The sequence below is a fragment of the Devosia crocina genome (genome assembly GCF_900116545.1).
GTDB lineage: Bacteria > Pseudomonadota > Alphaproteobacteria > Rhizobiales > Devosiaceae > Devosia > Devosia crocina.
On sequence record NZ_FPCK01000003.1, the window covers coordinates 451,795 to 508,719 of the forward strand.

General features: G+C 63.0%; 53 protein-coding genes and 1 tRNA gene (2 of these 54 cut by a window edge). 32 read left to right on the forward strand and 22 right to left on the reverse strand.

The features are described from left to right. Positions 1–533, reverse strand: the 5' portion of a protein-coding gene (locus BM364_RS15415; RefSeq protein WP_092426109.1) for a L,D-transpeptidase. 118 nt of this gene lie to the left of the window's left edge; the window shows 533 of its 651 coding nt (coding positions 1–533); it begins with the start codon at positions 531–533; its stop codon lies off the left edge, out of view. Between the two features lie 251 nt (positions 534–784). Between BM364_RS15415 and BM364_RS15420 the strand changes: the two genes are divergently transcribed. After that, complete coding sequence (locus tag BM364_RS15420) at positions 785–1,348, forward strand: hypothetical protein (RefSeq protein ID WP_092426111.1); 564 nt, start codon at positions 785–787, stop codon at positions 1,346–1,348. 48 nt (positions 1,349–1,396) lie between these two features. On the opposite strand, the gene pnp is transcribed toward BM364_RS15420, so the two are convergent. The 4 genes from pnp to BM364_RS15440 form a co-directional block, all read right to left on the reverse strand. Beyond that, positions 1,397–3,541: a polyribonucleotide nucleotidyltransferase gene (gene pnp / locus BM364_RS15425; RefSeq protein WP_092426113.1), complete on the reverse strand. Its 2,145-nt coding sequence runs from the start codon at positions 3,539–3,541 to the stop codon at positions 1,397–1,399. Between the two features lie 351 nt (positions 3,542–3,892). Next, positions 3,893–4,162, reverse strand: a complete 270-nt coding sequence (gene rpsO / locus BM364_RS15430) for a 30S ribosomal protein S15 (RefSeq protein ID WP_092426115.1) — start codon at positions 4,160–4,162, stop codon at positions 3,893–3,895. Between the two features lie 128 nt (positions 4,163–4,290). After that, on the reverse strand, positions 4,291–6,021 hold the full coding sequence (locus BM364_RS15435) for a sensor histidine kinase (RefSeq protein WP_092426117.1): 1,731 nt from the start codon (positions 6,019–6,021) through the stop codon (positions 4,291–4,293). 47 nt (positions 6,022–6,068) lie between these two features. Continuing rightward, on the reverse strand, positions 6,069–6,257 hold the full coding sequence (locus tag BM364_RS15440) for a hypothetical protein (RefSeq protein WP_092426119.1): 189 nt from the start codon (positions 6,255–6,257) through the stop codon (positions 6,069–6,071). A 98-nt stretch (positions 6,258–6,355) separates the two neighbouring features. Here BM364_RS15440 and miaB point away from each other — a divergent pair, with 98 nt between their 5' ends. The 4 genes from miaB (at position 6,356) to BM364_RS15460 (ending at position 10,712) form a co-directional block, all read left to right on the forward strand. Next, on the forward strand, positions 6,356–7,747 hold the full coding sequence (gene miaB, locus BM364_RS15445) for a tRNA (N6-isopentenyl adenosine(37)-C2)-methylthiotransferase MiaB (RefSeq protein WP_092426121.1): 1,392 nt from the start codon (positions 6,356–6,358) through the stop codon (positions 7,745–7,747). A gap of 227 nt (positions 7,748–7,974) precedes the next feature. After that, positions 7,975–9,093 (forward strand): PhoH family protein, encoded by a 1,119-nt coding sequence (locus BM364_RS15450; protein ID WP_092426122.1) that lies wholly within the window; start codon positions 7,975–7,977, stop codon positions 9,091–9,093. 41 nt (positions 9,094–9,134) lie between these two features. Next, the gene (gene ybeY, locus BM364_RS15455; protein ID WP_092426392.1) at positions 9,135–9,611 is read left to right on the forward strand and encodes an rRNA maturation RNase YbeY; all 477 of its coding nucleotides are present in this window, start codon (positions 9,135–9,137) and stop codon (positions 9,609–9,611) included. Between the two features lie 63 nt (positions 9,612–9,674). Further along, on the forward strand, positions 9,675–10,712 hold the full coding sequence (locus BM364_RS15460) for a hemolysin family protein (protein ID WP_092426124.1): 1,038 nt from the start codon (positions 9,675–9,677) through the stop codon (positions 10,710–10,712). Positions 10,713–10,798: 86 nt separating this feature from the next. Here BM364_RS15460 and BM364_RS15465 read toward each other — a convergent pair whose 3' ends face one another. Together BM364_RS15465 and metK are read right to left on the reverse strand one after the other, a co-directional pair. Next, positions 10,799–11,365: a NifU family protein gene (locus BM364_RS15465; RefSeq protein ID WP_092426126.1), complete on the reverse strand. Its 567-nt coding sequence runs from the start codon at positions 11,363–11,365 to the stop codon at positions 10,799–10,801. Positions 11,366–11,502: 137 nt separating this feature from the next. Continuing rightward, positions 11,503–12,765: a methionine adenosyltransferase gene (gene metK, locus BM364_RS15470; protein ID WP_092426128.1), complete on the reverse strand. Its 1,263-nt coding sequence runs from the start codon at positions 12,763–12,765 to the stop codon at positions 11,503–11,505. 206 nt (positions 12,766–12,971) lie between these two features. Between metK and BM364_RS15475 the strand changes: the two genes are divergently transcribed. The 7 genes from BM364_RS15475 to BM364_RS15505 all read left to right on the forward strand — a co-directional run bounded on the left by BM364_RS15475 (position 12,972) and on the right by BM364_RS15505 (position 18,454). Then, a complete protein-coding gene (locus tag BM364_RS15475; RefSeq protein ID WP_092426394.1) occupies positions 12,972–13,589 on the forward strand; it encodes a ribonuclease D in 618 nt (205 codons plus the stop codon). 11 nt (positions 13,590–13,600) lie between these two features. After that, complete coding sequence (locus BM364_RS15480; RefSeq protein WP_139232604.1) at positions 13,601–14,236, forward strand: hypothetical protein; 636 nt, start codon at positions 13,601–13,603, stop codon at positions 14,234–14,236. Further along, complete coding sequence (locus BM364_RS15485; protein ID WP_092426131.1) at positions 14,233–14,685, forward strand: LptA/OstA family protein; 453 nt, start codon at positions 14,233–14,235, stop codon at positions 14,683–14,685. The genes BM364_RS15480 and BM364_RS15485 overlap by 4 nt, the downstream gene beginning before the upstream one ends. Continuing rightward, positions 14,682–15,440, forward strand: a complete 759-nt coding sequence (lptB, locus tag BM364_RS15490) for an LPS export ABC transporter ATP-binding protein (protein ID WP_092426133.1) — start codon at positions 14,682–14,684, stop codon at positions 15,438–15,440. The genes BM364_RS15485 and lptB overlap by 4 nt, the downstream gene beginning before the upstream one ends. A 149-nt stretch (positions 15,441–15,589) precedes the next feature. Continuing rightward, positions 15,590–17,086, forward strand: coding sequence for an RNA polymerase factor sigma-54 (gene rpoN, locus BM364_RS15495; RefSeq protein WP_092426135.1), 1,497 nt, complete (start codon positions 15,590–15,592; stop codon positions 17,084–17,086). 276 nt (positions 17,087–17,362) lie between these two features. Beyond that, positions 17,363–17,938 (forward strand): ribosome hibernation-promoting factor, HPF/YfiA family, encoded by a 576-nt coding sequence (hpf, locus tag BM364_RS15500; RefSeq protein WP_092426137.1) that lies wholly within the window; start codon positions 17,363–17,365, stop codon positions 17,936–17,938. Positions 17,939–17,986: 48 nt separating this feature from the next. Further along, positions 17,987–18,454, forward strand: coding sequence for a PTS sugar transporter subunit IIA (locus BM364_RS15505; RefSeq protein ID WP_092426139.1), 468 nt, complete (start codon positions 17,987–17,989; stop codon positions 18,452–18,454). 114 nt (positions 18,455–18,568) lie between these two features. Here BM364_RS15505 and BM364_RS15510 read toward each other — a convergent pair whose 3' ends face one another. Together BM364_RS15510 and BM364_RS15515 are read right to left on the reverse strand one after the other, a co-directional pair. After that, positions 18,569–18,853 (reverse strand): DUF1150 family protein, encoded by a 285-nt coding sequence (locus tag BM364_RS15510; RefSeq protein ID WP_092426140.1) that lies wholly within the window; start codon positions 18,851–18,853, stop codon positions 18,569–18,571. 17 nt (positions 18,854–18,870) lie between these two features. Continuing rightward, positions 18,871–19,290, reverse strand: a complete 420-nt coding sequence (locus BM364_RS15515; protein ID WP_092426142.1) for an Hsp20 family protein — start codon at positions 19,288–19,290, stop codon at positions 18,871–18,873. A 221-nt stretch (positions 19,291–19,511) separates the two neighbouring features. On the opposite strand from BM364_RS15515, the gene BM364_RS15520 reads away from it, so the two are divergent. After that, positions 19,512–20,282, forward strand: a complete 771-nt coding sequence (locus tag BM364_RS15520) for a glycosyltransferase family A protein (protein ID WP_425284909.1) — start codon at positions 19,512–19,514, stop codon at positions 20,280–20,282. 10 nt (positions 20,283–20,292) lie between these two features. On the opposite strand, the gene BM364_RS15525 is transcribed toward BM364_RS15520, so the two are convergent. Then, positions 20,293–20,835 (reverse strand): TetR/AcrR family transcriptional regulator, encoded by a 543-nt coding sequence (locus BM364_RS15525; protein WP_092426146.1) that lies wholly within the window; start codon positions 20,833–20,835, stop codon positions 20,293–20,295. A gap of 83 nt (positions 20,836–20,918) precedes the next feature. Between BM364_RS15525 and BM364_RS15530 the strand changes: the two genes are divergently transcribed. The 6 genes from BM364_RS15530 (at position 20,919) to BM364_RS15555 (ending at position 28,470) form a co-directional block, all read left to right on the forward strand. Beyond that, positions 20,919–22,433, forward strand: a complete 1,515-nt coding sequence (locus BM364_RS15530) for an MFS transporter (protein WP_092426147.1) — start codon at positions 20,919–20,921, stop codon at positions 22,431–22,433. 139 nt (positions 22,434–22,572) lie between these two features. Continuing rightward, on the forward strand, positions 22,573–22,773 hold the full coding sequence (gene rpmI / locus BM364_RS15535; RefSeq protein ID WP_035084480.1) for a 50S ribosomal protein L35: 201 nt from the start codon (positions 22,573–22,575) through the stop codon (positions 22,771–22,773). A 19-nt stretch (positions 22,774–22,792) separates the two neighbouring features. Beyond that, the gene (gene rplT / locus BM364_RS15540) at positions 22,793–23,197 is read left to right on the forward strand and encodes a 50S ribosomal protein L20 (protein ID WP_092426149.1); all 405 of its coding nucleotides are present in this window, start codon (positions 22,793–22,795) and stop codon (positions 23,195–23,197) included. A gap of 274 nt (positions 23,198–23,471) precedes the next feature. After that, on the forward strand, positions 23,472–24,602 hold the full coding sequence (gene pheS, locus BM364_RS15545; RefSeq protein ID WP_092426151.1) for a phenylalanine--tRNA ligase subunit alpha: 1,131 nt from the start codon (positions 23,472–23,474) through the stop codon (positions 24,600–24,602). Between the two features lie 12 nt (positions 24,603–24,614). After that, on the forward strand, positions 24,615–27,038 hold the full coding sequence (gene pheT / locus BM364_RS15550; RefSeq protein ID WP_092426153.1) for a phenylalanine--tRNA ligase subunit beta: 2,424 nt from the start codon (positions 24,615–24,617) through the stop codon (positions 27,036–27,038). 136 nt (positions 27,039–27,174) lie between these two features. Continuing rightward, positions 27,175–28,470, forward strand: coding sequence for a bifunctional folylpolyglutamate synthase/dihydrofolate synthase (locus BM364_RS15555; RefSeq protein ID WP_092426155.1), 1,296 nt, complete (start codon positions 27,175–27,177; stop codon positions 28,468–28,470). 152 nt (positions 28,471–28,622) lie between these two features. Here the strand turns inward: BM364_RS15555 and BM364_RS15560 are convergent, their stop codons facing one another. The 9 genes from BM364_RS15560 to BM364_RS15600 form a co-directional block, all read right to left on the reverse strand. Then, a complete protein-coding gene (locus tag BM364_RS15560) occupies positions 28,623–30,290 on the reverse strand; it encodes a glycoside hydrolase family 3 protein (protein WP_244542901.1) in 1,668 nt (555 codons plus the stop codon). A gap of 248 nt (positions 30,291–30,538) precedes the next feature. Next, the gene (gene trxA / locus BM364_RS15565; RefSeq protein ID WP_092426396.1) at positions 30,539–30,862 is read right to left on the reverse strand and encodes a thioredoxin; all 324 of its coding nucleotides are present in this window, start codon (positions 30,860–30,862) and stop codon (positions 30,539–30,541) included. A gap of 79 nt (positions 30,863–30,941) precedes the next feature. Beyond that, the gene (gene addA / locus BM364_RS15570) at positions 30,942–34,367 is read right to left on the reverse strand and encodes a double-strand break repair helicase AddA (protein ID WP_175528633.1); all 3,426 of its coding nucleotides are present in this window, start codon (positions 34,365–34,367) and stop codon (positions 30,942–30,944) included. After that, complete coding sequence (gene addB / locus BM364_RS15575; RefSeq protein ID WP_092426161.1) at positions 34,364–37,384, reverse strand: double-strand break repair protein AddB; 3,021 nt, start codon at positions 37,382–37,384, stop codon at positions 34,364–34,366. Before addB ends, addA begins: the two co-directional genes overlap by 4 nt. Further along, the gene (locus BM364_RS15580) at positions 37,381–38,073 is read right to left on the reverse strand and encodes a nucleotidyltransferase family protein (RefSeq protein WP_092426162.1); all 693 of its coding nucleotides are present in this window, start codon (positions 38,071–38,073) and stop codon (positions 37,381–37,383) included. The genes addB and BM364_RS15580 overlap by 4 nt, the downstream gene beginning before the upstream one ends. Before the next feature lie 165 nt (positions 38,074–38,238). Next, complete coding sequence (locus BM364_RS15585) at positions 38,239–39,387, reverse strand: winged helix-turn-helix domain-containing protein (protein WP_425284902.1); 1,149 nt, start codon at positions 39,385–39,387, stop codon at positions 38,239–38,241. Positions 39,388–39,559: 172 nt separating this feature from the next. After that, positions 39,560–41,311 carry an alpha/beta hydrolase gene (locus BM364_RS15590; RefSeq protein ID WP_244542902.1) on the reverse strand — a complete coding sequence of 584 codons (1,752 nt, stop codon included), beginning with the start codon at positions 41,309–41,311 and terminating at the stop codon, positions 39,560–39,562. Between the two features lie 135 nt (positions 41,312–41,446). Next, positions 41,447–41,522: transfer RNA gene (locus BM364_RS15595), tRNA-Ala, on the reverse strand. A 195-nt stretch (positions 41,523–41,717) separates the two neighbouring features. Further along, positions 41,718–42,110, reverse strand: a complete 393-nt coding sequence (locus BM364_RS15600) for a TIGR02300 family protein (RefSeq protein ID WP_092426166.1) — start codon at positions 42,108–42,110, stop codon at positions 41,718–41,720. 191 nt (positions 42,111–42,301) lie between these two features. Between BM364_RS15600 and BM364_RS15605 the strand changes: the two genes are divergently transcribed. The 13 genes from BM364_RS15605 to BM364_RS18250 all read left to right on the forward strand — a co-directional run bounded on the left by BM364_RS15605 (position 42,302) and on the right by BM364_RS18250 (position 55,631). Beyond that, positions 42,302–42,955 (forward strand): (d)CMP kinase, encoded by a 654-nt coding sequence (locus tag BM364_RS15605; RefSeq protein ID WP_092426168.1) that lies wholly within the window; start codon positions 42,302–42,304, stop codon positions 42,953–42,955. Positions 42,956–43,092: 137 nt separating this feature from the next. Continuing rightward, a complete protein-coding gene (gene rpsA / locus BM364_RS15610; protein WP_092426400.1) occupies positions 43,093–44,841 on the forward strand; it encodes a 30S ribosomal protein S1 in 1,749 nt (582 codons plus the stop codon). Positions 44,842–44,910: 69 nt separating this feature from the next. Next, entirely contained in the window at positions 44,911–45,417 is a 507-nt protein-coding gene (locus BM364_RS15615; protein WP_092426169.1) for a GNAT family N-acetyltransferase, read from the forward strand. Between the two features lie 116 nt (positions 45,418–45,533). Beyond that, positions 45,534–46,481 (forward strand): signal peptide peptidase SppA, encoded by a 948-nt coding sequence (gene sppA, locus BM364_RS15620; protein WP_175528634.1) that lies wholly within the window; start codon positions 45,534–45,536, stop codon positions 46,479–46,481. A gap of 49 nt (positions 46,482–46,530) precedes the next feature. Beyond that, the gene (locus tag BM364_RS15625) at positions 46,531–46,812 is read left to right on the forward strand and encodes an integration host factor subunit beta (protein WP_035084445.1); all 282 of its coding nucleotides are present in this window, start codon (positions 46,531–46,533) and stop codon (positions 46,810–46,812) included. Between the two features lie 36 nt (positions 46,813–46,848). Next, entirely contained in the window at positions 46,849–47,211 is a 363-nt protein-coding gene (locus tag BM364_RS15630; RefSeq protein ID WP_092426173.1) for a lipopolysaccharide assembly protein LapA domain-containing protein, read from the forward strand. A 54-nt stretch (positions 47,212–47,265) separates the two neighbouring features. Then, positions 47,266–47,913, forward strand: a complete 648-nt coding sequence (locus BM364_RS15635) for a phosphoribosylanthranilate isomerase (protein ID WP_092426175.1) — start codon at positions 47,266–47,268, stop codon at positions 47,911–47,913. Positions 47,914–47,998: 85 nt separating this feature from the next. After that, positions 47,999–49,219: a tryptophan synthase subunit beta gene (gene trpB, locus BM364_RS15640; protein WP_092426177.1), complete on the forward strand. Its 1,221-nt coding sequence runs from the start codon at positions 47,999–48,001 to the stop codon at positions 49,217–49,219. Beyond that, entirely contained in the window at positions 49,219–50,043 is an 825-nt protein-coding gene (gene trpA / locus BM364_RS15645; protein WP_092426179.1) for a tryptophan synthase subunit alpha, read from the forward strand. Before trpB ends, trpA begins: the two co-directional genes overlap by 1 nt. Positions 50,044–50,244: 201 nt before the next feature. After that, a complete protein-coding gene (gene accD / locus BM364_RS15650; protein ID WP_092426180.1) occupies positions 50,245–51,219 on the forward strand; it encodes an acetyl-CoA carboxylase, carboxyltransferase subunit beta in 975 nt (324 codons plus the stop codon). A gap of 92 nt (positions 51,220–51,311) precedes the next feature. Then, positions 51,312–53,783, forward strand: coding sequence for a methyl-accepting chemotaxis protein (locus tag BM364_RS15655; protein WP_092426182.1), 2,472 nt, complete (start codon positions 51,312–51,314; stop codon positions 53,781–53,783). Positions 53,784–53,943: 160 nt separating this feature from the next. After that, the gene (pncB, locus tag BM364_RS15660; protein ID WP_092426184.1) at positions 53,944–55,251 is read left to right on the forward strand and encodes a nicotinate phosphoribosyltransferase; all 1,308 of its coding nucleotides are present in this window, start codon (positions 53,944–53,946) and stop codon (positions 55,249–55,251) included. A 122-nt stretch (positions 55,252–55,373) separates the two neighbouring features. Next, positions 55,374–55,631 (forward strand): hypothetical protein, encoded by a 258-nt coding sequence (locus tag BM364_RS18250; RefSeq protein WP_139232605.1) that lies wholly within the window; start codon positions 55,374–55,376, stop codon positions 55,629–55,631. Here BM364_RS18250 and BM364_RS15665 read toward each other — a convergent pair. From BM364_RS15665 to BM364_RS15675, 3 genes are all read right to left on the reverse strand, one after another. Continuing rightward, positions 55,628–55,873 (reverse strand): hypothetical protein, encoded by a 246-nt coding sequence (locus BM364_RS15665; protein ID WP_092426186.1) that lies wholly within the window; start codon positions 55,871–55,873, stop codon positions 55,628–55,630. The genes BM364_RS18250 and BM364_RS15665 overlap by 4 nt on opposite strands. Positions 55,874–55,952: 79 nt before the next feature. After that, a complete protein-coding gene (locus BM364_RS15670; RefSeq protein WP_092426187.1) occupies positions 55,953–56,768 on the reverse strand; it encodes a lysophospholipid acyltransferase family protein in 816 nt (271 codons plus the stop codon). Then, a protein-coding gene (locus tag BM364_RS15675) for a Fur family transcriptional regulator (RefSeq protein WP_244542915.1) crosses the window boundary here: on the reverse strand, positions 56,769–56,925 show its 3' portion. It continues 242 nt past the right edge of the window; only the last 157 of its 399 coding nucleotides appear in the window; its start codon lies off the right edge, out of view; it ends in the stop codon at positions 56,769–56,771.

The following is a 56,925-nucleotide window of genomic DNA, read 5'->3' on the forward strand; positions in this document are numbered from 1 at the left end:
TCGGTCGTGCCATGGATACGGAAAAGCGTGTCCGCACCGTTTCTATACAGATAAAGCGCGCGCGGGCCGAGCGGGTTCTCCGGGCCGGGGCCCATGCCGCCGGCATAGGGGCCGTAGCGCTCGGGCTCGCGGCGGATCATCGACTGCGTCGGGGTCCAGCGTGGCCAGGCAGCCTTGCGGCCGATCGTGGCATTGCCGCGGAACACCAGTGCCTCGTCCTTGCCCACGCCGATGCCGTAGCGCAGCGCGCGGTTGTTTTCCATCACGAGATAGAGATAGTGCGCCGGGGTATCAACAACGATCGTCCCGGGACGCTCGCTTGTCATATAGGGCACTTCCTGGCGCCACCACTTGGGGTCGACACGCCGCAGGTCCATGCCGGCCACGGGATATGGCTCGTTGGTCACCGGGCCATACATGCGCAGGTAATAGGGATCGATGACCGGTTCCTGCACCACCGGCTGGCGGGTGGAAGAACAGGCAGCCAGGGCGGTTGCGGACAGGCCAATGAGGAACAGGCGGCGAGAAATCAAAACAAACCTCGGTCAACGGGAAGAGAAGGGGCGGGCTGATCCCGCGTCGTCCTCATGAATAAACGCTTCTGCCGCTTAACGTGGCACGAATGCGGCAGTTCCTCGCCGCAATGTGATCACAGTTGCAACTGTTGCCCAATTCACACAGGTCTCACGTGCCTGTGAAGCCGAGGGAACGTAAACCGCAGCGCGGCAAAGACTTTCCGCCATGTTTACGGCAGTCTCCGCCGAAACCGCTTCGGAGTGTAACCGTGGATCTCGCAGACCTTCAACTCTATGTTCGCCTGATTTCCGGCACGATTCTGGGCCTGACCGTCGGCAAGCTTCTCAGCGGCTCCGCCAAGTTCATCCAGCATCCGAACAAGAACCGAATCAATTGGCTGCACGGGCTCTGGATTGCCTTCCTCTTCGCCGCCGTGGTGATTTTCTGGTGGCAGGAAGCGCTGAGTTTTTCGCGCGTCACCTGGACCTTTCCGCTTTACGCCTTCCAGATCGCTTATTGTGGCAGCTTCCTCTTCATCGCCTCGGTGCTTCTGCCCGACGACGTCGATGGATACGAAAGCCATTACGCCTATCTGATCGCCCGGCGACACTGGCTCTATGGCGCCCTGATCCTGAGCTATCTGCTCGGCATCGGCAATGAGATCATCAAATGGGGCTGGGAAGACCTTTTCGTTTCGCCCGAATATATCATCATCAATCTGGTTGTTATCGGACTGCTGGTGTCGGGCATGGTGTTTAACGGGCGGCGGTTGCACCTTTCCATCGCTGCGCTCTTTCTGCTGATGGCGCTAGCAACCGGCCTTCTGGAATAAAAAAGGCCCGGATCGCTCCGGGCCTCATATCATCTGAACGAAAGCGCTTTATTCGGCGCCTTCCTCCTTTGTTTCCTTGACCAGTTCCTTGCCGGTTGCCTGGTCGACGACCTTCATCGAGAGGCGGACCTTGCCACGCTCGTCAAAGCCAAGCAGCTTGACCCAGACCTTGTCGCCTTCCTTGACCACGTCGGTGGTCTTGGCAACGCGCTGATCGGCCAGCTGGGAAATGTGGACGAGACCGTCCTTGGCGCCGAAGAAGTTCACGAACGCGCCAAAATCGGCGGTCTTGACCACGGTGCCCTGGTAGATGGCGCCAACTTCGGCTTCGTCGGTGATCGACTTGATCCACTTGATGGCGGCGTCGATCTGGGTGCCGTCCGAGGACGAAACCTTGACCGTGCCGTCGTCTTCGATGTTGATCTTGGCGCCGGTCTTTTCGACGATCTCGCGGATCACCTTGCCGCCGGTGCCGATCACTTCGCGGATCTTGTCGGTCGGGATCTTCAGCGTTTCGATGCGGGGCGCAAATTCACCCACTTCGCCGCGCGAGGCCGACAGCGCCTTGTTCATCTCGCCAAGAATATGAACGCGACCGTCCTTGGCCTGGGCGAGGGCGATGCGCATGATCTCTTCGGTGATGCCGGCGATCTTGATGTCCATCTGGAGCGAGGTGATGCCCTCTTCCGTGCCGGCCACCTTGAAGTCCATGTCCCCGAGGTGATCTTCATCGCCAAGGATATCGGACAGAACGGCGTATTTTTCGCCTTCGAGGATCAGGCCCATGGCGATACCCGCCACCGGACGCTTCATCGGCACGCCCGCATCCATCAGCGCCAGCGATGTGCCGCAAACGGTTGCCATCGAGGAGGAACCGTTCGATTCGGTGATCTCGGACACGATGCGGATCGTGTAGGGGAACTCTTCGATCGACGGGCGGATCGGATTGATCGCGCGCCAGGCAAGCTTGCCGTGACCGATTTCGCGGCGGCCGGGCGAACCCATGCGGCCAGCTTCACCGACCGAGTAGGGCGGGAAGTTGTAGTGCAGAAGGAAGTTCTGCTTCTGGGTGCCTTCGAGCGAATCGATGAACTGCTCGTCTTCGGCCGTGCCGAGGGTTGCAACCACCAGCGCCTGGGTTTCGCCACGGGTGAAGATGGCGGAGCCATGGGTACGCGGCAGCACGCCGACTTCGGCTAGGATCGGGCGGACGGTCTGGAGATCACGGCCGTCGATGCGGGAACCGGTGTCGAGAATGTTCCAGCGAACGATCTTGGCCTGGAGATTGTGGACGACTTCGCCCAGCTCTTCCTTGCTCACGTCGCCAGCTTCGATCTTGGCGGCGAAGGCTTCCTTGACCTTAGCATTGGCAGCATCGACCGCTGCGTAGCGTTCGGCCTTGTTGGTCAGCTTATAGGCTGCCCGCAGGTCCGCTTCGGCAATGCTGAGCACTTCCTGCTCGAGGGCGGAAAAGTCGGGCGCCTGGAAGTCGCGCGGTTCCTTGGCGGCGAGTTCTGCAAGCTTGATGATCGCATCGATCACCTTCTTGCCTTCGGCATGGCCGAACATGACCGCGCCGAGCATGACTTCCTCGGACAGCTCCTGGGCTTCCGATTCCACCATCAGCACCGCGTCCTGGGTGCCGGCCATCACGAGGTCCAACTTGCTGTCGGCGCGACGGTCGATCGATGGGTTCAACACATAGGCGCCATCGATATAGGCAACGCGTGCCGCACCGATCGGACCCATGAAGGGTACGCCGGAAATGGTCAGGGCCGCAGAAGCAGCGACCATGGCCAGCACGTCCGGATTGTTTTCCATGTCGTGCTGGAGAACGGTGACGATGACCTGGGTCTCGTTCTTGTAGCCATCGGGGAACAGGGGACGGATCGGACGGTCGATCAGGCGCGAGGTCAGGGTTTCCCCTTCGGTCGGGCGTCCTTCACGCTTGAAATAGCCGCCTGGGATCTTGCCGGCGGCGAAGTACTTTTCCTGATAGTTGACGGTCAGCGGGAAGAAGTCCTGGCCCGGCTTGGGCGACTTGGCGCTGACCACGGTTGCGAGCACGACGGTCTCGCCCAGGGTCGCGAGCACGGCGCCATCGGCCTGACGCGCGACCTTGCCGGTCTCGAGCGTCAGGGGCTGGCCGCCCCAGTTGAGCTCGACCTTGTGGTGATCGAAATTGATCGACATGTTTTGTCTTTCCATTCTGTCCAGAGCGCGGGAACGCGAGCTAGGCGAGGGCCCACGAACGCTCCGGTGTGCCCGCACCGCTCTCGCACCCCATGTGCGCAGCGGCTCAAAATCAGGCACTGTTGCTGTTGGCAGCAGACAGAACATGGACAAGACAACAAGCGTCTCCACCGCGGAAGACGCCAATAATCCTGCCATGCTCCGGCGCTGCCGGCCTAAGGGAGCGAGAGGCGCTCCGCAATGGCTCCTTTGGCTGTCGTGCTTTTCACGGGAGTTGAAAATGCCTGCCCGCGATCACGCCAGAAAGGGCACCGGCGCGGGAGGCACCTCCCGCGCCGGAAAAATCGTCTTTTAGCGACGCAGGCCGAGCTTTTCTATCAGCGTCTTGTAGCGGTTCTCGTCGACCTTCTTGAGGTAGTCGAGCAGGCGACGACGGGTCGAAACCAGCTTCAAAAGACCACGGCGGGAGTGATTGTCCTTGTTGTGGTCCTTGAAGTGCTCGGTCAGGTTGGCGATGCGCTCGGAGAGGATCGCAACCTGCACTTCCGGCGAGCCGGTATCGTTGGCCTTGGTGGCATATTCAGTGATCAGCGCGGTCTTGCGCTCAGCAGTGATCGACATCGGTCAAATCCCTTCTATTTCGAGGATGAGAAAGCCCTAGCCGGGATGTCGTCCAGGTAGGGCCATAGGGCTGGCGCAAGGCGCCGGCTGAGCGTGGATATAGTGGAAAGCAGCGCGGATTTCCAGACCTATTCGCCCCGGCGCTGCTCCAGCTGCTCGTCCGGCCGCACCGCGGCAAAATCGGGATCGAGCGCGCTCATGGGGATCGAGAGGCGCCATTCGACGCCATCGCCATGCTCGTGCCGGTCCACCTGGGCGCCGAGGGCGCCCCCCACCATGGTGCGTAGCACCGTCGTGCCGAAGCCGGACCGTTCGCTGGCCCGCAGGGGGCGGGACAGCATTTCGCGCCAGCCGAATTCGAGCCGGTCGTTCTTTTCGGTCCAGCCCAGCTGTAGCTGGCCTTCCTCGTCGGCAAAGGCGCCATATTGGGTGGCGTTGACCGCCAGTTCATGCAGCGCCATGCCCAGGATCTGCGCGCCCTGCGGGTTGATGCGCAGGTCCTTGCCGACAATGGTGATGCGTCCCGCTTCCTGCGGACGGAAGGGCGCAAGCTGCAGATCGACCAGTTCGCGCAAGGAAACGCCGGCGCGCCCATGCGCCAGCAACAGGTCGGTCGAGCGCGCCAGTCCCATGATCCGGCGTTCCAGCGCCTGAACATAGCTCGGCACATCGGTGGCCCCGCGCGAGGTCTGCTTGGCCATGGCGGAAATCACCGCCATCTGGTTTTTCGAGCGATGCGCCAGTTCGCGCATCAGAAAGCGCACATCGCGCTCGGCGGTCTGGCGCTCGCGGGCAGCCAGGGCCAGGGCCTTGGACACTTCATCGATCTCCGCCACCGGGTAGGAGCGCTCGAACAGCGCTTCGCCCCGCCCGAGCCGCTGGGCATCGAGCCGCAGGCCGCGCACGGCCCGGCTCAGCTGCTGGGCGATCACGAAGGCGATAATCGAAGCGACAAAGGCGATAACGATACCCCAGGCGGCCAGCTGCAACAGGGAGTCCCCGAGCGGGCGCTGCACGTCGATGGCCGAAGCCCATGCAACGATCCGCCAGCCGGTCAGGCCCGAGCGCCATTCGGCCGTCACGACGCGCTCTCCGTCCATGATCTCGTCAGTCCAGTTCGCGCCCGACGCATTGACATTGCGCCGGATCGGCAGCGTGTCTCCGATATCGAGATCGGACCCGGTGGTCGCCGAAATGATCAGATTGTCGCCGTCCACAAGCGCGGCGTGCCAGCCTTCTGGCAATTGGCGGGATTGGAGCACCGGAATGAGGTCACGCGCATTCTGCGTCAGCGCGAGCCCGCGCACGGGGCTGGTTTCGCTTAGCGGCAGCCAGACATTATAGACCCAAGTCTGCGCCACGCGCCCGAAGAACAGGCTCGAGATAGCGGGTGTGGTGCGCTCGAAGGCCCGCGCGGCGGTGGCCATGTCCGATGTCATGCCGACCGGTTCGCCGAAGGTAAGGCGGGTATTGAGCAGCTGATTGCCGTTTGCGTCGATGCCAATGAGATAGGAGCCGGTTCCGGCAAGAGCGATAACCGCGCGCTGGTGGAAATCGGCGAGACGGCCTTCCTCAAGCGCCTGGTCCGAGGACAGCACGCGTAAGGTGGTGATCATGCCGGCCACTTCCCGGTCCACGGCCTGGCCCATGGCCTGCACCGTGGCATTGGTCAGGGCCTGCACCACTTCTTCCTGCGCATCATTGGTGCGATTGAGCAGGACGATACTGACGATCAGCGCGGGGAGCAGGATCACGAGGACAAGGGCAAACAGCAGCCGCGCTACCGGTTGGGGTTGTCGCGTGCGACCGCTTCTGGGCTTGGCGGGTTCGCTGACCCGGTCCTGGGCTTGCGCCGCCATTACACCCTGATCCTCGTCGTCTGTCCGGTCCCGCCGGTGCGGGGAAGTCAATATTTTGCGCTAGAATCACTTGCAGGAAAACTTTCGTCTACTGCTTCGTCAACATTATCCCACTTTTTAGGCTTGTCAGCCTGGGCTTGGGCACCGGCTTCCCGCACCTGAACGGGCGATTCCTTGGGTCCGGGCTTTTTGCCATTCTTCATGGCGGCGGCATTGTCGGTCTGAGGCTTGGTCATGGCGATAGTCCTATGCATCCGGACTCTCACAACACCGCGTCTGCCCGGTGAGTTGCAAACGATGGCATCACAGGTTCTGGTCTGTTAAACAGTGCCGCATGAACCAGCTTCAGCCCAAAAAACTCTACATCAAAACCTATGGCTGTCAGATGAATGTCTATGACAGCGACCGCATGGCCGATGCCTTGGCCCCGCACGGCTATATGCCCACCCAGGAGATCGCCGACGCGGACCTGGTGCTGCTCAACACCTGCCATATCCGGGAAAAAGCCAGCGAGAAGGTGTTTTCCGAGCTTGGGCGGCTTAAGGAACTGCAAACCGAAAAGCGCGCCACCGGTGGCGATCTGATGATCGGCGTCGCCGGCTGTGTCGCGCAGGCCGAGGGCGAGGAAATCGCCCGCCGTGCCCCCATGGTCGATATGGTCTTTGGTCCTCAGGCCTATCACCGCCTGCCCGATATGCTCGCCAAGGCCGAAGCCAATCGGCACATGCATCCCGCGCTGAAGCGCGCCGTGGTCGATACCGACTTCCCCGAGGAAGACAAGTTCGCCCACCTGCCGGCGGCGCGCAAGGACGTCACCATCAGCCGTGGCCTCACCGCCTTTTTGACCGTCCAGGAAGGCTGCGACAAGTTCTGTTCGTTCTGCGTCGTGCCCTATACGCGCGGCGCCGAAGTCAGCCGTCCCGTCGCCCAGGTGCTCGAAGAGGCCCGGCGCCTTGCCGATGCCGGGGTCAAGGAAATCACCCTTCTGGGGCAGAATGTGAATGCCTATCACGGCGAAGATGCTTCAGGCCGTGCCGTTGGCCTCGGTGAATTGGCCTATCTCCTTGCCGAAATCCCGGGCCTCGAGCGCCTGCGCTATACCACGAGCCACCCCCGCGACATGGACGAAGGGCTGATCGCCGCCCATCGCGACCTGCCTTTCCTCATGCCCTATCTCCACCTGCCGGTGCAGTCTGGGTCGGATCGCATTCTCAAAGCCATGAACCGCAAGCACACCGCGGCCGAATATCTGCGCCTTGTCGAGCGCATCAAGACGGCCCGTCCCGACATGGCGATGTCGGGCGATTTCATTGTCGGTTTTCCTGGCGAAACCGACAGCGATTTCGAGGATACGCTGACGATCATTCGCGAAACCGGCTACGCCTCGGCCTATTCCTTCAAATATTCGACCCGCCCCGGCACGCCCGGTGCCAATCTGCCCGACCAGGTCGAGGAAGCGGTCAAAACCGAACGCCTCGCCCGCCTTCAGGAACTGGTTAATCAGCAGACCACCGACTTCCACGCCTCCTGTGTCGGCAAGACCCTGCCGGTTCTGATCGAGCGCAAGGGCCGCATGCCTGGTCAGGTGGGCGGTCGCTCGCCTTATCTCCAGGCCGTGCATCTGGAAGGTTCGACCGACCTGATCGGCGCGATCCACGAGGTCGAGATTATCGGCACCTCCACCAATTCCCTCGTCGGCCGTCTGCGCCAGGCAGCGGCAGCCTGATCTGGGACGGAGCGATTATCGCGAGGCCCGGGGGGTGCTGATCGGCACACGCCTGGGTAATCGCTCTGCGCCGCCTGAGGGACTGCAATCAGAGGTCGGCTCAAGACGTGGCAAGTCCGCCCGCCAAGATATTCTTGCATCTGAACTCGTCCAGTCTTGCACCAGGCGTCCTTCGTCACAAAATATCTACAGACACGGGCACCAAATCAGCCTAGCCTCGTTAATGCATGGGCGCCGCAGTCCGCGGTGTCCCCTTCGGGAGCCGAGAAAGTTTGAGCAGGCACTTGCCACCAACCGCCGATAACGCCCTCGCATCGCAACTCGAACTCGCCTTTGAAGACAATCGCCTGGCTGCCCAGCTTTATGGCGATTTCGACCAGAACCTCGCCCTTATCGAGCAGCGTCTTTCCGTGTCGGCTACGCCGCGCGGCAATCACGTCCTGCTCAAAGGGTCGGCGTCGCGGGTCGATCAGGCGCGTCGCGTCCTCGAATCGCTTTATGCCGGGCTCGAGGAAGGCCGAAGCGCCGACATCGCCGATGTCGATGCGGTGATCCGCATGGTCGAGACCGAGGATTCGCAGCTCACCCTCCCCACGCTTGAGCGCAAGGGCAAGGTGCGCATGGCCCAGATCGCAACCCGCAAGGCCACCATCGCTGCCCGCACTCCGGCTCAGGATGCCTATATGCGCGCCATGGAGCGGAGCGAACTGGTGTTCGGCGTTGGGCCCGCCGGTACCGGCAAGACCTATCTTGCTGTCGCCCATGCCGCGTCCCTTCTCGAACGCGGCGATATCAACCGCATCATCCTGTCCCGCCCGGCTGTTGAAGCCGGCGAGCGCCTGGGTTTTCTCCCCGGCGACATGAAGGACAAGGTCGATCCCTACCTGCGTCCACTTTATGACGCGCTCTACGACATGATGAAGCCCGAAAATGTCGAGCGCTGCATCACGTCCGGCATCATCGAAGTGGCTCCGCTTGCCTTTATGCGCGGCCGCACGCTGGCAAATTCCGTCGTGATCCTCGATGAGGCCCAAAATACCACATCGATGCAGATGAAGATGTTCCTGACCCGTCTTGGCGAAAACTCCAAGATGATCGTCACCGGCGACCCAACTCAGGTCGATCTGCCGCGCGGCGAGAAATCGGGCCTCGTCGAGGCGGTTAATCTGCTTGATGGCGTCGAGGGCGTGCATATCTCGCGCTTCGGTGACAAGGACGTGGTGCGTCACGCCCTTGTTGGGCGCATCGTGCGGGCCTATGAAGCGGATACCGCGCGCCGTCTTGCCCAGCGCGAAGGCGACACGGACGGATTGGCGCGCACGCTGGGCACCATGCCCCGCAGCTGAACCCTTCCCTGCCAGTCAGATATTGAGCCAAATTGCCGCCGATCCCACCGCTTGAAATCGCCGTCATCCGCAACGCCGATGGCTGGCCCGATGACTTCGATGCCCTCGCCGAGCGCGCCGTTCTGGCCGCTCTTGCGGGGGCCAAGCCCAAGGTCACCGGCGCCGCGGAAGTCTCGATTCTTCTGACCGACGATGCCGAACAGCGCGAGCTCAACAGCCAGTGGCGCGGCAAGGACAGCTCGACCAATGTCCTCAGTTTCCCCCAGATCGAGCCGTTCGAGCCTGTCATCGGGCTGCTCGGCGACATCACCCTGGCGCGCGAAACGCTCGAGCGCGAAGCCGCCGAACTCGACAAAAGCCTTCAAGATCATTTCACCCATCTCGTGGTGCATGGCTTTTTGCACATTTTAGGCTATGATCACCTCGATGAGGACGAGGCTCTGGAGATGGAGCGCCTCGAAACTCATATCCTGGCGGGGCTCGGTATTGCCGATCCCTATGCCGACGAGGCGTCCTGAATATCGCCTCGGTCCCATATTCTTTTGCAAGGATAGTGTGCCGTTCGTAACGGCCTGACATTGATGAACGACAGTGATCGTAAGGGTCCCCGGGTGCCCGATAATCCCGAGCCTCCTTCTAGTACCGCCCCCGTCCCAACGGTGCGGGGGCCGAGTCTGATCAACAGGCTCAAATCCATTCTGACGCTGAAGACGGTGTCGCTGCGCGACGACCTGCAGGTGGCGCTTGAGGAAAGCGGCACCGGGGAAACCGCCGATTTCACCGAGAGCGAACGCGCCATTCTGCAGAATGTGCTCAAGCTTTCGGGCGTCTCGATAGATGACATCATGGTCGAGCGTTCCGATATCCAGGCCGTCGCTGCCGATATCAACCTTGGCACCCTGATCGCCAAGTTCCGCCAGGTCGGTCATTCCCGCCTGCCGGTCTATGATGGCGAGCTCGACAACATTATCGGCTTCATCCACATCAAGGATGCCATGGCCAAGATCACCGAGGCGGTGACCGATCCTGAAAAGGAAGTGCCGGTTCGCCTGCTCTCGGCGGCCCTGCGCCAGAAGATCGGCAAGCTCGGCATCACCCGCACGGCCATGTTCGTGCCCACCTTCATGCCGGCCGGTGATCTCCTGCAGTCGATGCGCGCCTCCAGGGTCCATATGGCGATCGTGGTCGATGAATATGGCGGCACCGATGGTCTCGTGACCATCGAAGATCTCCTGGAAGCCATTGTCGGCAAGATCGAGGACGAGCACGACGAAGCGGTCCGCGCCATGGTGCGCAAAGTGGGCGACGATACCTATATCGCCAATGCCCGTGCCGAGCTCGAGGAAGTCCGCGCCGTGGTCGGCGACGATTTCGACCCCGGCGAGCATGCCGAAGACGTCGAAACCATCGGCGGTCTTGTTTTCGACCTTGCCGGGCATGTGCCGCGCCGGGGCGAAAAGGTGACGGGGCTTGAAGGCTTCGAGTTCGAGATTCTCGCCTCTGATGGCCGCCGCATCAAGCGCCTGCGCATCCGCCGCAAGCGCCCCGATGATGAGAGTGCCGAAGTGCTGGCCATCACCGACCAGCGCCCGGACGAACAGAAGCTGGCGGCGGAATAGCAGCTCTTAGAGAGAACCAAATAGCGAAAGGCCTCGATGATCGCTCATCGAGGCCTTTGGCTTGCTGCTGAACTGATGCCGGCCGGTTAGACCTGCTGGACGCTTTCGACGCCGGGCACGAAATGCCGGAGCAGGTTCTCGATGCCGCTCTTGAGCGTGGCGGTCGAGGAAGGGCAACCCGAACAGGCGCCCTGCATGTGGAGGAACACCGTACCTTCCTTGTAGCCGCGGAAGATAATGTCGCCGCCATCCATGGCCACGGCCGGACGCACGCGCGTTGCCAGGAGTTCCTTGATCACCTCGACCATTTCCTTGTCTTCTTCCTCGAAGAATTCTTCGCCGGCCGAGAGATCGTCAAAGGCATCGGCGCCTTCGCTGATCACCGGCTTGCCGGACAGGAAATGGTCCATGATCACGCCCAGAATGGCTGGCTTGATATGGGGCCAGTTGGTCTCGTCCTTGGTGACCGAAATGAAATCGGAACCGAGGAATACGCCGGTCACACCGGAAATGCCGAAAAGGCTGGCCGCCAGCGGAGACATGTCCGCGGCTTCCGCCGTGCGGAAATCGCGCGGCTCACCCACCAGCACGTCGCGACCGGGCAGGAATTTGAGCGTGGCCGGATTGGGCGTTGCTTCGGTCTGAATGAACATAACATGCTCCGTGAGGTAGACTTAGAACGTTTCTAATCTAGTCTGCCCAAAGCTGCAAGTCCCAAGACCGGGCAGGCCCCGGCCTCAGGCTGATAGCTCCCATGCGCCAAAGCCATGGCCGGCCGTAAGCAAAAACGTCAGTGCGGCTTCACCGCATCCTTGAGCGCCTTGACGAGATCGGTCTTCTCCCAGGAGAAACTACCGTCGCGTCCGGGTTTGCGCCCGAAGTGACCATAGGCTGCCGTCTTGGCATAGATGGGCTTGTTAAGATCGAGATGGGTGCGGATCCCGCGCGGGGTCAAGTCCATCACCTCGGCCAGTGCCTTTTCAAGCCGTGCTTCGTCCACCTTGCCGGTGCCGTGCAGATCCACATAGATCGAAAGCGGTTTGGCGACACCAATCGCATAGCTGAGCTGGATCGTGGCGCGGTCGGCGAGCCCTGCGGCCACCACGTTTTTGGCAAGATAACGCGCCGCATAGGCAGCCGAACGGTCGACCTTGGTCGGATCCTTGCCCGAAAAGGCGCCGCCGCCATGGGGCGCTGCTCCGCCATAGGTGTCGACGATGATCTTGCGGCCCGTCAGGCCCGCATCGCCATCGGGACCGCCCACGACGAATTTGCCGGTGGGATTAACGTGCCACACCGTTTCATCGCTGATCCAGCCCTGCGGCAGGGCTTCGCGCACGATGGGCTCGACAATGGTGCGCACATCGCTCGAGGTCAGCGATTCATCCAGGTGCTGGGTCGAAAGCACGATCTGGGTTACAGCAACCGGCTGGCCGTTTTCGTAGCGTACGGTCACCTGCGTCTTGGCGTCTGGCCCGAGCTTGCCGGCCGGTCCGTGATTGGCCTTGCGCGCAGTGGTCAGGGTTTCAAGGATCTTGTGGGCATAGTAGATGGGCGCCGGCAGCAGCTCCGGAGTTTCCCGCGCCGCATAGCCGAACATGATGCCCTGGTCGCCCGCGCCCACATCCTTGTTGCCGCTTTCATCGACACCTTGGGCGATATCGGCCGATTGACCGTGCAGGAGCACGTCGATCTTGCAGCTCTTCCAGTGGAAGCCCGATTGCTCGTAGCCGATCGCGCGGATGGCCTTGCGGGCAGCCGACTTGAACTTGGATGGATTGACAAGTGGCGCGCCGGAGGGATCGTGAAGGACATTGCCCTCCTTGTCCTTCTTGAGCAGCGTTTCGGGCACACGCACTTCCCCCGCGATCACCACGCGATTGGTGGTCGCCAGCGTTTCGCAGGCGATGCGCACCTTGGAGGGGTCCATGTCGGCCTTCTTGGCCTCGCGGAACACCAGATCGACGATCTCGTCGGAGATCCGGTCGCACACCTTGTCCGGATGACCTTCGGAAACCGACTCTGAGGTGAATTGAAACGAAGAGCGCGCCACGCAACAGCTCCAAAATGTCAAAAAGAGCCCGAAATGGGCTAAACTAGCCGGTTTGTGACACCGGCCGCCTCTTGGGTCAAGGTAGATATAAAGAAAGCTTGATATGATCGTCCGGCAGGGTTGAGCAAATCTTGCTGCCGCGTCTTTGCCTTTCCATTGCCCGCTTGCTGTGCCAAGGAATGGGAAACAAAGCATTTGGATCAACCATGGCCATTCGACTGCATCGCGGCGACCTGCCCAATCTCAGCAATTATTCCGGCCGCGAAGTAGCGATCGACACCGAAACCATGGGGCTCAATCCCCACCGCGACCGGCTGTGCGTGGTGCAGCTTTCCCCCGGTGATGGCAGCGCTGATCTGATCCAGATACCCATGGACGGCAGCGCCGCGCCCAATCTGACCCAGTTGCTCGCCGATCCGGCCGTCACCAAGATCTTCCACTATGCCCGCTTCGATGTGGCCGTCCTTCAGCAGCGCTTCGGCGTTGTCACCGGCCCCATCTATTGCACCAAGATCGCGTCGCGCCTCGTGCGCACCTATACTGATCGGCACGGCTTGAAGGAGCTGGCGCGCGAACTGCTCAATGTCGATCTCAGCAAGCAGCAGCAAAGCTCGGACTGGGGTCAGGAAAAGCTGTCCGACGCGCAGCTCGATTATGCCGCTTCCGACGTGCTTTACCTGCACGATCTCAAGCGTCATCTCGATCGCATGCTGCGCCGCGAAAACCGGCTCGAACTCGCCCAGCAGTGCTTTGATTTCGTCAAGACGCGCTGTGCGCTGGACCTGCTGGGCTGGCAGGAAACCGACATCTTCGCCCATAGTTGACGGAGCCGACCGTGTCGCTGGTCCATCCTGGAGATCGCGGGGCGACCTATGGGCGGCTTGTCCGTCGCAACCGCTTCATCGGCCTTCTTCGGCTCGCCGTGCCGGCAAGCGGGGCGGTCATTCTCGCCGCCCTTCTGGTTCAGATCTATGTTTCCAGCCTCGGTAACCGGTATGGCGTGGGCCAGATCACCGTCACACCCGATGCCATCGTGGTCGAGGCGCCAGAATATGCCGGCATACTCGGGGACGGCTCCAGCTACCGCGTCTTTGCCGACGAGGCCCGGGCCAACAAGGACAATACCGACATGATCGGGCTCGGCAATGCCGCAATCGTGCTCAATCGTGCCGATGGCGTGCAGATGCAGGCCGAAACGGGCTTGGCCGATCTCGATACCCTGAACCAGGCCGTGATCACGCCCGAAAGCACCGACATCGCCGATTCCCTGGGAACACAGGGCACTCTGGGACCTTCCGTCTTTGATTGGCAGAACAAGGTGCTGACGAGCGAAGGCCCCGTCGATATCCTTTATGCCGATGGCACTACCATCAGGGCTGATGGCCTTGTTTATGATCTGGATGGCAAGGTCTGGTCATTTTCCCGCGCCAGCGTCGTCTTGCCGTCCACCCCCGGAGAAACCCTGCCATGAAGCGGCTCGTGCCGACCCTGCTGTTCGCCGCTTTGACCCTCTTGCCCGCCCACGGCCAGCAGCAGGTCGAGATTTCAGCCGACCTTTTCACCATCGAGGAAGAGGCGCGCCAGGCCCTCTTTACCGGTCAGGTCGTCGTCAAGCATCCCAGCGTCACCGTGTGGGCCAGCAAGGTCATCGCCAGCTATGGCGAAGGGGGCACCAGCGACATCCGCTCCTTTGAAGCCACCGGCACGGTCAAGCTCGAAACGCGCGATCAGACCGCCACCGGCGAGCGTGCCGTGTTCACGCCTGCCGACCAGATGCTGCGGCTCACCGGCAATGTGGAAGTGGTCAATTCCGGCGGCACCGTCCGTGCCAATGAACTCGTGGTCGATATGGCGAGCGGGGTGTCCACCTTCACCGCGGCCTCGGGTGGCCGCGTTACCGGGGTCTTTACCTCGCAATGACCGACGAAGCCCCTCGCCCCCGTCTCGATCAGTCCGGCTGGCTGGTCGCCCAGGGACTTGCCAAGACCTTCGGCAAGCGCTCCGTGGTGCGCGATGTGTCCCTTGCCGTACGGCGCGGGGAAGCGGTGGGGCTTTTGGGGCCCAACGGCGCGGGCAAGACCACCGTCTTTACCATGATCATGGGCCTTGTGCGGCCCGATGCCGGCCAGATCCAGCTCGACGGCAACAACATCACTCATCTGCCCCTCTTTCAGCGCGGCCGGCTCGGCATCGGCTACCTGCCGCAGGAGCCCTCGATTTTTCGCGGCATGACCGTGTCGGGCAACATACTCGCCATTCTCGAAAACACCGTGCGCGGCCGGGCGGAGCGGAAGCGCCGGCTCGCCCAATTGCTGGAAGAGTTTTCCATCCAGCATCTGGCCGATGCCAATGCTCTGGCACTGTCGGGGGGCGAGCGGCGGCGGGTCGAAATCGCCCGGGCTCTTGCGGCCGAGCCGATCTTCATGCTGCTCGACGAACCCTTTGCCGGCGTCGATCCCATCGCGGTGGCCGAGGTCAAGGGTCTCGTGCGCCAATTGACTCAGCGCGGCATCGGCGTCCTCATCACCGATCACGCGGTGCGCGAAACCCTGGGGCTCGTCGATCGCGCCTATGTCATCCATGGCGGCACCGTGATGATCCAGGGCCGCCCCGAAACCATTTCGGCCGACCCCGATGCACGGCGCGTTTATCTCGGCGAGAATTTCGAGTTTTAAGCGCCGGGGCCTGCACGAGGCACGTTGCCATCGGCCAAGATGCGCAAAGCACTTGGCACAGAACTTGCCCGCGCCCACGAATTGAGTCATGTTGCGCTCGGGAAGCCGCCCTTCGGGGCACGATGTGACGCGTCAAGAGGTTGAAAATAATGGCACTTTCGCCGCGGCTGGAGTTTCGCCAGGCCCAGAGCCTGACGCTGACGCCGCAGCTGATGCAGTCGATCAAGCTGCTGCAGTTGAGCCATCTGGAACTGAACGATTTCGTTGATGCCGAGCTGCTGCGCAATCCGCTGCTCGAACGGGAAGACGGCGGCGGCGAGGAAGCTGCGCCCGAAGAGCCCCAGCACGTGCCCGCCGAAATGAGCGCTTACGAGGACACCGTTGCCTCGGGGGAGCGCACCAAGGATGCCGGCGAGATCGCCGAAGGCTATGACACGGCCGTCGAAAACGTCTTCCCCGATGCGGCCACCATCGATCTCGGCGGCGCAACCGGCCCGGATCGCAACGGCTCCTTTGAAGTCGGCGAAGCCCCTGATCTTGACCAGTTCGTCGCCAGCCGCCCTCGTCTTTCCGATCACCTCGAAGCCCAGGCGCAGATGCTGCTGCGCACCCAGGCCGACCGGCTGATCGGCCAGCACCTGATCGATGGCCTCAACGAAGCCGGCTACCTTACCGTCGATCTCGACAGCATCGCTCTCTTGCTGGGCGCGGAACTGGGCGATGTCGAAGCCGTGCTCGGCGCCCTTCAAGGCTGCGATCCCGTGGGGGTCTTTGCCCGCACCGTTGCCGAATGCCTCGGCCTGCAACTGCGCGAGCGCGACCGGCTCGATCCCATCATGCAGCGTCTGCTCGACAATCTCGAGCTCGTTGCCGCACACAATGTTCCCGCCCTTCTCAAGGCTGTGGGCTGCGACCGCGAGGATCTCGCCGATATGCTGGCCGAACTGCGCCTGCTCGATCCGCGCCCTGGCCTTGCCTTCGATTCAGGGCCCGTGGAGGCGGTGGTGCCCGATGTCTTCGTCCGGTCGGGGCCCGATGGAAGTTGGCAGATCGAGCTTAACAGCGACACCTTGCCCAAGGTCCTCGTCAATCGCGTCTATTATGCCAGCGTCACCAAAAAGGCGCGCGATGCTGCGGAAAAGACCTTTCTTTCCGATTGCCTCGCCACCGCCAATTGGCTGACCAAGAGCCTCGATCAGCGCGCCCAGACCATCACCAAGGTCGCCGCCGAAATCGTTCGCCAGCAGGATGGCTTTCTCACCCATGGCGTGGCGCACCTGAAGCCCATGACGCTCAAAATGGTCGCCGAAGAAATCGAGATGCACGAATCGACGGTGTCGCGCGTCACTTCCAACAAATATATGGCCACCCCGCGCGGGCTCTATGAAATGAAGTATTTCTTCACCACGGCCATCGCCTCGAGCGAGGGCGGCGGCGATCACTCCGCCGAAGCGGTGCGCCACCGCATCCGCCAGCTGATCGATGCCGAGCCCGCCAATGCCATCCTCTCCGATGACACGATCGCCGAACTCCTGCGCAAGGAACAGGGGATCGATGTCGCCCGCCGCACCGTCGCCAAATATCGCGAGGGCATGAACATCCCCTCCTCGGTCATTCGCCGCCGGCAGAAAAAGGCTTTTGCGTAAGGGTGTTTGGCTGACACCGCCGCCCACGCGACGTCGTGCCTCGAAAGGGAGGAAAAAGCATCTGCCCGCCGCACGAAACCGCAACGCCAAAACACCTTCAGCCCCTCTGACCCGGACAATCTTCCCAAGATGGAGATTGATAGAGATCAATGCCGGGTCTAGCATCCTTGGGTCATCATGCCCATGTGAAGGGGTGATGACAGGCAGATCCCGGATCCGGGCAATCGGCTTCGGGACCTCTTGCGTCGATCAAAAGACCGAAAGGAAGAAGAAGCCATGACCTTGCGCGTTTCGGGAAAGAACATGGATGTGGGCGATGCCCTGCGCGGCAAAGCCGAGGAGCACTTTGCCAGCGTCGTCGGAAAATATTTCGATGGCGGCTATGACGGCCACCTCACCCTTACTCCCGACGGTATCGGTTTCCGGGCTGATTGCGTCGTCCACCTCGATAGCGGCGCCACGCTGCAGGCCAGCGCCCAGGGGGGCGATGCCACTTCTGCCTATGAAGTCATGGCGCTCAACATTGAAAAGCGCCTCCGCCGCTACAATCGCAAGCTCAAGTCGCATCGCCGCGGCAATGGCACGGGTGCCGATGGCGTACCCGCCCAATATACTGTTTTCGGCTCGAGCGAAGGGTTGGACGAGCTCGAAGAGGACTATGCCCCGCCCGTTGTTGCCGAGACTACGCGCAGCCTGCGCCAGATGAGCGTCGAGGAAGCCGTCATGGAGCTCGACTATTCCGGTCAGCAGGTTGTGATGTTTCGTCACGCTGGACATGGGGGGCTGAATGTGGTCTACCGCCGCGCGGACGGCAATATAGGCTGGATCGATCCGGCCCTGGGAGCAAATTGATGGCTCCCGCTGCCACGAACACGCTCAAGTAGTGCCCAAGGCAGACTAATGGAATTGGTCGAAATTCTGGCGGCGGACGCCGTGCTTGATTGCACGGGCGTCGGCTCGAAACGCCAGCTTCTTGAAGTCATGTGCGACAAGGCTTCTGTGACAACTGGAATGAGTGGTGCAGACATCCTCGCAGCCGTGATCGGCCGCGAGGAGCTTGGCTCCACCGGCATCGGCAATGGCATCGCCATTCCCCATGGCAAGCTTGCAGGTTTGAAAAATGTGACCGCCGTTTTCGCCCGGCTCGATGAGCCGATCGAATTCGACGCAGTGGACGACCAGCCGGTCGACCTCGTCATTCTGCTGCTCGCGCCGGTAGGCGCTGGTGCCGATCATCTCAAGGCGCTTTCGCGCGTGGCACGCCTGCTGCGCACCGACAGCGTCGTCGAGAGCCTGCGCCGTGCAGAAGACTCGACTGATCTCTATGACGTGCTGACCCGGCCGATTGAAGGCATCAACGCAGCCTGATCGCGGCTGCACTCACGAAAAAAGCCCCGCCGGTCTCGCCAGCGGGGCTTTGTTTGTTTGTGCTGCAGCCTCTGATTGAGGCTGGCAGGTCGGGCAGGGGACCTGCCCCCGGTGTTAATGCAGGGTAGCGAGCCCCAGATTCTTGTCGCCGAGCCATTCGGTCACGGCATCCGCCGTATCGGCCACCATCAGCGGCGTGCCATCGGCGGACATGACCAGCTGGTACATTTCGCCGGCATTGAACTCGGCTTCATGGATCATGCCGGACAACAGAGCGCCGGTCACGGGCTTGATATAGGCGACCGCACTGCCGCCAAGGGCGGCGAACTGGGCCTGCGTCAGGTCGCGCAGGGGGTGTGCTTCGGCGGGCACGGCGTCGGAATTGCGTCTATCCATCATTTTTAGGCCCTTTCCTTTTAGAGCGAACGTATGTCGATACGGCGGGCGAGCTTGGCTGTTCTGGGACGCTCAAGAGCAATAACGAGCATGCCATGGCTCAAAGTTGCATCCTTCACGATCATTCCATCGGCAAGCAGGAACGTCCGCTGGAATTGACGGGCGGCGATGCCCCGATGGAGAAACTCCCGGCCGGGTTCGTCCTTCTGCTTGCCGCGAACGCTGAGCTGGTTGTCTTCGCTCATCACCTCAAGCTCGCCTTGCGAGAAACCGGCAACGGCAATGGAGATAACAAAGCGCTCTGAACCGTCTTCGTTGGTCGCCCGCTCGATATTGTAGGGGGGATAGCCATCCGCTGACCGGGCGAGCCGGTCGATCCTTTCCTCGAAGCTGTCAAAGCCAAGCAGAAAGGGCGCGGAAAAAACCGAAATACGCGACATCAACGCCGTCCTTGTTCACGCAAGCAACGTATGTTTGCCGACCCGGGAAGTGGCATCGGCAGGGTGATCCAGATATGGGTTGCCTAGGCCTTGCGTTCAAGTCTGATCGCGGCGGGCCGAAACCGTCCAAAGAGGTCTTCATGCCCCAGTCCCGCACCGTTGCCGTCATCACGCCCGCCTTTTGCGCACAGGAAACGCTTCCCACCACCGTTTCCAGCGTCCTGGCCCAGACCCATGGCGACTGGCAGCACTGGATCATTGCCGACGATGGCTTTGCCTATGAAGCCTTTTTGTCAGAGCACGGGCTTGCCGATCCCCGTCAGGTGTTCCTCTCGAGCGGTGGGGTCGGCACTGGCGCCTCGCGCACCCGCAATGTTGCGCTCGACACCATCGACACCCCCTATGTCGCCATCCTCGATGCCGACGATCGCCTCAAGCCGCAAAAGCTCGAGCTTGCCCTCGCCGCGCTCCAGACCCATGCCATTGTCACCACTGGCCTCGACGTGATGAGCATGGACTTCTCCCATCTGCGCTATGTCGGCACGGGCGAAACGCGCGCACTCTCCCCCGGCGAGCACAAATTCGAGAGCCTTTCCATGGATTCCATGGTGCTCTGGGACCGTCGCCGGACCGATGCCCGCTACGATCCGACCCTGTCCAACATGACCGATCTTGAACTGCTCTTGCAGCTCTATCGCCATGCGCCCAAATCGATGCATCTGGGCGAGCCGCTCCACGATTACATCAAGCGCGACGGCTCGATGAGCAATGGCAAGAACGTCGCGGCCGGCATGATCGCCAGCAAGACCGAAATCCTCAGACGCCTGGAAGCCGGCCACTATGGCCTCAGCGCGGTGGATGTCTCGGGCCTTGCCCGGTTCCTCCGCGTTTCCCTCGCCGCCGAGGCCGCTTATGGCGCCGCGCTCGCCGAAACGCCGGAGCTCCTGTTCGAAGATCACCTCGAACCGATGCTGAACGCGGCGCGGGCGTGATGCGCCGGATTCACGGGAGGAGAAGCGCCAGAATATCCTGGTGGATGGCCTCCCAGTCTGCGTCGCTGAGCGGATGGAAATCGAATCCGCGCAGCATCAGCGCGCCCTCGCAGGCAAGAAGCGCAAGGCGAGCCCGCCGGCCTGTTTCGGTGGTCACGTCGAGCTGTCCGAGAATAGCGCGGTAATAGTCCTGCGCTCCCTGCCGATACTGGGGCGAGCGCATGAAGTTGGCGATCAGCGCCAGGGATCGCTCGGTGACGAGATCGCCCGCGCCCTGGCTGCCAAGCACATGGGCGCGCACCCGGTTCTGCGGTGTTTCGCCAGCTTTTGCGAGAAATTCGGCGGCTATGGCGTCCATGGCGGCAAAGACACGGCCAAAAATGGCATCGATCAGCGCGTCCTTGCTGGGAAAGGCATAAAGCACCCCACCCTTGCTGACCCCGGCCTCGGCAGCCACGGCATCCATGGTCAGTTGCCCTGCACCATCTCGCAGGACCACGCGCTCAGCCGCGTCGAGCAAGGCTCCGCGATCGATTGTTTGCTTACGTCCCACACTGACCTCTTTGCAATCCGTCCAGACGGATTTATATCCCGGCGGCTATTTGGCCAACCCGCTACGGATAAAAGGTTTCAAAAATGTCGTCCCCCCGCAACCGCTGGCTGATCCTGCTGTCGGTCATGCTCGCCTTTACCCCCATCGTCGTCGACATGACGATCCTCCATATCGCTGTGCCCTCCCTGACCCAGGCGCTCGGCGCCACCGGCACAGAAATCCTCTGGATCATCGACATCTATCCTTTGGTGATGGCTGGCCTCCTCGTGCCCATGGGGACGCTTGCCGACCGCATCGGCCACCGGCGTATGCTGCTTACCGGCCTTGTCGTCTTTCTTCTGGCCTCGGTCTTTGCCGCCTTTGCGCCAACGCCCACCATGCTGATCGCTGCCCGCGTCGGGCTCGCTTTCGGCGCAGCCATGGTCGTCCCCAATGTGCTCGCGATCATCCGCCAGACCTTTGAGGACCCAAGGGAGCGCGCCATCGCGCTCGGTCTTTGGGGTACGGTCGGTTCGGCCGGCGCCGCACTCGGCCCCCTCGCCGGCGGTCTTCTTCTTGAGCATTTCTGGTGGGGCTCGGTATTCCTCATCAACGTGCCGGTCATGCTCGTTGTCTGGCCGCTCGCCTATGCTGTCCTCCCCCGCCGCGAACCTACCGGCACCGGCAGCTGGAGCATCGGCCAGGCTCTGGTGCTGATCACCGGCCTCATCGCCACCGTTTATGCCGTCAAATCCGCCTTCAAGGCGGATAGTTCGCCTCTCGTCACCGGCGTTACCCTGCTTGCTGGTCTCGCGCTGCTCGCCTGGTTCACGCGCCTGCAACTGGCTTCCAGGACGCCCATGCTCGACCTTTCGCTCTTTACCCGCCCCGCCATTTCCATGGGCATTGTCATGGCGCTGGTCGTCACTGGTGCCCTTGCAGGTGTCGAACTGACCCTCGCCCAGGAACTGCAATATGTTGTCGGGTTCAGCCCGCTTCAGGCTGGTATGTTTATGCTGCCGCTCGTCATTGCCTCCGGCGTCGGCGGTCCGCTTGCAGGCTATGCCGTCGGCTGGGCGGGCCTGCGTGTCGTCGCCGTGTCCTCGCTTGTTGTTGCTGCAGCCAGCCTTGCCGGTCTCGGGTTCAGCGATTTCCACAATGCCGGCCTTGGCACCGTAGGGCTGATGGCTGCGCTCGGCCTGTCGCTCAGCATCGGCCTCACCGCTTCATCGATCGCCATCATGTCGAGCGCTCCGAGCGAGAAGGCAGGCGCTGCCGGTTCGCTCGAGGCCACGGGCTATGAGCTCGGCGCAGGCCTTGGAATCACCTTTTTGGGCGTGCTGCTCGGCTCGGTCTATGCCGGCGCGCTGCGCCTGCCTGCCGATCTTGCGCTGAGCCTCCCTGCCGGGGCCAGCCAGTCGATCGGTGAAACCATGCTCGCCGCCAGCGCTCTGGGCGCCGCCGGCCAGCCGCTTGTCGAGGCGGCTCGGCTCGCCTTTTCCAACGCGCACGGCGTCGTGCTCCACAGTGCCGCTGGGCTCATCGGCGTCCTCGCCATTGCCGTCTTTTTCGCGCTGCGGAACTATTCCGATGCCGAGGCGCCGGCTGGGGCACATTGAGGGCGCGGAGGCCTTGCCTTTCCTCCCCATTCCCCCTATAGAGCCGCATCTCCGGACCGCCCGGCCAAAAGGCATGCCGTGGCGGTCTTTGAAAGCGATGGGCCCGCAAGAGCCCGTTCAGACCATAAGGACCCGCAAAATGCCCAAGATGAAGACCAAGTCCGGCGCCAAGAAGCGTTTCAGCTTCACCGCCTCGGGTAAGGTGAAGGCCGGCGTCGCCGGCAAGCGCCACCGCCTGATCAGCCACAACGCCAAGTACATCCGCACCAACCGCGGCACCAAGATCCTGTCCAAGGGCGACGAGGGTCTGGTGAAGTGGTACATGCCGTACAACCGCTAAGCTGAAGGGACACTAGAACATGGCACGCGTAAAAAGAGGCGTAACCGCCCACGCCCGTCACAAGAAGGTCTTGAAGGCCGCCGAGGGCTATTATGGCCGTCGCAAGTCGACGATCCGTATTGCCAAGCAGGCCGTCGAAAAGGCCGGCCAGTACGCCTATCGCGATCGTCGCGTCAAGAAGCGCAACTTCCGCGCGCTCTGGATCCAGCGTATCAACGCCGCCGTGCGTGAATATGGCCTGACCTATAACCGATTTATCGACGGCCTCAGCAAGGCTGAAATTGCCGTCGACCGCAAGGTGCTGTCCGATCTCGCGATCACCCAGCCCGAAGCGTTCGGCGCCCTGGTCACCAAGGCCAAGGCAGCGCTGGCTTATCTCGAGGGCGTCGACAAGACGACCCACGCCCGCGTCACTGCCGCCTAAGACCAGTCCTCCGCCCAGCTGAGGTCAATCCGCGCCTTGCGCCATCCCGAAAAGGGCTGGCGCGGGGCGTTTTGTTTTGGTCTGTCCCCATGCTGAAACCACTCCTCCGCCGTCATTGCCCGGCTTGTCCGGGCAATCCATGCGGGGGGAGGGGTGGACCACCCGGACGAGCCGGGTGGTGACGGTGCGAACGGGGAAAAGCCAGCGCAAAAATTCGCTGACTCCCGCCGCTCAAAATGCTCTAACCGCCACGCCTGTCTACCGCGAGAACACTATGTCCCTGGAAGCACAAATCTCCACTCTGCGCGCCGAGCTGACCGCAGCCATAGCGGCAGCGGAAAACGAAGCGGCGCTCGATGCTGTTCGCGTGTCGGCTCTGGGCAAGAAGGGGTCGGTTTCGGCCCTTCTCGCAACGCTTGGCACGATGGCTCCGGAAGACCGCAAGTCGGCCGGCCCGGCCATCAACGGGCTCAAGACCGAGATTGCCGGGCTCGTCGAAGCGCGCTCGAGCGAACTCAAGGGTGCCGCGCTTGAAGCCCGTTTGCAGGCCGAAACGCTTGATGTCACCCTGCCGCTGCCGCCCGCCCCGACCGCCAAGGGGCGCATTCACCCGATTTCCCAGACCATCGACGAAATCACCGCCATCTTCTCGGACATGGGTTTTTCGATCGCCGAGGGGCCCGATATCGAGACCGACTACTATAATTTCACCGCGCTCAACTTTCCCGAAGGCCACCCGGCGCGCGAAATGCACGACACGTTTTTTATGAAGCCCGGCGCCGATGGGGTGAAGAAGGTGCTGCGCACGCACACTTCGCCCGTCCAGGTGCGCGTCATGCAGAACACCAACGAAAAGCCGGCCGCCGCTTATATGACGCCCGCGCAAGATCCACCGATCCGCGTGGTCATGCCCGGCCGTACCTATCGCAACGATAGCGACCAGACCCATACCCCGATGTTCCATCAGGTCGAAGGCCTCGTCATCGACCAGGAATCCCATATCGGTCAGCTGCGCTGGGTGCTCGAGGAATTTTTGAAGGCCTTCTTCGAAGTCCCCAGCGTCACCCTGCGCTTCCGCCCGAGCTTTTTCCCGTTTACCGAACCGAGTATGGAAGTCGACGTCCAGTGCGATCGCTCCGGCTCGGAAGTGAAGATCGGTGAAGGCTGCGATTGGCTTGAAATCCTGGGCTGCGGCATGGTCCATCCCAATGTCATCCGTAATGCCGGGCTCGATCCGGATGTCTATCAGGGCTTTGCCTGGGGCATCGGCATCGATCGCCTCGCCATGCTCAAATACGGCATGCCGGACCTGCGCGCCTTCTTCGACGCCGACCAGCGCTGGATCGAGCACTACGGTTTCCGCCCATTGGACTTACCGACGCTTTTCGGCGGACTTTCGAGCTAAGGAGCCAAAAAAATGAAATTCACTCTGGACTGGCTCAAGGAACATCTCGACACCACCGCTTCGGCCGAGGAGATCGGGACGGCGCTGACCATGGTCGGGCTTGAACTCGAAGGCATCGAATCCCAGGGCAAGGTGCTCGAAAAGTTCGTCATTGCCCATGTGGTGGAAGCCAAGCCCCACCCCAATTCCGATCATCTCAATATCTGCAAGGTCGACGCCGGCACCGGCGAGTTGATCGACGTCGTGTGCGGAGCGCCCAATGCGCGCACGGGTATGAAGTCGGTCTTTGCCTTCCCCGGCACCTATATTCCGGGCAAGGATTTTGAACTCAAGGGCGGCGTCGTCATTCGCGGCGCTCCCTCCAATGGCATGCTGTGTTCGGCGGCCGAGCTCGAGCTCTCCAACGACCATGACGGGATCATCGAGCTGCCCGAAGACGCTCCGATCGGCCAAAAATATGTCGATTATGCCGGCATCAACGGCGTCGTTTTCGATATCTCCATCACACCCAATCGGGGTGATGCGACCGGGGTTTATGGTGTGGCGCGCGATCTTGCCGCCTTTGGCCTCGGCACGCTCAAGACCACTGATTTTTCGCCCGTGCCATCGGTTGGCAAAAGCCCGATCGCGCCATTGCCGCACCAGTTCTCTGGTGACGAGCCCAAGGCGATCCGCAAATTTGCCGGCCGCTACATCGCCAATGTGAAAAATGGCCCCTCGCCCGATTGGCTGCAGGCGCGTCTCCGCGCCGTTGGCCTCAGGCCCATCAACGCGATCGTCGATATCACCAATCTCGTCTCGCTCGGCTGGGGCCGCCCGCTCCACGCCTATGATGCTGACAGAATCGAAGGCGAGATGGTGTTGCGCAATGCCCGTGGCGAAGCGTTCGATGCGCTCGACAACAAAGTCTATACGCTCGACGAGACCATGACCGTTATTGCCGACAGCAAGGGCCCGCTCTGCCTTGGCGGCATCATGGGCGGCATTCGTTCGGGCGTCACCGACGAGACCACCAATGTCTTCATGGAATGCGCCAGCTGGGATCCCGAACTGATCGCCCGCACCGGCCGCAAGACCGGCATCGTGTCCGACGCGCGCTATCGCCTCGAACGGTCCGTCGACCCCGCGCTGACCGAACCCGGCATGGAACTCGCCACTCGCCTTGTTCTCGAACTCTGCGGGGGTGAACCTGCCGAGCCGGCGATTTCGGGCGAAGACGTTTTCCCCGATACTGCGGTCGAATTCCCCTTGAGCGAAGTGCGCCGCCTCACCGGCCTCGACGTCACTCCCGAGCGTATCGAAACCATCCTCGACGCACTAGGCTTCGTGGCCGAAGGCGCGGGCACGACCCTTCACGTCAAGGTGCCGTCCTGGCGTCCGGACGTGACGCAGAAGGCCGACCTTGTCGAAGAAGTCATGCGCATAGTCGGGGTCGACAACGTACCGGTCGAGCCGTTGGCCCGCCTCAACCACGTCGCACCCCGCATCCTCACCACCATCCAGAACCGCCGTCGCATCGCCAGGCGAACCCTGGCTGCTCGTGGGCTTGACGAGGCCGTGACCTGGAGCTTCATCTCCAATGAGGAGGCCAGGCGCTTCGGCGGCGGCACTGAGGATCGCCAGCTCGCCAATGCCATCGCCTCGGATATGACCGACATGCGGCCTTCGCTCCTACCGGGTCTCCTCGCCGGCGCCCGCCGCAACGCAAATCGCGGCTTTGCCGATGTGGCGCTGTTCGAAGTCGGACAGATCTTTCTCTCCGACAAGCCCGAAGGCCAGCACACCTATGCCTCGGGCATCCGCACCGGCACGGCCCGAATCGACGGCTCTGGCCGCCACTGGTCCGGCAAGGCAGAGCCTGTTTCCGTCTGGGACGCAAAGGCCGATCTTGCCGCCGTGCTCGACGCGCTCGGCGTTGACGTCGAAAAAGCCCAGGTCCTGCCGGAAGCCGCCCAATGGAGTCATCCGGGCCGCGGCGGTCGCATCGCGCTTGGACCCAAACTGACTCTGGGCTGGTTCGGCGAATTGCACCCCGCGCTTGCAGCCGAGATGGATATCGAGGGGCCCGTTACGGCCTTCGAAATCGACCTCGATGCGCTGCCGGAAGGCCGCAAGAAGGCGACCAAGACCAAGCCGGCGATCGCTCTTTCGCAATTCCAGCCGGTATCCCGCGATTTTGCCTTCGTGATGGACCGTACGGTTCCGGCTGCAACGCTTCTTCGCGCGGCGCGTGGCGCCGACAAGAGCCTCATCACCAATGTCGGCATTTTCGACGTATTCGAGGGCGCCCACGTGGGGGAAGGCAGGAAGTCGGTCGCCATCGAAGTGACGTTGCAGCCCCAGGACCGCACGCTGACCGACGAGGATATCGAAAAAGTCTCGGCCGCGATTGTGGCTGCCGTCACCAAGACGACGGGCGGCGAGCTCAGGAAGTAGCGCACAAGGCCCTACGCTTCACCATCATTGCCCGGCTTGTCCGGGCAATCCATCTCTGCTGAGCCATGGACCACCGGGACAAGCCCGGTGGTGACGGTGTAATGGTGCTTCGCCACCGCCGACTTCCGGAGACACAATGTCCCGCACCGACGCCATTCTGAAACGCCTGTCCGGGCTTCATCCCAAGCTGATCGATCTCAGCCTCGATCGCATGTTGCCGCTTCTCCAAAAGCTGGGCAATCCGCAGGACCGCCTGCCGCCGACCATCCACGTCGCCGGCACCAATGCCAAGGGTTCCACGATCGCCTATCTTCGCGCGTTCCTCGAAGCAGCGGGCAAGACGGTGCACGTCTATAATTCCCCCCATCTCGTGCGCTTCAACGAGCGCATTCGCCTCGCCAGCAAGCTCGTCGATACCCGAACCCTCAACAGGGCGCTGGAAGAGGTGGAGAAAATCAATGCCGGTGAAGGCATTACCTTTTTCGAGGTGACCACCGTCACCGCCTTCAAGCTCTTTGCCGAAACCCCGGCCGATTTCCTCCTGCTCGAAACCGGCATGGGTGGAACCTATGACACCACCAATGTCGTCAAACATCCGCTTGGCACGATCATCACCCCGGTCGACTATGACCATCAGGGCTTTTTGGGCCGCACCATCGCCGAAATCGCCGCCAACAAGGCCGGTATTTTGAAGCGTGGCGCAAAATCGGTCATGGGCATCCAGCGCGATGAAGGCCGCAAGGTTTTGGAGCGCTCCGCCCATCGCCTCGGTATTGCGCCGCTCTGGCAGGGTGAGGATTTTCACGGGGTCAGCGAAGATGGCCGCCTCGTCTACACCGACGAGGAAGGCATGCTCGATCTGCCGCCGCCCGCCCTTTTGGGGCCCCACCAGTTTGACAATGCCGCCCTTGCCATTGCCGCCGCGCGCCATTTCGGGCTGCCGGTTGGTGAGAAGGATTTTGCCGAGGGCCTCCGCCGCGTGACCTGGCCGGCCCGCATGCAGCCGATCCGTTCGGGCACCCTGCGTGATCTTCTTCCCGCGGGGCACGAACTCTGGCTCGATGGCGGCCACAACACACATGGCGCCGCGGCTCTGGCGCGCACCATCGCCGCGTTCGATCAGGCTCGGCCGCGACCGCTGGTTCTGATCATGGGCATGATGAACACCCGCGACCCCGGCGGATTTTTGACGGCTTTTTCCCCCTTCACCCCGGAGGTGTTGGCCCTGACCATTCCGGGCGAAGCCAATGCTCATCCTGCCGCTCACATCTTCGCGCGGGCCCGGGACATCGGCTTTGCCGCCCGCCCCATGCGCTCGATCGTTTCGGCACTCAAGGCAGCCGCCGAAATCCCCGATGCGCGCGTGCTCATCTGCGGCTCGCTCTATCTTGCCGGCGACGTGCTGGCCAAGAATGGAACGCCGCCGGATTGATCATCTGCCTCGGGACGCGCCCAGCCCTCGTCCTGAGGCGCGGAGCGCAGCGTAGCCTCGAAGGAGGTGGGCGTGCCCAGGGCCGTCAAGGCCACGCCCCCGTGGTTCGAGGGGCGGCTATGCCGCCCACCTCACCATGAGGGCTACTGCTGCTAATACTGCGCCTGCTCAAGACCACAAAACGCATCGACCGGGCTGGTACCGGCAAAAGGCACCCGGCCCAGTAGCGCCTCGAGCACGGCGGCCTGGATGGCGTCGCTTGAGCCATAGGCGTTGACATAAGTGGGCGCCCGGGGCGCGTCGTAAAGATAATAGGGATAGCCCAGCGACACGACGAGCGTCGGCACTTCGTGCCAATGCCGGTGCATGGCGCCGAACACCGTGCCCGTCAGCCGCTTCCAATCAAGAAAAATCCGGCTTCGGGTTAGCAGCGTTTCTTCGGCCAGAAGGTAAAGCACGAGGTCGAAATCCTGCGCCCGCACGCTCATGTCAGGCGTATGGAGCGTTACCTCGAAGCCTTCGTCCGACAATAACTGTGGCAGCGACAAGGGGATAGGCTCAGGCGCAAAAGGCTGCACCGCACCGGTTGAATAGATCAGCACGCGCTTGTGCTTGGCCGGCGACAGCGGCAGGAGGCCGGCGACGTCCTTGACCAGTGTCGGCATGCGCTGGGTGACCATTTTGGCAGTCGCAGCGCTTTCTGGCCGGTTGACGATACGGCTCGCCTCGTCGTGATTGGGCTCGCTCCGCTCCTTGTGGAGGCCGAGCGCCGCCTTGAGCGCAAGGACCCGCGTCACGGCCTCGTCCACCCGCTCCTGGGTCAGGCGCCCATCGGCGACGGCTTTGACGAGACGCATCAGGTCGCCATTGGGGTCGTCGGAAAACAGAATGACGTCGCATCCGGCAATGATGAGTTCGGGCAGGGTTTCGTCCCGCGGCCCCCAATCGCCAAGGCCCGCCATCGGGGTTGCGTCCGACACGATCAGCCCGTTGAACCCGAGCCCTTCGCGCAAGAGCGTCTCGTTGAGCACGCGGCTGAGCGAAGCGGGACGGAAAGCCTCGGCCTTGGCCTCGGGATCGAGTTCACGCACAAAGGCGGGAAAGGCGATATGGGCGGACATAACGCTCATCACCCCGGCCTTGATCGCGGCGCGATAGAGCCGCCCGAAGCTTTCTTCCCACTCGACAAGGCTCAGCGGATTGACCGTGGTCACCAGGTGCTGGTCACGATCGTCGAACCCTTCGCCCGGCCAATGTTTCACCGTCGCCGCCACGCCCCCGTCCTGGAAGGCTCGGATCTGGGCCAGCGCGTGACGCTCGATCCGGTCGACATCGCTGCCATAGGAGCGGGTGCCGACAATGGCGCTGCGCCAGGCGGCGTTGATGTCGATAACGGGAGTAAAACTCCAGTTCAGCCCCACCGCGCGCGCTTCTTCGGCCATGATCCGCGAAATCGCGGAGGTGGCCTCCACATCGTCGACGGCTGCCAGCCCCAGGGGATTGGGCACGGAGGTGCCGAAAGGCAGGCTCATGCGGCTGCCTTCGAGATCGGCGCTCACCAGCATGGGCGCGGGTCCCACCGCATCGAGCGCTGCGGCAAAGCCGATTTCGTCGGCCAGGTCATCCCCGTAAATCCGCGTCACCCCGCCCGGGCGGAAGGTGCGCACCATGTCGAGCGCATCGGCCGAACTGCCGCGCGCCAGCAGCACGAAGAGCTGGGCCAGCTTGTCGCGCGGGCTGAGCCCATCGCGCGTCGTATGCACCCAGGCAATGGCCTCTTCGTCGAGCGCGAAGGGGGCGGCGGTTAGATCGAGTGCCAAAACTGCTCTCCGGTGATGGTTCGGCCGGTAGAGGTAGCAGAGCCGCATCTCGGGGGCCAATGGTGAATTGCGGGCAGGATTGTGGCGCCATCGGGTGCTGCCGGCAGGCGCCCAAAAAGCCCCTTACTGAAGCCCTCGCCCCTTCGTGGGGAGGGTCAGGGCGAGGGCGCGACCACACTCACCAGCCTGCCCAAACAAAAACGCCGCCGGGAATCCAGCGGCGCTTTCAATGATCAGATAGATCGGTCTTACGCCGCGTGGCCTTCCAGCCACTTGGTCAGACCGGCCTTGGGCGTACCGGCGCCGATCTTCATGTCGGCAGCTTCCCCGTTCTTGAACAGGATCATGGTCGGGATCGAGCGGACGCCATACTTGACTGTAGTCGAGGGATTTTCGTCGACATTGAGTTTGACGATTTTCACTTTGCCCGAGAGTTCCTGGGACAGTTCATCGAGCAGGGGGGCGATCGCCCGGCAGGGCCCGCACCATTCCGCCCAGAAATCCACCAGAACAGGCTCTTGGGAGTTCAGGACTTCCTCGCCAAAATTGGCGTCGGAAACTTGCTTCGTCATGGGTTTTGCCTTTTGGGTTGAAAGCGGTGGCTTCATTGCTCCCAAAGTTGGTCAGTGTCCAGCCTTGGTGCAAGATCGTTCACCTGAGGGTGAAACCTCTTGTTGCCGCGGCGAGCTGTTCGGGCGGCGGATTCACTAATGATTCCAGTTCGGTCCAGAGGATCGCCGCCTCTACGGGACGCCCGGGGAAGAGCTGACCTGCAACCAGTGCATATAGGGCAAGTTGCGTAACGTACCTCCCCGGCACCTGATCGAATCCCTTCGGTGCCGTCGCATCGGATTTGTAGTCGACCACCAGAACCCCCTGATCGTCAACCACGAGCCTATCGATACGCCCCGATAGCCGGATTGGTTCCCCCTCGCGCATCGCATCGAGCAGAAACGGCACTTCGGCGCGGCTCCCCGGTCCGAACAGGCGGGCAAAGGCAGGCTTCTCAAGGATGGACCGCGCCTTGAGCGCCAGGCGCTCCCGCTCCGCTGCGTGCTCGGGCAAAAGCAGCTCGAGTGCATTGGGAATGACGCTTGGCCAAAGCGTCCGGTCGACCTTGCCCAGATGCTGGAGCAGGGCATGCAGCGCGAGGCCCGATTGCCGGGCGGTCTCCGCGTCGCGCACCCGTTCGGCTGCGGTGATCAGCGCCGGTTCATCCCGGCTTCCATCATGGGCGTGGGAGGGCGAAATCACCGGTGGAGCGGCAAATTCGGGCAGGGGCGGCGGATCGCGCCACGCCTCCGGCGCGTCCATCGCGTCACCTGCAAGCGGAGCAGGCACCGGAGCCACGCGGTGGGCCGGATAAACGAGCGCGGTCACCGTACCCTCGTGCTCTTCGGCCTCGAGATTCCCGCCGAGCCCTTCTGCTATGGCTTCATACCATGTCCCATCCACCTTGCCCCTGGCGGTCAGGGCGCCGGTTACATAGAGTTCGTCCTCGGCCCGCGTCATGGCGACATAAAGCTTGCGCCAATATTCCTCAAAGAGCGTGTCGTCGATTGCGGTTTTGATCGCGCTCGTCTCGGGCACATGCTGGGCGCTGGCGCTGGCGTGGATCAGCAGCGGCCCCGGCGCCTCGGTCAGCACATAGACCGGCTTGCCGGTCTGCTTGCCGCTCGGCTTGCTCGCCGCATCTGCCATGATCACGATAGGCGCTTCGAGCCCCTTGGCCCCGTGCACGGTCATCACGCGCACGCCGCCGCCCGCCTCGGCCAGTTCACGCTTGATCGAGACTTGCCGCTGGCGCATGGCGGCGGCAAAGCCCTGAAGCGAGGGTTGTTCGCTCTGTTCGTGCTGCAGTGCCAGATCCAGCAGTTCGGAAAGCACCTCGTCCACTTCCGGTCCGAGCCGGCCATGAAAGCGCTTGAGCCCGCCATGGGCATAGAGCACGCCGGCAAGGAACTCATAGGGCCGCTCGAAATCAAGCGCAGCGCGCCACTCGGTCAGCCGCTCGGCCGCCGCCATGGCCGCCGGGTGCACCGAAGCGAGGAGCGCGGACCACAGGGTCTGGCGTTCGGCCCGTGTGCTCGCGAGGTTGAAGAGGTCGTCTTCGGAAAAGTCGAAAAGCGGCGAGCGCAGGAGGGCCGCGAGCTGCAGATCGTCGGCGGGGTTGAGCAGCACATCGATCAGTGCAAGCAGATCGAGCACCACGATATGGCCGGTGACCGCCAAGCGGTCGGCGCCGGGGGTCGGGATCTTCATCAGCCGCAGGGCCCGAATGATTTCCTGAAACAGCGCGCTGCGCGATTGCACGAGGATCAGGATATCGTCGGCCGCAACGGCCCTGCCGCGCTGTTCGAGCGGTCGGCGATTGTCGATCCAGGCGCGGATTTCCCCCGCGATCCGCATGGCAACCTGGCGCGGCCCGCTTTGCTCGGCCACGAGCGGTTCGGTGGGCCAGTCCTCTCCACCGGTTTCCCCCTTTTGTGTCTGGACCGGCGGCCACAGCGTCACCTTGCCGCCGGGCTGGCTGCGGGCAGCTACATGCAGGACCGGCTCTTCCGAGAGCAGGGCGCGCTGGATATCCTCTCGCCGGCAAGTCAGGTCCACGGCGTCCAGAATGCCCTTGAGCGTGCGGAAGCTGGTGTGAAGCGGCAAGCGCGCGAAAGCCATTTCGGCGGCCGCGGCGCGTTTTTCGAACTCATGCCCCGTCGTGCCGAACAGCGCCGGCTGCGCGCCCTGAAACGAGTAGATCGACTGCTTCTGGTCGCCCACTGCAAAGATCGAGCGGGGCCGCTGCGCCGCGCCTTCACCGGCAAAGAACTCCGCCGCCAGCGCCTTCACCACCCGCCATTGCTGGTGATTGGTGTCCTGGCTTTCATCGACGAGAATATGCTCGATCCCTGCATCGAGCTTGTACTGCACCCAGGGGCCGATAGCGGGATTGTCGAGCAGGTCGCCGAGCCGTTCCACCAGATCGTCGAAGTCAAGCAGGGCATGGCGCCGCTTGTCGTTTTCGTAGCGTGCAGCAATGGCAACGAGAATATCGAGAATGGCAGCGCTGCGTTCGGCCATTTGCGCAGCCTTGAGCGCTATGTCGAGCGCGACAAGCCGCTCCTGTTCGGCGCTCAGCAGTTCGAAAAGGTGCGGAAAGGCCGCCTGTTCGGCCTTCACCATCAGCCGGCTGCGCGGCTCGCCCTTGCCGGTAAAGAACACCGCGCGCAAGAGATCGGCTTCGATCCGGTCCGGATCGAGCCGCGCCAGAAGGTCCGCACACTTGGTGTTGCCGGTGGGGTCCCCCTTCAGACAGCCCACGATTTCGCGGATCGTTGCGGGGCTGAGATGGCTCCTGCCCACCATGTCGGCAACAAGCTGCGTGGTCGATCGCTCTCCGCTCCCGATCAGCGCCCGCAAGCGCTGCTTTGCCCCTTCAGGATCCGCCAGGAGCGGCTTGAGGCGCGCGCCCTGCGCCAGCGCCTCGTTGATCGCCTCGCCGATGCTGTGATCGCTCAAAAGCGTGAAAAGCGTTTCGACCGCCGCGCTGTTGGCGCCGCCGCGCAGCCCCTCGGCCAGCACGCTTTCGCGCGCCTGCATGATCAGGTTTGCCTGCTGGTCTTCCTCGATCACGGCGAAGTCGAACGGTACGCCCGCTTCGATCGGAAAGCGATGCAGCACCGCCTCGCAAAAGGCGTGGATGGTCAGGATGCGCAGCCCGCCGGGTGTTTCGAGCGCGCGGGCAAAAAGCGTCCGCGCCTCGCGCAGCATGTCCGTGCCGGGCCGCTGACCGAGCAGGGTTTCCAGTTCCCTGGCGAGGTCGGCCGTTGCAAGCACCGCCCATTGCGCCAGCTCGTGCGAGACGCGCTTGCGCATCTCGGCAGCCGCTGCCTTGGTATAGGTGAGGCAAAGAATCGATTCCGGCTTCACCCCGGCCAGAAGCAGCCGCAGGACGCGCCGGGTCAGAACATAGGTCTTGCCCGATCCGGCATTGGCCTCAACCCAGATCGAGCGCATGGGATCGATCGCCTTGCCCTGCGCGGCGCTGGTATCAAACGGGATGACGAGTTCGCCCCGGCTCATGCCTCGTCCTCCCCGCCATCGACCGCCGTCCATTCGGCCACCCGCGCCAAATGGTCGTAAGCTCCGGCAAAGCGCTGCCCGGCAAGCGGCATGATCCGCGCCAGCATCGGCGTCTGGCGGAAGAGGAAGTGGTCGATGTGCCCCTGCATTCTGCGGCTGATCTCCTCGGCCGCGGCCATGATCGGCATGTCATCGGCCGTCTTGAAGCCGGAGGGCATAAAGGCGTCGGGCCCGAGCCCGATCTTGACATAGGTCAGCGCGCTCGTGTTGACCGGCGGGATGCCGGGCATGCCGGCTAACTTGACCATCATCGCCTCGAGCAGCAATTGCGGCGCCTCGAACCCCTTCATCGCCGAAGGCTTGGGCGGCGTGCCGGTCTTGAAGTCGAGGATTTCCACGGTCCCATCCGTCATCTCGTCGATCCGGTCGGCCTGTCCGCTCAGCCGAAAGGCTTCGGCGAGGGGCAGCGCGATCTCGCCACGGATCTCTGCGTGACGCAGCTTGACCCGGCCGTCTCGCGCGCTTTCGAACTCGAGAAATTGCTGCGCCGCGGTGGCGAAGCGCTTGAGCCAGATGTCGCGCCGCTCCCCGATCCCATCGAGCCCAGAAAACGCTTCCGCCGCCATGGCCATGATCGTCTCGAAGGCCCCCGGCGCCGCCGGATCGTGTTTTTCGATCACGAACCGGGCGAGTACATCGTGGATGATCGTGCCGCGCTCGCGCATATCCGGCGTTTCGCCCAAGGGATCGAAGGGCCTGAGCCTGAGCACGTGCCGGGCATAAAGATCATAGGGCGAGCGCATCAGCGTTTCGATTTCGGTGACCGAGAGCTTGCGTGGCCGGATGGCAGCGGGCGGATTGGGCGTGGGCGCGCTTGCCGGCACGACCCGGTCCACCGCATCGATGGCCCGCGCCGCCGCGATCCATTGCCGGCCCCGCGCCCGCATGGCATCAGCCGCATCGTCGCCCACAAAGGCATCGAGCCGCTGCACGAGGCGCGAGGGCAGGGCCGGGCTCGTCCCCATGCGGTCGGCATAGGCGATCACCACCTGCCCATTGCCCATGGCCTGGGCGAAATCATGCGTCGCCAGCCCCTGCAGCCGCTCGGGCGGCTCGAGCCCCGCCGCAAGCCGCATGCCCCGGCTCAACCACGGCCCGGGATCGGCCGGCTCGGGCCACACGTCTTCGTTGAGCGCGCCGAGGATGGTCACGTCCGGGCTCATCAGCCGCGCCTCGATCTGGCCCCAGATGGCGATATCGGTGCGCCGGTCAAGCCGGTTGCGCACCTGGAACCCGTTCATCAGCGCCGCAAGGACGCTGTCGAGCCCGCGTGGCGCAAAGACATGCCCCTCGCCCGCAAGGCCCGCCATTTCCGTGGCCCAGCGGCGCAATTCGTCATGCCCGCGCAACGGGGCGCCATCGGCAAACGCCGCTACCGCGCTCGCCACGGCCGCCGCCAGGTCCGCCGCCCGGATCTGTCCGGCCTCAAGGATGCGCGTAAGCGGCGCCATCCCCGCTTCGATATCGCTCAAGAGCACCAGTATAGCCGCCCCATCGGCCTCGCTCAGCCGGCGCAGCGCATGCTTGGGCGGCCTCGCCAGATGATCGGCAAGCCCCTTGCGCAGACCTTCGAGGCCCGGCGCCGGCCGCTGACCGCGCAACAGCGCCAGCTCGATCTGGTCGGCAAGACTTGCCACGGCCTTGCGGCTCCGCCCCAGAAGCGCCGCGCGATTGCGCAACAGCGCGATCAGATCCACCGCCGCGCAGCGATTGACAGCCAGCGTCAGGATCTGCCGCGCCAGACGCCCCGCGGTGGATTGATAAAGCGGCGCCCCCGCCGCATCGTCCACGTAAACGTCGAACCGGGCCAGTTCCGCCGCGATCCGCCGCGCCAGGTTGCGATCGGGCGTGATGATCCCCACCGTCTTGCGCTCGGCAAGCGCCTGCCGGGCACAAAGGGCGATGGCGCGGGCCTCCTCGTCCTCGTGCCGCGCCGCGATCACCGAAACGCCGGCCAGCGCATTTGCGAGCACATCCGCCTCCGGCCGTTCCCCGGCCCAGTTGGCGGTGTCCGAGGTCAGCGCCAGCGCCTTGTGCAGGAGCGGCGTGCGCGGATGCGGGCTTGCTGCCAGTTCCACCACCTGCGCGGGCCCCGCGCCCAGCGTACGCAGGAGCTTGCCCAGGTGATATTGCGGATGCCCGTGCGGGCTCTCCGTGGGATCGAGCAGCGCCTTGTGCACTTGCGGCGACATCTGCGTGTCGAGCCCGGGCAGCACCAGCGCCCCGCGCGGCAATCTCTCGATGGCCCGCAAGAGCCGCGCAGTCGCCGGAATCGAGCCGGTCGAACCCGCCGCGATCACCGGCCGGTTGCCATAAAGCACCGCCGCGCCCTCCGCCTGCCGGTCGAGCCGCGCGCCGCGCAATTGCGCTGGGTCGGCGCGACCGAGTTCGGCGAGCATGGCGGGCCAGGCCGATAGGGCGATTTCGAGAAAGGTCAGCGTCTGCTGCCAATAGGCGCCGAGATCGGGTCCGAGTTCGGCCCCGAGCGCGCGCAGTTCGGCCGGGCCCCGCTCCTCGATGGCGAGATCGTCGAACACATGGGCAAGCGAATCCGCCATCGAAAAGATTTCGGCGGCCGTCGGTGGGGTGGCAAAGGCCTGCCCGCCGACCGGACTATGCGCCCAGGCGGCAACGAGCCGCGACAACACCAGCCGCCGCTGCAGCATACTGGCCGGCGGCGGAGACGGCAGGGCATCGAAGGGCGGCAGAAAAGGTTCTTCATCGCCGGGATCGCCCCCGAATGTTCTGATATCGGGCAGGAGCCCGGTAAATTGCGGATGCGCAGCAAAGGCCTCGGCCAGCGCTTGCCGCGCGCGCTGGGTGGGCAGAATGATGGTGATGTCGCTGAGCCAGAACGGACCCTCGCGCGGCCAGTCTCCGAGAATGCGTCCATCCATCACCGCTTGCGCGAGCGTTGGCAAAAACCGGGCATGGGGCGCGATCGTGAAAAGGCTCATGCGCCGAGCAGCTCTTCGACCTGCGCCAGAGCCGCGGGGTCGCCGACATGGAACCAGGGGGCATCGAGCACGACACCCTTGAGCGTCTCTCCTTCGAGCGCCCGGTCGAAGATCTTGGTCAGCGAAAAGGCTCCGTCCGGGGTGTCCCTGAAAACGTCCGCCCCCATCAGCGCCACCCCGCCATAGATCACCGGCGCTCCGTAATCAGGGGTCACCCGGCCCATGGGATCGAGGCAGAAATCATGGCTGCGCCCAAAGCCGGTGGCCCGGCCCGGCTGGATACAAAGCAGCACCACATCCTCTTGTCCCCCATAGCGGGCGCGCATGCGCGCCAGGGGCCGGTCCACCCCGGTGGGCCAGAAGGCATCCGTATTCATCACCAGAAATGGATCGGAATGGAGCATGGGTAGCGCGCGTTTCAACCCGCCGCCCGTGTCCAGCAGGGTTTCCTCGCGGCTGACCTTCACCAGCCCCCCAAAATGCGCCAGCACCTGATCGGCAAGATAATGGGCATTGGCCACAAAGCGCTTGGCTCCTTCCTCCCGGGCATTGGCCATCACCCGCTCGATCAGCGGGACGCCGCCCACTGGCACCAGCGGTTTCGGCATTGTCTCGGTCAGCGGCCGCAACCGCGTCCCAAGCCCCGCCGCCAACAGCATCACATCGGGGAATCGATCAGGTTTTTCCATGCGCGGATAGAACCGGGAGCAGGGGGGCTTGTCCAGTGCGGGAGACGACGATGCGCGCAAGCTGCTTCTCTCCCGGAGGCAGAAGAAGCGCTGGGTCCTCCCGAGCACTGCTGCTATTCCTCTCCCTCCCGATAAGGGGGGCGCCACGCGCCAGCATGCCAGCCCTCACCCTCCTAATTGAAATCGCTCGAACCGCTCCAGTTCCCCATCGATCGCCGCCTTCTCCTCGGCCCCGAATTCCGCCGTCCAGGTCCATTTCTGCACAAGTAGTTTCCCAAGGGTTCTGTCGGTCTTGAGATCGATCGCCGCAACGATCCGGTCGCCCACCAGCACCGGCAGGGCGAAATAGCCGTAGCGCCGCTTCTCCGCCGGCACATAAGCCTCGAAGAGGTGGTCATAGCCGTAAAACAGTTTCAGCCGTTTCCTTTGGATGATCAGCGGATCGAACGGCGAAAGAATGTGGACCCGCTGGCTCTCGTCCCATTTTTGCTCGAGCGTTTCCGGCCGCGCCCAATGCGCCACCTTTTCCGCGCCCTCAACCAGAACCGGCACCAGTTCCCGCCGCTTGACCCGCGTCGCGATCAGCTCATGCACCGCCTTCTTGGCCGGAGCATTGAGGTGGCAGATCGAATCAAGGCTCACAATCCCCTGGCTCGTCAGCGCCCGGTCGAGCAGATAGGCGGTCACCTGGCGCTCCGTCGCGGGTCTTGGTGCACTGGTCCAGCCGAAATGGCGTTCGGCCAGCTCATAGGTCTTGACCATGCCCTCGCGTGCCGCGATGGCGACATGGCCCTGATAAAACATCAGCTGCAGCACGCGCTTGGAGGGTTTCCGGCTCGCCCAGGGATGGGTCTTGTCGACCAGTTCGTCGTCCCCGATATCCCGGATCGAAAGCGGCCCTTCCGCGCGCAGGCGCTTCTTCATGGCGCTGATTTCGGCCGGGGTGACCGAGCCGAACCAGGCGCTGGGCTGTTCTCGATAGCGCTTCATCAGGGGCAGGAAAAACTTGAGATCGTCCGTGGGCACATAGCTCAGCGCGTGGGTCCAATATTCGATGATCGACTTGTCCTCTGTCTGCAAGCGCGACAGGTCGCTGCGCCGATATTCGGGTATGCGCGTAAACAGGATATGGTGGTGACACCGCTCGATGACGTTGATCGTGTCGATCTGCACATAACCAAGCTGCCGGATTGCGGCGAGCGCAGCCTCCGGCCCCGCCCCAAACGGCGCCTCCCTGTCGAGCCGCTGCGCCCCCTGCCAGATGGCACGGCCCTGCGCCTTGGAGATCGAGCTTGGTGTTCTGGCCATGTTCAATACCGTTCGGATAGGAGGTGTAACACGCTCTCGCATCGCTCCGAGACAAGACATGTCAGTGCTGAACCAAGCAATGCCTTCCAGCCCTCATCCTGAGGCGCGCAGCAAAGCGAAGCCTCGGAGGACGACGGCATGTCCTAATGCCCGAGGTCCCACCTTACTGATACCTGGCCTACCTGCGAAACCACCCACCCTCGAGCAACTCCCGCTCCCCATGGCGGGCCAGCCCTGCCTTGAGCCCGGAAAGCTCCTGGGGTGAAAATCCCTGCGGGTCGGTCAGCGCCACCCAGGCATCGAAATAATCCTGCGGCGAATAAACGTGGCCGTAGCCGATCTCGGCGGTCTGGGCGAGGGCCATGTCGAGCAGCAACTGCAAGAAGGTGACCACTGGATACCAGTTGAGAAGCGGAGACACCGAAGGCGCGCGCGAACCGCTGAGCCAGAGCGGCTCGCGATAGGCCAGTGTGGGTTCGAAGAAGACGATGGGGTCGGAGGGATATTGCAGGTAAACGATGCGCAGCGGCCCCCAGTGGATCTGCCCTTCGAGGTCGCTTCCCTCATTGGCAAAGCGCACCGCTGTTTCATTGCCGATCCGCGGCCGCCAGACGGGCGATCCGGGATCGCGGCTCGCCGTCGTCGTGCGCCAGGAGGCGGTGGCAAAGGGCGGGCCCACCCAGAGCGCGCCGTCGAACGGGTCTCCCAGGATATCGTAGAGCGGGGCCGATGCTGCCGACGAATAGGCGCCAAGGCTGAGCCCATGGAGATAGAGCCGGGGGCGGCTCGCCCGGTCCATCTCGGTCCAGCGCGCATAAACGGCGTTGAACAGTGCCCGTGCCGTTTCAACGCCCACATCCGGCTCCGAAACCAGCGACAGCCAGCTCGTCAGATACGAATATTGCACAGCAACGCTGGCCACATCGCCCCGGTGCAGGAATTCGAGCGTGTCAATGGCCGCCGGTTCCACCCAGCCGGTGCCCACCGGCATGATCAGCACGAGGACCGCGCGGTCGAACGCCCCGACCCGGTCCATTTCCGCAAGCGCGAGCGCCGCGCGCTCCTCCGGCCCCTCGGCCGAGCGCAGGCCGACATAGACGCGCAGCGGCGTTTCCGCTTCCTTTCCCGTCAGGGCGCTGATCTCCTCGGCCGTGGGTCCGCTCTCGACATAAACGCGCGCATCGAGCCCGATCGTGTCCCAGTCGATCAGCGAGGAGGCGCTGCCTGACCTCAGCGGATCGGTCGGGGGCGGCTGGGAGATGCCGACGAGCCGGTCGAAATTGCCGTAAAACCGGTCGGCGGCAAAAAACAGTCCACGTGCGATCACGCCGTCCACGATCGCCGCGGTCGCCAGCCCAACAAGGATCATGGCGCCGACCAGCGCCACCCGCCGCGGGATCAACCGTCCGAGCCAGCGCGCCACGAGCCGCACCCCATGCACGATCAGCGTGCCGAGCCCGATCAGCACGGCAGCCGGCACGATGGCAATCAGCGCCACCAGCAACGGCTGCGTAGCCTCGACCGGCTGCGCCCCCATGCCGGCGCGCACCGAATTCTGCCACCCGGTCCAGAACCAGAGAAAGCTGATCGTCAGCACGAGGCACGCCAGGGCGCAGAGCCGCCCCGTCCAGCGCGCCACCCGCCGGTTGGGCCAGCGCAGCTCGAGGAAGTCCCACAGCCAGACCAGGAAAACGCCGATGCCGTAGCCGGATGCAAAGGTGCAGCCCGAAAGAACTCCCTGCACCACGAAATTGCGCGGAATGAGCGAAGGGGTCAGTGACAGCGCTGCAAACAGCAACCCGAAGAGCCACCCGCCCGCCGAAAGCGCGTCGAGCCGCCGCCAGACGAATCGGCTGAGGCGCCGGAGCCGCGAAACGGACGGCGCCGGCCTGGCATCGGGCAGGGGTGGATAAGTTGAATTGGACGACAAGCGGACGCGTCCCCATATGGACCTGCCGCCACTATAGGAAACTGCCCAAGCGAGACAACCGATAAGCCGCACGCGTTAGCGCAAACGCGTTAACAGGCGCCAGATGCTAACCAGATGCTGGCAAAAGGGAGGATTTGGTGGAGCTAAGCGGGATCGAACCGCTGACCTCTTGCATGCCATGCAAGCGCTCTCCCAGCTGAGCTATAGCCCCATCCGAACAAGGTGCGAAACGGCCGAAGCCTTCGGTTTCGCGACCAACCTTGCGGTGGTTTTGGGTTTCGTCGGGGCGTTGCCCGTCTGAAGCGAGGCGGAACCTAGTGGATGATTCCGCGCAACGCAAGTGCCTAAATGACACTTTTTTCATCCGCCGGGGAAAACCCTCCCCGGCGAAAAAAGGTGAGACAAATCAGCGGTCTTCGTCGTCGCCGACATCGAAGCCGAGGCCATCGTCGCTGTCTTCGTCGTCTTCTTCGAGGAACACGTCTTCCTCGTCGTCGCCCAGGTCTTCATCGACCTCGACGTCATCGGTATCCGGAATATCCTCGCCGCTCTCTTCGGCATCGGCTTCCTCCAGCGTCACCATTTCGGGTGCGCTGGCATCGGCCTCGTCTTCTTCTTCCGTCTCGTCTTCATCATCGATCTTGCGCGGCGTCGTCGCCTTGCCGACCGCCAGCGTATCGAAGAACGAGCGGGGGTAGGACTTGCCGGTATAGGGCGAAACGATCGGATCCATGTTCAGATCGTAGAACTTCTTGCCGGTATCGGGATCGGTACGCTTGGTACCGCGTTCGTTGGCCATTTCACATGCCTCACACGAAAGGGAAAAGGTGCCAGGCCGGCCGCCGCGGCCCGCGCCAGATATTGGGCAGTCCGGTTAAGGTGGAAAGCCCCGGCCTGTCAAACTGAAAATGCGCGCGTCCGGCAAGGGTGGCACGCCTGGCCGGACCCATGCTAGGGGTGCCCCACGCGTCAAGCCAATCGGATAGGGTCATGATCATAGCCGTCGACGGACCGGCCGCTTCGGGCAAAGGTACTCTGGCCGCCGGCCTTGCCCGCCATTATGGCCTGCCGCATCTGGATACGGGTCTGCTTTACCGTGCTGTGGGAGTGGCCGTGCAAGAGTTTGAAGAGACTGATCAATTCCCCGACAGGGCCGTTGCTGCGGCAGAGGCGCTCGACGCCCGTGACCTGCGCGACCCCGAAACCCTGACCACTGCACGCGCCGGCAGCCTTGCCTCCAAGGTCGCCGTCATCGCCGGCGTGCGCCAGGCGCTGTTCGACTTTCAGCGCAGCTTTGCCCTCCAAAAGGGCGGTGCCGTGCTTGACGGGCGCGACATCGGCACCAAGATCTGCCCCGATGCCGATGTGAAACTCTTTATCCAGGCCGACAGCAAGGCGCGCATGGAGCGGCGTGCTCGCCAGTTTGAAGCCAGGGGAGAGGCGGTTGACCGTTACGCCCTTTATCACCAAATAGAGGAGCGGGATGCCCGCGACATGCTCAATCCTCATGGCGGCTTTTATCGCGCGAAAGACGCGCACTTGCTCGATACGACGCAACTGAGTATAGAGGCCGCACTCCGCGCTGCCATCGCGATTGTCGAGACGGCCATGGCGCTCAAGGCAGGGGACCGGAAAGTCCTCTAATTTCCTCCTTGAGGCTCCAGGATTCCGGCAATCATCCAAAGCCCTGGCCCGGACAATGATAGAAGAATCGTCCTTTCTGGAAGCGGTGCTCCGTGCGCCGGCTTTGGCATTTCGTCAAGGCGGACCCGTGCCCCAGGCTGGATCAGCAACCCTCAACACCGGCGCAATGGAGAAAACGTTTGGCACAGCAAACTGTGACTAAAGAAGATTTTGAATCGATGCTGCTCGACAGCTTTGTCGACAACGATGCCGCCGAAGGCACCGTGGTCAAGGGCAAGGTCGTCGCCATCGAAAAGGACCTGGCGATCATCGACGTCGGTCTCAAGACCGAAGGCCGCGTGCCGCTCAAGGAATTCGGCCAGGCCTTCCGCGACGGCCAGATCGTCATCGGCTCGGACGTCGAGGTCTATGTCGACCGCGTCGAAAACGCCATGGGCGAAGCCGTCCTGTCGCGTGAGAAGGCCCGCCGCGAAGAGAGCTGGGTCAAGCTCGAAGAAAAGTACAACGCCAATGAGCGCGTTGAAGGCACGATCTTCAACCAGGTCAAGGGTGGTTTCACCGTCGACCTCGAAGGCGCCGTGGCCTTCCTGCCGCGTTCGCAGGTGGACATCCGCCCGATCCGCGATATCGCCCCGCTCATGAACGTGCCGCAGCCGTTCCAGATCCTCAAGATGGACAAGCGTCGCGGCAATATCGTCGTTTCGCGTCGCGCCATCCTCGAGGAATCGCGCGCCGAACAGCGTTCGGAAATCGTCCAGCAGCTCGAAGAGGGCCAGGTTGTCGACGGCGTGGTCAAGAACATCACCGATTACGGTGCGTTCGTTGATCTCGGCGGCATCGATGGCCTGCTGCACGTCACCGATATCGCATGGCGCCGTGTCAACCACCCGTCCGAAGTGCTCACGATCGGCGAGACCATCAAGGTCCAGATCGTTCGCATCAACCACGAGAGCCACCGTATCTCGCTTGGCATGAAGCAGCTCCAGGCTGATCCCTGGGAAGGCATCGAAGCCAAGTATCCGATCGAAGCCAAGTTCTCTGGCCGCGTGACCAACATCACCGACTACGGCGCGTTCGTGGAACTGGAGCCGGGCATCGAAGGCCTGATCCACGTCTCCGAAATGAGCTGGACCAAGAAGAACGTCCACCCCGGCAAGATCGTCTCGACCTCCCAGGAAGTCGATGTGGTTGTGCTCGAAGTCGATCCGGACAAGCGCCGCATTTCGCTTGGGTTGAAGCAGACCCTGCAGAATCCGTGGGAAGCTTTCGCCGAGAAGAACCCGGTTGGCTCGACCATCGAAGGCGAAGTCAAGAACAAGACCGAATTCGGCCTGTTCATTGGCCTCGAAGGCGATGTCGACGGCATGGTTCACCTGTCCGACCTCGATTGGCAGAAGTCGGGCGAAATCGCGCTCGAAGACTACAACCGCGGCGACATGGTTTCGGCCAAGGTTCTCGACGTCGATGTCGAGAAGGAACGTATCTCGCTCGGCATCAAGCAGCTTGGCGCTGAAGCTCTGGCCGATACCGGTGCTTCCGATGGCACGGGCCTGCGCAAGAACGCCGTGGTCACCACCGAAGTCGTCGAAGTCAACGACGGCGGCATCGAAGTGCGCATCGCCGACTCCGACGTCACGGCCTTCATCCGCCGCGCCGACCTCAGCCGCGACCGCAACGACCAGCGCCCCGAGCGCTTCGCCAAGGGCGACAAGGTCGATGCACGCGTCACCCAGTACGACCGCAAGACCGGCCGCATCCAGCTCTCGATCAAGGCGCTCGAAATCGCCGAAGAACGTGAAGCCGTGGCCAATTTCGGTTCGTCCGATTCGGGCGCTTCGCTCGGCGACATCCTGGGCGCTGCCCTCAAGGGTCGCGACGACAAGTAAGCGTCACGCTTTGTTGCAATCTTTCGGCCCGCGCTTCACCGCGCGGGTCGTTTTGTTGATGGGACCAGAATGATGCGGTTCAAGGACGTTCACTGGCGGGCCATGACCGGCTACGACGCCGAGGCAGTCTTTGCCATTGCCCAGAAGGTGCATCCCGGTTTTTTCGAATCGGCCGAGGTGCTGGCGGAAAAGCACGCGCTTTATCGCAATGGCTGCTACATGCTCGAGATCGGGGAAAAGCCGGCTGGCTATGTGCTGAGCCATCCCTTCCTGCGCGGATCGCTGCCGGCGCTCGACACGCTTCTCGGTGCCTTGCCCGAAAATCCCGACACATTCTACATCCACGACCTTGCCCTTCTGGGGCTGGCGCGCGGGGTCGGGGCCGCTGGCAAAATCGTTTCCGCACTCACCAAACATGCCGAGGTCATGGGCTTTCCAACCATGAGCCTTGTCGCCGTCAACGGCTCGAAGGCCTTCTGGGAAAAACAGGGTTTTGTTGTCGAGGACCATCCGGAGCTCGCCGATAAACTTGCGGGTTATGAGGACGAGGCGCGGTATATGGTGAAGCGGGTTTAGCGCGTTCGTTGTCGTCCGGTGCGCCGGATGAGGGGGCGATCACAAAAGCGCCAGCGCTGTCTGGTGCTTTGGCCGGGGCGGTGTATGGTCTCGCCATTCTCGCTCAGGACTTTGCCGTGACCACTCCTCCGCCGACCCAAGCCCATGAGGCGCTCGCCGCTGAAACGTTTCGGCGCTCACGCGGCCGGTGGCGCTGGATCGCCTTTGCCGTTGCGGTTCTCGCGGTGCTTGCCGTCTGGGGGCGCTTTGCCGTGCCCGGCAGCACAGGGGGCGAGGTGGTGGCGCGTGTGACCCTTAACGGCACCATCACCACCAATGCGGCGCGCCAGCAATTGCTCGAGGACCTGATCGAGGACGACCGGGTCAAGGCGGTCGTGGTGGCGATCAATTCTCCAGGCGGCACCACGGCGGGCGGGGAAGAGCTTTATGAGGTGTTGCGGCGCCTCAGCGCTGAAAAGCCCACCGTTGCCGTCATTCATGAACTCGGCGCCTCGGCGGCTTACATGACCGCGATCGGCACCGACCGGATCTTTGCCCGGCGCCTCTCGATCGTCGGCTCCATCGGGGTCCTATACCAGCATATCAATGCCGGAAAGCTGCTCGATACCATCGGCATTGACTTCGACAAGATCGCCTCGGGCCCGCTCAAGGCCGAACCCGATATCAACGAGCCGCTGGTGGGCGCACCGCGCGAATCGCTTGGGCAATTGGTGGAGGACAGTTTCGCCTGGTTCGTCGACATCGTTGCCGAACGGCGCGGCATGAGCCGGCCGGAAGCCCTGGCGCTCGCTGATGGACGCATCGTTGCCGGCCAGACCGGGCTTGACCTGGGGCTGATCGACGCGATCGGGGGCGAACACGAGGCGCGCCTCTGGCTCGAGGCGGAGCACTCCGTTTCGCCTGATCTCGCAGCACTCGATGTGTGGCCACGCCCTGACAACAGCTTTTCCCTGATTGGTCAATTGATCGGAGGAGCGACCCGTTCTGCCCTTGGCCTCCCCACGGAAGGTCCTGTGATGCTTGACGGTTTGGTTTCGCTTTGGCAGGTTGAGCACCACCCGTAAGGGCACTCTGCCCCTTCGGATTTGGCGTTTTGGAGACCGGAGCCTTTTCATGATCAAGTCTGAACTTGTCGAGAAGCTCGCCGCAGAAAACCCCCATCTCTTCCAGCGTGACATTGAAAACATCGTCAATGCCATCCTCGACCAGATCGGCGACGCCATGGCGCGGGGGGATCGGGTCGAACTGCGTGGTTTTGGCGCTTTTTCGGTCAAGAATCGGCCCGCGCGCGTCGGACGCAACCCGCGCACGGGCGAACAGGTTGATGTCGAGGAAAAGTACGTGCCCCAATTCAAGGCGGGCAAGGAGATCCGTGAGCGGCTGAACCGGGAATAGGCCCGGCGCGTCGCTCCCGACCAAATCGGAACAGGTATGGCCAAGAAAATTGTGGGTTGGTTGGTTCTGTTGCCGCTTTGCGCGGTGCTGATCGCCTTTGCCCTTGCCAACCGGCATCTGGTGGCCGTCAACATCAATCCTTTCGGCAGTCCCGCTTCCGCCGATGCGGCCGGTTACGGCATTCCGCTATTCGTCGTGCTTTACATCGTGCTCCTTGTCGGGGTTCTGCTGGGCGGCACCGCCACCTGGTTTGCCCAAGGCCAGCATCGCAAGCGCGAACGCCAGTGGCGCCGCGAAGCACAGGCCCTCAATCAGGAACTGGAGGCGCAGCGCCGCCGCCAGGGCCAGAGCGAGAAGGCCGGCCTCTCCGAAGTCGACGAATTGCTCGACCTGCGCTAAGATCTGACGAGGCGCCGCTCTCCACTCCGAACCACCGAGTTTCCGACCACGACGATGGCCGACCCCCTGATCATCAAAATCTGCGGCATCAAGACGCCCGAGCTTCTTGACGCCACTATCGCAGCCGGCGCCGACATGGTCGGCTTCATGCATTTCCCGCGCTCCCCACGCCATGTCGACATCGAGCCGCTCGCTGAGCTTATTTCGGCTTGCCGGGGGCGCATCGAGAGCTGCGTGGTCCTGGTGAACCCGGACAATAGCTGCGTGGCCGAAGTGGCAGCTCTCGGTCCCGACTGGATTCAGCTCCATGGCCCCGAATCCCCGCATCGCGTCGAAGCAATCCGTGCCGAAGCCGGCGTCGAGATCATGAAGGCCCTGCCGATCGGTTCGGCTGAAGATGTGGCAGAGGTTGCATCCTATGCCGCAATAGCAGATCGCGTCCTCCTCGATGCCAAGCCCCCCAAGGGCGCGGACCGCCCTGGTGGTCTGGGCGACAGCTTCGATTGGGGGCTGCTCCAAGGTCTTGATCCGGAAACAGCGTTCATGCTCTCGGGCGGGCTCAATCCGGACAATGTCGCCGAGGCCATCCGCCGCGTCCGCCCCATGGGCATCGATGTGTCCTCGGGGGTCGAACGCGCGCCGGGCGAAAAGGACAAGCGCCTGATCGAGGCCTTTATCCGCAATGCCCGCATGGCCGGATAATCATTGCCATCGTCCGCTCTGCCGGACTATGGAAACGCCAGCCGCAACCTGAAGTCTGCCCCCGGCTTCGTGGGAGGAAATCCGCTTGAGCACGCCAAACACCAATTCCCTGCGCAATGGCCCGGACGAGCATGGCCGGTTCGGCCTTTATGGCGGCCGGTTCGTCGCCGAAACGCTGATGCCGCTGATCCTGGATCTCGAGCGGGAATATCGCGCCGCCAAGACTGACCCGGTCTATCAGGCCGAACTCAAGGACTTGGCAACCCACTATACCGGACGCCCGAGCCCGCTTTATTTTGCCGAACGGCTGACCCGGCACCTGGGCGGAGCCAAGGTCTGGTTCAAGCGCGAAGAGCTCAACCATACCGGCTCGCACAAGATCAACAATTGCCTGGGCCAGATACTTCTCGCCAAGCGCATGGGCAAGACGCGCGTCATCGCCGAAACCGGCGCCGGCCAGCATGGCGTGGCAACGGCCACGGTCTGCGCCAAGTTCGACCTGCCTTGCACAATCTTCATGGGCGCGACCGACGTCGAGCGGCAGATGCCCAACGTCCTGCGCATGAAGATGCTGGGCGCCGAAGTCCGCCCCGTTACGGCGGGAGCCGGCACGCTCAAGGACGCGATGAACGAGGCGCTGCGCGATTGGGTCACCAATGTGGACACGACCTACTATCTGATCGGCACCGCGGCAGGCCCCCACCCCTATCCTGAAATGGTGCGCGATTTTCAGTCCGTCATCGGCACCGAACTCAAGGAGCAGTTTCGCGCCATCGAGGGCAAGCTGCCCGAGGCGGTGGTTGCCTGTGTGGGCGGGGGATCGAATGCCATCGGCACCTTCCATGCCTTTCTCGATGATCCCGATGTCGCCATTTACGGCGCCGAGGCTGGCGGCCACGGCATCGAGGTCGACAATGGCCACGCTGCCTCGATGACCGGCGGCCGTCCCGGCGTGCTTCACGGCAACCGGACTTATCTCCTGCAGGATGCCGACGGACAGATTCTCGAGGGCCACTCCATTTCGGCCGGGCTCGACTATCCCGGCGTCGGACCGGAACACTCCTTTCTTCACGACACCAAGCGCGTCACCTATGTGCCGATTACCGATCAGGAGGCGCTGGAAGCTTTCCAGCTCTGCACCCGCATGGAGGGGATCATCCCCGCGCTCGAATCCGCCCATGGCCTTGCGCAGGTGATCAAGCTTGCGCCCACCATGGCGGGTGACCAGTCGGTGGTGCTGTGCCTTTCCGGCCGCGGCGACAAGGACGTTGAAAGCGTCGGCAAATATCTGGGGCTTCTCACCTGATGACATCGCGTATCGACCGCCGTTTTGCCGAAACCAAGGCTGCCGGACGTCCGGCGCTCGTGACCTACGTCATGGGCGGCGATCCGGATCTTGCCACCAGCCAGGCGATCTTGGAGGCGCTGCCGCAGGCCGGTGCCGACATTATCGAACTGGGCCTGCCCTTTTCCGACCCGATGGCCGATGGCGTCGTCATCCAGCTCGGAGCGCAACGTGCGCTGGCGCAGGGCCAGACGCTGCTCGGCGTGCTCGGCATGGTGGAAGATTTCCGCCGCAAGGACGAGACGACGCCGATTGTCCTCATGGGCTACTACAACCCCATCTACATCTTTGGCGTCGAACGGTTTATCGAGGCGGCCGTCAGCGCCGGCGTCGATGGGCTGATCATCGTCGACCTGCCGGCCGAGGAAGACGACGAACTCTGCATCCCGGCGCTTGAAGCCGGGCTCAATTTCATTCGCCTCACCACCCCGACCACCGACGACAAGCGCCTGCCCACCGTGCTCAAGAACACCTCGGGCTTCGTTTATTACGTGTCGATGACCGGCGTGACCGGCGCGGCCATCAAGTCGCGCGGCGCCGTGGGCGAAGCGGTTGATCGCATCAAGTCCCACACCGACCTTCCGGTTGCCGTCGGCTTCGGCATCAAGACCGCCGAGGACGCCGCCGATATCGGCCGCCATGCCGATGGCATTGTGGTCGGCACGGTGCTGGTCGATGCAATCGCCAACTCGCTTGAGGATGGCAAAGCAACGGATCGGACCGTTGCCGCGGTGCGTGAACTGGTGGCGGACCTTGCAGGTGGCGTGAAGCGGGCGCGATCCTGAAATCATCAACCGCCGTGATTGCCCGGTTTGACCAAGCAATCCATCTGGCGGAGCCATGGACCACCCGGACAGGCCAGGTGGTGACGGTGGCGAGGGGCTGTGAATTGCTGTCTGGCATCTTTGCCCACCTGCCATCACCCTGATAACATTTGCCACAATTGACACTTAGGTGAGCCAGAACTCACCGCGAAAGGCCGCGCCATGAACTGGATCGACAATTTCGTCCGCCCCAAAATCCGCTCGTTCCTCACCAACAAGCGCGACACGCCGGAAAATCTCTGGGTGAAAGACCCGGAATCGGGCGAGATGGTGTTTTATCGCGATCTCGAGGCCAATCAGTGGGTCGTGCCCAATTCGGGCTACCACATGAAGATCAAGCCGGCCGACCGGCTCAAGACGTTTTTCGACGACGGTGCCTATGATCTGGTGCCCGTATCCTCCGTCCCGCTCGATCCCCTGAAATTCCGCGACCAGAAGCGTTATACCGACCGGCTCAAGGAAAACCGCGCCAAGACCGGTTTTGAAGACAGCGTCATCGTGGCGACCGGCAAGCTTTATCAGCGCGACGTCACCGTTGCCGTGCAGGATTTCGATTTCATGGGCGGCTCGCTCGGCATGGCTGCCGGCCAGGGCATCATCACCGGGCTCGAAACCGCGGTAGAGCGCAAGACGCCCTTCGTGCTCTTTGTCGCCTCGGGCGGCGCGCGCATGCAGGAAGGCATTTTGAGCCTGATGCAGATGGCGCGCACGACCGTTGCCGTCCTGCGCCTGCGCGAAGCGGGCCTGCCGTTCTTCGTCGTCCTCACCAATCCCACGACCGGTGGGGTCACTGCATCTTACGCCATGATCGGCGATGTCCATATTGCCGAGCCCGGTGCCCTGATCGGCTTTGCCGGGCAGCGCGTCATCGAGCAGACCATCCGCGAAAAGCTGCCCAAGGGTTTTCAGCGCTCGGAATATCTTTATTCCCACGGCATGGTGGACATGGTGGTCCATCGCCACAACCTGCGCTCGACCATCGGCTCGCTCGCGAGCATTCTCACCCGCGCCCCTGCCAATGACGAATTGGCCGGCACGGCCAGCAAGGCGATCGCTGCTCAGGCAAGCCTTCGCGATGCGGCCGTGGCTGCCGAAGGCGATGACGATATCCTGCCGCCTGCCGCACACGCCGAATAGGCTCTTTACGGGCACTTAACAGCGCGCCTGCTAATTTCCCCCAGTTGCGCTCCGTCGGACCCCGGCGGAGTTCGGATTCTGGGAGGAATCGCATGCGCAAACTCACCTTGCCCATCGCGCGCAAACTGCCGCTGGCGCTGCTTGCGTCAGCGCTGCTGGTCAGCGCCGGTGTGGGCCTCGGCAGCTACATGATCGGTTCGCAGGCGCTGCGGGCGTCTGCCGAAAACACCCTGGCGACCCTTGCCTCCGAGCGGGCCCGGCAGGTCGCCTCCTTTGTCGAGGGCGTCGAGGACGATCTGGTCGCCACGTCCCGATCCGCCGATACCCAGCAGGCCCTGCGCGATTTCGCCGGCGCCTGGCTGCAGTTCAAGGTCGATCCGACCGCCGAAGTGCGCAAGCTCTATGTCGAGGGCAACCCCGACAAGTCCGATCTGTCCGCGCTCGATACGCTTGGTACGACCGGCGCCTATGACGTCACCCATACCCGCTTCCAGCCCGGCTTCAGGGACAAGGTGGTCTCGCGCGGCTATCGCGACTTCTACCTGTTGGATCTCAAGGGCGTGGTGGTTTATTCGTTGCGCAAGGGCGATGAATTCGGCACAAGCCTTGCCGAAGGTAGTCCTCTCGCATCGACCGGGCTTGGACGCGTGTTCAACGAGGCCGTGGCGATCGAGAACGACGCCGATATCGCCTTCGCCGACTTTGCCCCCTATGCCCCGGCCTCCGGCCTGCCTGCGAGCTTTTTCGCCAAGCCCGTGTTCAATGCGCAGGGCCGCAAGATCGGCGTCGTGGCCTTCCAGCTGCCGAGCGAAACGCTCGACCGCGTCGTTGGTGACCGCACGGGCCTTGGGGAGACCGGTGAGGTGATCGTCGTCGGAGCCGATGGCCTCCTGCGCACCGATTCGATCTTCACACCACAAAACGATGCACTGGCGACCGGTTTTGCCGGCCAGGTGCTTGAGGCGGCAGTGGGCGGCGCGCACACGATCGGGGAAACCGGCGATTATCGTGCCATCCCCATGCTGGTCGCCGGCGCGCCCATTACGACGCGCGATGCGCCCTGGGCTGCGGTCGCGGTCATGGGGCGCGACGAGGTCCTCGCGCCCATTGCCGACATGCGCAACATGATGCTCGCCATCGGCACGGCGCTCCTCGCCGTCGTCGCGGTACTGAGCCTGCTCTTTTCGCGCTCGATCACGCGGCCGATCACCCGTCTCACCGGCACTATGGATTCGGTAGCATCGGGCAATTTCGATGCCGAAGTGCCGGGCACTGCCCGGGGCGACGAATTGGGAGCCATGGCCCGTGCCGTGCAAGTGTTCCGCGAAAACGGCCGCCGGATCAGTCAGATGACGGAAGCCGAAGCCGATCGCGCGCTGCGCAACCAGGCCGAGCGCGCCGATATGATGACCACCCTGCAACGCGCCTTCGGCGATGTTGTCGAAGCGGCTGTGGCAGGCGATTTCAGCCGCCGGGTCGATGCGCGCTTCCCCGATGCCGAACTCAATAGCCTTGCTCATTCGGTCAACCAACTCGTTGACACCGTCGATCGGGGCCTCAGCGAAACCGGCTCGGTGCTCTCCGCTCTCGCCGAAACCGATCTCACCCAGCGCGTCGGCGGCGACTATCAGGGGGCCTTTGCCCGTCTCAAGGACGATACCAACGCCGTGGCCGAACGCCTCGGGGACATAGTGGGGCAACTGCGTTCCACCTCGGGTGCGCTCAAGCGCGCCACGGGGGAAATCCTTTCAGGCGCCAACGATCTGTCCGAGCGCACCACCCGTCAGGCCGCGACCATCGAAGAAACCTCGGCCACCATGGAACAACTGGCCCAAACCGTGCTCGACAACGCAACGCGCGCCGAAGCGGCCCGGGAAAAAGCCCGCCACGTCTCCCAGGCCGCCGAAGACGGTGGGGTGGTGATGAACGAGGCCAACCAGGCTATGGGCCGCATCACCTCGTCCTCAGCCAAGATCTCCAACATCATCGGCCTGATCGACGACATCGCCTTCCAGACCAACCTCCTTGCGCTCAACGCATCGGTGGAGGCGGCGCGCGCCGGCGAAGCCGGCAAGGGTTTTGCCGTGGTGGCCGTCGAAGTGCGCCGCCTCGCGCAGTCGGCCGCTAGCGCCTCTGCCGAGGTCAAGGCGCTGATCGAGCAGTCCGCAAGCGAAGTCAAGGGCGGCACGCGCCTTGTGGGGGCGGCGGCGGATAAGCTGGCCGGCATGCTCGATGCGATCCGCGAAAATACCGGCGACCTTGAATCCATCGCCCAGGGCAGTCGCAGCCAGGCCTCGGCCATCGAGGAGCTGACCGTGGCCGTCCGGCAAATGGACGAGATGACCCAGCACAATGCTGCGCTCGTTGAACAAACCAATGCCGCCATCGAACAGACCGAAGGTCAGGCCAGCCAGCTCGATTCCATTGTGGAGCAGTTTACGGTTGCCACCGCTCCGGTGCCCGCCCTCAAGGCGCCGAGTGAAAATCCGCGCTCCGCCCCAAGGGCGCTTCGCCGCAGCGTTACCAATGCCGCGGAAAAGCTGGACGACTGGTCCGAGTTTTAGTTCTCGGCCAGAGCACCCCCCTGTCTCTCCCTTCCCCAAGGCAGGACAGGGGGGAGGGACACCTGCGGCGCGAAGCAAAGCGAACTGGACGCTCGCGCCTTGCCGCGGCTTTCCAACATCTGTTGGCGCGCGCTACAAGGGCGGGCGGAAAGGGAACAGAATGGCCACCTATACCGATATTGCTCGCCGGGTCTACAACCACACCTGGAAGCTCGATCCGATCATCCGCAGCCTGCTCGACACGGACTTTTACAAGCTCCTGATGTTGCAGATGATATGGGGGCTTTATCCCAAGGTCGATGCCACCTTTTCGCTGATCAATCGCAGCAAATCTGTGCATCTGTCCGACGAGATCGACATCGAGGAATTGCGCGCCCAGCTCGACCATTGCCGCACCCTGCGCGTGTCGAAAAAGGAAATGATCTGGCTCGCGGGTAACACCTTTTATGGCTCCAAGCAGATCTTCCAGCCCGGCTTTCTCCGCTGGCTCGAAAATTTCCAGCTGCCCGAATACCGCTTGGAAAAGCGCGATGGGCAGTTCGTTCTCGAATTTCCCGGCCTCTGGCTTGAAACCACCATGTGGGAGATCCCGGCGCTCGCCATCATCAACGAGCTGCGTTCGCGCGCGGCCATGAAGCGCTATGGCCCTTTCACGCTTGATGTTCTTTATGCCCGCGCCAAGGCCAAGATGTGGGAAAAGGTCGAGCGGCTGCAAAAGCTGCCCGAACTCAAGATTTCCGATTTCGGCACCCGCCGCCGCCATTCCTTTCTCTGGCAGCGCTGGTGCGTGGAAGCGCTCAAGGAAGGGATCGGCGACAATTTTACCGGCACCTCCAATGTCAAGCTGGCCATGGATACCGATCTTGAGGCCCTTGGCACCAATGCGCACGAGTTGCCGATGGTGCTTGCAGCCCTTGCGCGCTCGGACGAGGAGCTGCGCGAAGCGCCCTATCGCGTGCTGCAGGACTGGAAGAGCTACTATGGCGGCAACCTGCTGATCGTTCTGCCCGACGCCTTCGGTACCGATGCGTTTCTCCGCGATGCGCCCGACTGGGTGGCGGACTGGACCGGCTTTCGCCCCGACAGCGCCCCCGCCATCGAAGGTGGCGAGCGCATCATCAAATTCTGGCAGGAGCGGGGACGCGATCCCAGGGAGAAGCTGCTGATCTTTTCCGACGGGCTCGATGTGGACATGATCGAGGAAGCCTATCTCCATTTCGATGGCCGGGTCCGCATGAGCTTTGGCTGGGGCACCAATCTGACCAATGATTTCGAAGGCTGCGCGCCCGATCCCAATCCGGGTCTCGATCCCATTTCTATTGTTGCCAAGGTCAGCGAGGCCAATGGCCGCCCAGCCGTCAAGCTATCCGACAATCCGGCTAAGGCCACCGGGGAAAAGGCCGAGATCGAGCGCTATATCCGCGTTTTCGGCGATGCCGGCCGGGTCGAGCACGCCGTGCGCGTCTGAGGCAAGGCCGCAACGCTGGTTAGTTTATTCGTTTGTGGAGAAACCGGAGCGGTTCTCACGCATTAAGACGGCGTGAACCACCCGGGCGCACTGTGTCTGCGGGGGCTCCCCTGGAGCCAAAAATGAGTTTTGAATTAGTCGATATTGCCCTTGCCGAGAGGCATGAACACCCGCATCTGCACAACCGGATCAATGGCAAGGTCCGTGCCGTCCTCACCGAAACCATTGATGGACACGAGCAGCGCCACGAGCTGATGATTCCCGCCTGGGTCGAACGCAGCCAGGAAATGGACGAGGCCGATGTCGACCTCGCCCTGATGGTCAAGGCTGCAAAGATCGTGGGCCGGTTGCGCGAGCGCCTGGCGCCGACCTCGGATTAGCGCTTCCGGCGCCGGGCGAGGTCTTCCAGAAACAATCTGTCCGATGGGGCAAGGCCCATCGGAACATAAGGGTGCCTCGGAGCGTGCGAGGCCTCGAGGCTGTGGTGACGGTAGGCGGGCGCAGTGGCAAAGTGGCGAGCCCGCGCGCGCAGGGCAGCCATCTCGCGCTGCTTTTCGCTGCGCGCAAAGACGATCAGCGTCACCGCCACGACCAGCCAGATCGCAACCACTTCCCAAGCCATGTTCGCCTCCTTCGGATAGCGGCGAACATAGCTAATGAAACCTTAAGCGCTAAGCGCAAAGCGCTGTTAGGCTTAACGCCTAGAGTGGCGCGGAGCGCTGTGGAACGGGAAGGGCCCCGCCGCGATTGAGCGTCACCAGCATCGTCCGCACCTCGCGTTCCGCCGCCTTGGTGATCGCCTTGCGGTCGGCGCCATGGCCGAGCACCTGCGGGGTGCCGAAGGAGACGACGACATCCTTGACGGGTCCGCCCAGGATCTCCCGGATATTCTGCCAGACCGACTTGGATTTGATCCAGGCGATCATCGATCTCTCGTTGCGGCTCACCGGCAGACCCTGAAGCGCCCTATAGGCGATGGCAACGGGCTGGATATCGACCTCGTCTGCGCCCGCCGCCGCCATGGCATGTTGGGCCGCCCCGACAAGGGCCGACCGGAACGGCAGGACATGGGTCCCGATATCGGACTGCCCTTCGGCGAAAAGCAGCACGGCATGGCCGCCCGCCATGTGCCGCCCCATGGCTTGCGCTGTCTGCCCGGTGCCCGCGCGCCGCGTGCGATCGACATAGATGGTCTTTTGCAGGTTGGCCAGCATGCCAACAAGAGGCCATCTGCCCACTTCCTGCTTGGCGACGAACGTCACCTCGGCCGCCGATCCGATCGCCACGATATCGGTCCAGGATATGTGGTTGGAAACCAGGAGAGTCGGCCGGCCCTTGGCAGGCGAGCCGATGACGGTGACGCGCAGCCCCAGGAACACGCAGCCGAGTCGATGAAAGAGACGCGGCAGAACCGGCCAGATCGGCAGGTTGAGCGCATTGATGATCGCCTGGGCAGGGATCACCACGATCATGAACGGCACGAAAACGAAGACAAAGAACAGGCTGCGCAGGATCATTCAGTCAGGCTTTTGCTTGCTGTCCGGCTTGTCCGCGAGCGGCACGGCATAAAGTTCGAGCCGGTGGTCCACCAGCCGATAGCCGAGCCGCTTGGCGATCACCTCCTGAATGGCCTCGATTTCCTCGTTGCGGAACTCGATCACGAGCCCCGAACGG

Excerpts from the sequence above, each read along its gene's own strand:
- BM364_RS15485 (WP_092426131.1), top strand. The coding sequence starts at position 14,233 with ATGAAGCGGCTCGTGCCGACCCTGCTGTTCGCCGCTTTGACCCTCTTG.
- pnp (WP_092426113.1), bottom strand. The coding sequence starts at position 3,541 with ATGTCGATCAATTTCGATCACCACAAGGTCGAGCTCAACTGGGGCGGC.
- BM364_RS15435 (WP_092426117.1), bottom strand. The coding sequence starts at position 6,021 with ATGGCGGCGCAAGCCCAGGACCGGGTCAGCGAACCCGCCAAGCCCAGA.
- rplT (WP_092426149.1), top strand. The coding sequence starts at position 22,793 with ATGGCACGCGTAAAAAGAGGCGTAACCGCCCACGCCCGTCACAAGAAG.
- BM364_RS15580 (WP_092426162.1), bottom strand. The coding sequence starts at position 38,073 with ATGGAAAAACCTGATCGATTCCCCGATGTGATGCTGTTGGCGGCGGGG.
- rpoN (WP_092426135.1), top strand. The coding sequence starts at position 15,590 with ATGGCACTTTCGCCGCGGCTGGAGTTTCGCCAGGCCCAGAGCCTGACG.
- rpmI (WP_035084480.1), top strand. The coding sequence starts at position 22,573 with ATGCCCAAGATGAAGACCAAGTCCGGCGCCAAGAAGCGTTTCAGCTTC.
- BM364_RS15460 (WP_092426124.1), top strand. The coding sequence starts at position 9,675 with ATGAACGACAGTGATCGTAAGGGTCCCCGGGTGCCCGATAATCCCGAG.
- BM364_RS15670 (WP_092426187.1), bottom strand. The coding sequence starts at position 56,768 with ATGATCCTGCGCAGCCTGTTCTTTGTCTTCGTTTTCGTGCCGTTCATG.
- addB (WP_092426161.1), bottom strand. The coding sequence starts at position 37,384 with ATGAGCCTTTTCACGATCGCGCCCCATGCCCGGTTTTTGCCAACGCTC.
- BM364_RS15655 (WP_092426182.1), top strand. The coding sequence starts at position 51,312 with ATGCGCAAACTCACCTTGCCCATCGCGCGCAAACTGCCGCTGGCGCTG.
- trpA (WP_092426179.1), top strand. The coding sequence starts at position 49,219 with ATGACATCGCGTATCGACCGCCGTTTTGCCGAAACCAAGGCTGCCGGA.
- hpf (WP_092426137.1), top strand. The coding sequence starts at position 17,363 with ATGACCTTGCGCGTTTCGGGAAAGAACATGGATGTGGGCGATGCCCTG.
- BM364_RS15465 (WP_092426126.1), bottom strand. The coding sequence starts at position 11,365 with ATGTTCATTCAGACCGAAGCAACGCCCAATCCGGCCACGCTCAAATTC.
- BM364_RS15515 (WP_092426142.1), bottom strand. The coding sequence starts at position 19,290 with ATGTCGCGTATTTCGGTTTTTTCCGCGCCCTTTCTGCTTGGCTTTGAC.
- BM364_RS15625 (WP_035084445.1), top strand. The coding sequence starts at position 46,531 with ATGATCAAGTCTGAACTTGTCGAGAAGCTCGCCGCAGAAAACCCCCAT.
- pheT (WP_092426153.1), top strand. The coding sequence starts at position 24,615 with ATGAAATTCACTCTGGACTGGCTCAAGGAACATCTCGACACCACCGCT.
- BM364_RS15600 (WP_092426166.1), bottom strand. The coding sequence starts at position 42,110 with ATGGCCAACGAACGCGGTACCAAGCGTACCGATCCCGATACCGGCAAG.
- BM364_RS15475 (WP_092426394.1), top strand. The coding sequence starts at position 12,972 with ATGGCCATTCGACTGCATCGCGGCGACCTGCCCAATCTCAGCAATTAT.
- BM364_RS15440 (WP_092426119.1), bottom strand. The coding sequence starts at position 6,257 with ATGACCAAGCCTCAGACCGACAATGCCGCCGCCATGAAGAATGGCAAA.
- accD (WP_092426180.1), top strand. The coding sequence starts at position 50,245 with ATGAACTGGATCGACAATTTCGTCCGCCCCAAAATCCGCTCGTTCCTC.
- pncB (WP_092426184.1), top strand. The coding sequence starts at position 53,944 with ATGGCCACCTATACCGATATTGCTCGCCGGGTCTACAACCACACCTGG.
- BM364_RS18250 (WP_139232605.1), top strand. The coding sequence starts at position 55,374 with ATGAGTTTTGAATTAGTCGATATTGCCCTTGCCGAGAGGCATGAACAC.
- trxA (WP_092426396.1), bottom strand. The coding sequence starts at position 30,862 with ATGACGAAGCAAGTTTCCGACGCCAATTTTGGCGAGGAAGTCCTGAAC.
- BM364_RS15510 (WP_092426140.1), bottom strand. The coding sequence starts at position 18,853 with ATGATGGATAGACGCAATTCCGACGCCGTGCCCGCCGAAGCACACCCC.
- addA (WP_175528633.1), bottom strand. The coding sequence starts at position 34,367 with ATGAGCCGGGGCGAACTCGTCATCCCGTTTGATACCAGCGCCGCGCAG.
- rpsO (WP_092426115.1), bottom strand. The coding sequence starts at position 4,162 with ATGTCGATCACTGCTGAGCGCAAGACCGCGCTGATCACTGAATATGCC.
- BM364_RS15530 (WP_092426147.1), top strand. The coding sequence starts at position 20,919 with ATGTCGTCCCCCCGCAACCGCTGGCTGATCCTGCTGTCGGTCATGCTC.
- BM364_RS15505 (WP_092426139.1), top strand. The coding sequence starts at position 17,987 with ATGGAATTGGTCGAAATTCTGGCGGCGGACGCCGTGCTTGATTGCACG.
- BM364_RS15665 (WP_092426186.1), bottom strand. The coding sequence starts at position 55,873 with ATGGCTTGGGAAGTGGTTGCGATCTGGCTGGTCGTGGCGGTGACGCTG.
- miaB (WP_092426121.1), top strand. The coding sequence starts at position 6,356 with ATGAACCAGCTTCAGCCCAAAAAACTCTACATCAAAACCTATGGCTGT.
- BM364_RS15555 (WP_092426155.1), top strand. The coding sequence starts at position 27,175 with ATGTCCCGCACCGACGCCATTCTGAAACGCCTGTCCGGGCTTCATCCC.
- BM364_RS15635 (WP_092426175.1), top strand. The coding sequence starts at position 47,266 with ATGGCCGACCCCCTGATCATCAAAATCTGCGGCATCAAGACGCCCGAG.
- lptB (WP_092426133.1), top strand. The coding sequence starts at position 14,682 with ATGACCGACGAAGCCCCTCGCCCCCGTCTCGATCAGTCCGGCTGGCTG.
- BM364_RS15450 (WP_092426122.1), top strand. The coding sequence starts at position 7,975 with ATGGGCGCCGCAGTCCGCGGTGTCCCCTTCGGGAGCCGAGAAAGTTTG.
- BM364_RS15630 (WP_092426173.1), top strand. The coding sequence starts at position 46,849 with ATGGCCAAGAAAATTGTGGGTTGGTTGGTTCTGTTGCCGCTTTGCGCG.
- BM364_RS15615 (WP_092426169.1), top strand. The coding sequence starts at position 44,911 with ATGATGCGGTTCAAGGACGTTCACTGGCGGGCCATGACCGGCTACGAC.
- pheS (WP_092426151.1), top strand. The coding sequence starts at position 23,472 with ATGTCCCTGGAAGCACAAATCTCCACTCTGCGCGCCGAGCTGACCGCA.
- BM364_RS15605 (WP_092426168.1), top strand. The coding sequence starts at position 42,302 with ATGATCATAGCCGTCGACGGACCGGCCGCTTCGGGCAAAGGTACTCTG.